Raw genomic sequence first — 57,671 nt, 5'->3', positions numbered from 1 at the left:
ATACTCCCTGAAAATCATTGGCTAAACTTTCTAAAAAAGCAAGAGCTGCAATTATAGTTTTTCCTGAACCTACATCTCCCTGCAGCAGCCTGCTCATCGACTCTCTGCTTTCCATATCACGGCGAATTTCCTGCCAAACCCTTTTTTGAGCTGCAGTTAATTCAAAATCCAGTTCTGATAAAAAGGCAGTTTCAATTTCTGCTGCTGGCTGATGTTTAATTCCTTCTTCAATATTGTGTTTTTGTTTTTGATCTAAAGCATAAAGTTGAAAATAAAAGAATTCCTCAAAGGCCAAACGCTTGCGAGAAATTTTTTGATGTTTATCACTTTTAGGAAAATGCATCCCCAAAATAGAAGTTTTTAAGGCAGGAAAATTATATTTTTTAAGCAAAAAATCAGGTAATTTATCCTCTAAATGGGAAGCATATTTTTTTAAAGCATTTGCCATAACCCTTCTTAAACGGCGCTGGGTTAAACCTTCAGTTAAAGAATAAATAGGCACAATTCTTCCTGTATTTAAAACGGAAGAATTATCGCCTATTTTTTCAAATACTGGATTATCTATTTCTTTACGCTTATATTTTTTCCAGGTTTTTTCATTAATTTTTCCACTCAATAGATAAGTTTTTCCCTCTTCAAAAAGATCACGCAGATAGCCCTGATTATACCAGATGCCATTGAGCACATCAGTATCATCAGAAAAAGTAACCTTGAGTAGATCAAAGTTTTTCCTGATTTTTTTATATTCAAGCTTAACTACCTCTGCTTTAATTGTAACTTCTTCTCCAACCTGAGCATATCGAATCGCAGATATTTGACTGCGATCCTTATATTCACGGGGAAAATAATAAAGCAGATCATGAACAGTTTCTATATTTAATTTGGCAAGCTTTTTGGCCCATTTAGGGCCTACACCTTTTATATATTGAACTTCATCTAACAATTTACCATTCATGCCTCAGGTAATTCTCCTTTATAGATGACTATTCCATAAACTAATGGTCCTGTATGGGAACTTAATACAGCACCAATTCTATTTTCTAAAATATCATAGTTTAAATCACTTTTTTTAGATAACTCAGCTTCCATGAATTCTTTAAACTGCTTGTAATTATCACTATCCTTACCATAAATATAGCCTAAATTAAAATTCTTTGTTTCAGCAATTGTATTCATCGTTAATTCAAGTAATTTTTTATTGGTTTTGGTATAACCTCTAACTTTTTCTTTAGGAGTTATTTCACCTTTTTCTGCAGAAAGTTCTAAAATTGGATTGAAATTCAAAACACTGCCTAAAAAGGCTTGAGCTTTACCTATTCTTCCACCTTTTTCAAGGTAGCTTAATTCATTAACCGTAAAATAAATGGTTAGATTTTTTCTTTCTTCAATAATTTTGTTTTTTATTGCAGCTACATCTCTGCCATTTTCGATCATTTGGGCAGCAAGAACCACCAAAAAGCCAAGTCCTGTACTTGTAGATCGAGAGTCAACAACCTCTGCATCAACCCCTTCAGCCTGAACAGCTGCAAGCCTGGCTGACTCACAGGTTCCACTTAAGGCTCCAGAGATATGGATGGAAATAATCTTATCATATTTTTCTGCAAGTGCCTCATATTTCTCCATAAAAAGTCCTACTGAAGGTTGAGAAGTTGATGGAAGTTTAGATGAACCTTCCATTAGAGTAAAGAATTGCTCAATTTTAAGATCCTCTTTGTCATAATAGGTATCATCACCAAAGTGAACTGTTAAAGGAACTACTTCTATATTGTATTTCTCCATTGTTTCCTTTGGTAAATCACAGGTGCTATCTGTTACAAGAGCTATCATAATTAACACATCCTATTCTTATTCTAATGAGATAATATAGGGGTAAAGCGGCTGTCCACCCTCATATGCTTCTATTTCATCAAAATCATATTTTTCTTGCATTTTCTCTTTTAATTTTTCTGCTTCTTCTTTTGTTATTTGCTCACCATAGTAAATAGTAACCAGTTCTTCTGCTTCATTTGTCTTATCCAATAGTGAAATCACAGTTTCTTCAATTTCTTCTGCTGTCACTATAATATCACCATCACAAAGGCCTATATAATCTCCTTCTTTTATCTCCATTCCATTTACCTTAGAATCTTTAACTGCTTGAGTGATTTCTAAAGTTTTAACATATTCAATTTCTGCTTCCATTTCTTTTTTTAACTCTTCTGGACTTAATTGATCATCATAAACCATCAGAGCAGAAACAGCCTGAGGAATGCTTTTAGTTTCAATTATAGCAATATTTTTATTGCTAACTTCAGAAACCTGTTTTGCTGCAGAAATAATATTTTTATTATTGGGTAAGATAATGATATTATCGATATTCATTTTTTCAACAGCCTGAACGAAATCATTAGTGGAAGGATTCATTGATTGACCACCTTCGATTACAAAGTCAACCCCTAGCTCTTTTAAGATATTAATGATACCTTCCCCATTAGCAACCGATATTATAGCTGTATTTTTTGAAACCTCTATAACTTCATCTCCATTATCCTTTGCTTCTAACTCTTTTTCATCACTTTCAACTATTTCAGCTTCACTTTCTTCAGCCTCTGTTTTAGTCTGATCCTCAAAGTGGAATTCTGAATGATCAAAATCTGAGTCTTTTTCTCTTTCTACTTTTTCTATATTTTGCTTTTTCATATTATCTATCTTGATATCAAAAACTTTACCTTTTTTGAGCCCATATTCTAAAAGTACACCCGGATGATTGGTATGGACATGAATTTTAATAATATCATCATCACCAACAACCATAATAGAGTCACCATAACTCTGCATATCATGCTTGATTTTAGAAATCATCCTATCAATTTTTTTATTACGTGTATCAACTTCAATCAAAAGCTGGGTGCAATAGGTGAATTTAATATCTTCAGCCACTGTTGATTTTTGGGTTCTTAATTCTTTTTTAGCAGCCTCATAATCGATTTCTTCACCTTTAAGCCCCCTTAACATCCCCTTTAAAATCGATACATAACCCTGACCACCAGCATCAACCACTTCTGCCTCTTTTAGAACATCTAATAATTCCGGGGTTCTTGCCAGTGATTCTTCTGCTTCTTCAATTGTTGCTTCCATCAGGGCAAAAATATCCTTTGTGTCTTCAACCGTTTTTAAAGCCTGCTCAGCAGCTTCTCTTGCTACAGTTAGGATTGTCCCTTCCACAGGCTTTAAGACCCCATGATAGGCAACCTCTGAAGCTTTATTTAAAGCCTGGGCCAGATCTTTGGCCCTAATCTTTTTTTTCCCTTTTAAAGATTGAGAAAAACCCCTAATTAACTGAGATAAAATAACACCTGAATTACCCCTTGCTCCCATTAAGGCACCTTTAGAAAGTGATTGAGCCAAATCTGAACAACTATTTGAATCATTGTTTTCCAGAGCTGCTGCAGCCTCCTTAAAGGTTAAGAACATATTTGTTCCGGTATCACCATCAGGAACAGGGAAGACATTTAATGAATCAATAAAAGATTTTTGCTGCTGCAGCCAATTTAAGGCTGCAATAATCATATCCCTAAAATTTTCTGAGTCTATAGTTTTTAATTCCTGTTGTTTATCATTATTTGTCATCCCCAACTCTCACTCCCCTAACATTAACATCTATTGTAATATCATCTAATCCTAGTTTATTTTCTACTGTATATCTTACTCTTTCCATTACATTATGAGCCACTTCATGAATGTTTGTTCCATATTCTACAATAATATTAAGGTCAAGGTGGACTTTTTCTTTTTCTATTTCAACCCCAACACCTTTACTAATATTATCCAATCCCAAGAGGTCTGCAAGTCCATCCTGCATACCACGTGAAGACATACCAACCAAACCATAACATTCCATTACAGCTATCCCGGCAGTTTTTGCTATTACTTCTTCGTCAATTAAAATTTTACCAAAATCATTTTTTAATTCTTTTTCCATCCTTTACACCTCTTTTCATACATAATTATTTTATCTTATAAAGAGCACCTATGCAAGCACAAATAATTTAGCCTCATTTATTTATTATTTCAAGATAAAAATAAACTTTCCTGCCTTTTTAATAATTAGTACTAAAAATTGTTATTAATTATTTAAATTAAAACCAGAAGTTCTTGCTTTTACTTGCTAATAAGCGTTTGTTTATGTTAAAATATAATCTGACACAAATTTTGTCTTGTTTTTCGATATGCTAGTGCTAAGTTATCTATTAGTTAAAAAAGAGAGCTTAGTGAGAGGAGGTGTTTGTTCTATGTCTAGAGTCTGCGATATATGTGGAAAAGGTGGTAATAAAGCTACCAGCATCCAAAGACGTGGTAAAGCTAAGAAAAAAGGTGGAGTAGGACGTAATATAACAAGTCGTTCCAAAAGAACACAGCGTCCTAACTTACAAAAGGTTAAAGCAATTGTTGATGGTTCACCAAAAAGAATCAAGGTTTGTACTCAATGTCTTAAATCAGGTAAAGTTGAGCGAGCCTATTAAAATTATATAGTATTTAAAAAAGGGAGTTAACAGCTTTAATTTTGCTGAACTCCCTTTAATATTATTTTAATTTCTCTAATATATATAGTAATGAGCCTTTTTGCAGAGAAACTTCTGCTTCTTTTTCGGTAATCAAATTACTTATACCCCGTGTTTTATGTCTGAATAAATTTTTGTTTTCTAAATTATATTTACAGCCCTGAATAGATACATTTTCTACAGTTTTAGTCTGAGGGATTAAAGAAAGCCGATAATTTTCTTTCTCTTTAAATTTTTTGCTATCTGTTATCAAAGCAATCTCAATATTTTTAGCAATTATTTTAGCTTTAAGCTGATTAGAGCTTATATATTCTAACAAATTTAAATTTGCCAGCTCCTGATCTATTCTTCCCCCCAAAGCAGCAATTAAAAATACCTCATTGAGAGCTTTATCAAGACAATAATCAACTGCTAACTCACTATCAGTCTGATCTTTTTCTACAGGATATTTTTTTATTTCCACACCCTGCTTGGCAAAAAATTCTTTAGTTTTAACTGAAATTGAATCCAGATCCCCTATTATCAGATTAGGATTTATAGCTGAATCTTTGAGTTTATCTGCTCCACCATCAACTGCAATTATATAATTTATCTGATTGCTTTTGATCAGCTCTTTTATCTCTTCTTTATTTAAATCTAGCTCCCCATTTAAAACTAATAGTGCTTTTTGATCAGCCATTTTCTGCAATTCTCCTCATTTCTGCTAAAGCGGCAGCTGGATCTTTTTGACCAAAAATTGCAGAGCCAGCTACAATAATATCTGCTCCAGCATCCACTATTTTTTTCAAATTATGAGTTTTAATTCCACCATCCACCTCTATTTTACAGTCATAATTATTTTCTTTTATAATTTTTGCTAAACTTTTAATTTTTTCTGTTATTTGAGGTATATATTTCTGACCACCAAAACCCGGATTTACAGACATAATTAATACCTGATCCAAATCTGGAAGTAAATATTTCAAGCCTTCAAGTGGAGTTGCAGGATTAAGAGAACAACCAGCTTTGATGCCCAGATCTTTGATCATCTGAATAGCCCGATGGACATGTTCGGTAGCTTCTAGATGAACTGTTAAAATATCTGAACCTGCTTCAGCAAATTCTTCTATATAGCGCTCAGGTTTTGTAATCATTAAATGGGTATCAAATGGCAAATCAGAATGAGGTCTTAAGGCTTTAATCAGAGCTGGCCCAAAAGTAATATTAGGCACATAAACCCCATCCATCACATCAAAATGTAGATAATCTGAATCTTTGACAGATTTCAATTCTTCTTTTAGCTGACTAAAATCAGCTGAAAGTAAAGAGGGTGCAAATTCTGTTTTCATTAGTATCTAATCTCCTTCTCTTTTAATTCTGAATAGATCTCTTTATAATTATCATATCTTTTTTTAGATATCTCACCAGATTCTATTTTTTCTTTAACCTTACAGCCTGGCTCATGAATATGACTACAGCCATTAAAACGACAGCTGTTATTAAATTGAGCAATCTCAGGGAAGTACCAGGATAAATTCTCAGCTTCAATCTCTAGATCAATTTTAGACATCGAAGAAAAACCTGGAGTATCAGCAATCCAGCCTTTATTTTCTAGTGATAAAAGCTCAACCATTCTAGTTGTATGTACACCTTTTTTTAGTTTTTTGCTGACTGAGGCTGTTTTTAAATCAGCATCTTTAATTATTTTGTTTAAAAAAGAGGATTTTCCAACCCCAGATGGCCCTGTTAAGACATTAACTTTTTTATCTAATTTTTTTAATAAAGGTTCAAAATTAAGTTCTTCTTTGACACTTATAAAATGAAGTTGATAGCCTGCTTTTTTATAATCCTCAAATTGACTTTTATAATCATCATCAGCAAGTTCAATTTTATTAATAACTATTAATGGTTCAAAACCAGAACTCTCGACTAATAATAAAAATCTATCAAGTAATGAAGCTTTAAATTCTGGCTTTTTTAGAGAATGCATTATTATAACCTGATCTACATTGGCTATTTTGGGTCTTTTTAACAAATTTTTGCGGGGATAAAAATCCTCTATAGTAAGCTCTTCTTTATTTATTTCTACATAATCTCCAGGATAAATTGTTTCCTGAATTCTACCCCTAATACTGCACTTATAAATATTTTTTTCACTATCTGCAACAAAGAAAAACCCACCAATTAATTTAGTTAAAATTCCCTGCATCTAATTATTTAACCCCCAATTTTTTCTCTTTTGATTAATTGATCATCAAAATAAATTCTTATTTCTGTTTCCCCTTGACTCCTGATATCTCTGACCACATTTTCTCCTGGCTGATGAATAGCTTTATAGACTTCATCTTCTCCATTATCATCGATCACAACAATTTTCACCTCTTTATTTTCACTTCCTGTCACATTGACATTAATTCTGTTGAGATGATAATCTTCCTGATCGATGCTGGTCACAGAACCACGACTAATCACAAAATCAACGGCGATTCCCCTGGGCAAAAATTCACCTGCCCTAACACTTTGAGATATTACCTGGCCATCAACAAAACGATTTGATTCTTCAACCCTTACATTACCAATATTTAAACCACTTTCTCTGAGAAGTTCAAAAGCTTCTGGCTGTTTTAAACCGGTTAAATCAGGCATCCTTACAGACATATCTCTTTCACCTCTGCTGACAAAAAGGGTTATTTCACTTCCACTTTCTACTTCTGCTCCAGCAGCAGGTATTTGATTGATTACTGTCCCCGGTTCAACTGAAAGTCTAAAAATATATTGGATATTCCCACTTTTGAGAGATAAATTTTCTAATTCGATTAAGCTTTCCCGCAGTGTTTTATCAACAAAATTAGGCAGTTCTATTAACCTTGAACCTTGACTAACAGTGATATTTATAGGGCGGCTCTGTTTGACTCTTGAACCTCCTGCAGGCTGTTGACTTACAATATGATCTTCGGCAATCTCATCACTATATACCCTTTCTTCAGCTTCTCTTAAACTTAAACCCTGTTCTGAAGCTAATGATCTTGCTTCACTTATAGATTTTCCTTCCACATCAGGCACCTCAACTACAGGAACATCAGTATAACTTCTAAAAAAGTACAGTCCTCCCCCGACAAATAATGCCCCTAAAACCACAATCAGGGCAATGATACTGCCTATGCTTTTTAATAATGATTCACTTTCTTGATCATCATTTTTATTTTTCTGCTTTTGCTTTTCCTGATTTGACTTTGCTTTTTCTGACTTAGCTTTTTTATTATTTTTAGTCTTATTTTCTTCTTTGGAATTCTTAGCTATTTCTTCAAAATTGAAATCAGATTTTTTCATGATTTTTGTTTCATCAGCACTGGATTCATTTTCATTAATATCACTGGCAAAGGAATGATGTTTTAAATTTTTTAAAATATGAGTAATTCTATGCCGCATTTCCCTGGCATTATTAAATCTATCTGCTGGATCTTTGGCCATCGCTTTCATGATGAGATCATTGACAGCTTTGGGTATCTCATTATCTATTTCTGATGGTTTAATGGGTTCTTCTTGAATATGTTTTAAAGCAACAGAAATTGGGCTTTGCCCTTTAAAAGGGAGTTCCCCGGTGATCATTTCATATAAGACTATCCCGAGCGAATAAATATCAGAATAAGCCTTTATTTCTCCTCCTTTTGCCTGTTCAGGTGAGAAATAATGAGCACTACCCACTACTGTATCAGTTACTCTAACAGTAGAGGAATTAACAGCCCTTGAAATCCCAAAATCGGTTATTTTTACCTCCATATCTTCAGTTAAAATAATATTGTGAGGTTTGATATCACAGTGGACAATCTGATTACCATGGGCTATAGAAAGAGCAGCCGCAATTTGACCGGCAAATTCTAAAGCTTCAACTATTGAGAGCTTTCCTCTCTCTTTGATCAGATCTTTTAAGGTTTTTCCTTCAACTATTTCCATAACTAAATATATTTTCTCATCATCAACTACAATATCATAAATACTTACAACATTAGGATGGGATAATTTAGCTACAGCTCTTGCTTCCTGATGGAACTTTTCTTTAAAATCACTATCAGAACTATATTCTGGCCGCAGCATTTTTAAGGCAACAGTTCTCTGCAGCAAAGTATCTCTAGCTGAATATACTATTGCCATTCCACCTCGACCAATTTCTTCTATTATTTTGTATCTATTATTTAAAATCTTACCCTGCATAAGTTCACCTCAATTATCCTTGAAAGGTAATTAATTATTATCACGGCTGAGAATAATAAAAGTAATATTGTCTCTTCCACCATAGTTTAATGCTTTATCTAAAAGTTTATCAGCTAATTTTTCAAAATTATTCTTATGAGCTGTGATTATCTTTTCTAATTCGCCATTCCTCAGCATATCTGTTAATCCATCTGTAGCCAATAAGACTATATCTTCATCATTGAGAGTTTCCTTACCACTGTCAATATCCAGCTCTTTTTGCAGGCCTAAGGCCTGAGTAACAATATTTTTTTGAGGATGGTTAAATGCTTCTTCTTTAGTTATTTTACCATCCCGCAGCATTTGAGCAACAAGGGAGTGATCTTTAGAAATCTTATTTAATCTGCCTTCTGAACTGCGGAAAATATAGACTCTACTGTCACCTAAATTCACATAAAAAAGAGTGTTTTCTTCAATAAAAACAGCTGAAAAAGTAGTTCCCATCCCAGCATGTTTTTGCTCTGCTTGACTTGTTTTAATAATATTTTCGTTAATCTTTTTTGTTAAATTTTCAAGAGATTTGATGGGATTGTTTGTATCTAATTCATATGCAGAACAAACTTCCACAGCAATTTTACTTGCTACTTCTCCTGCTGCATGACCACCCATACCATCAGCAACCATAAAAAAGGGTATTGATTGATCATGATAATAGTTATCTTCATTTGCAGCTCTTATTTTCCCTATATCACTTACAGCTTTAAAGCGCATGTATTTCCTCCTTAGCTCTTTTGTCTTTTTAATTGTCCACAGGCTGCATCGATTTGAGTCCCCATTTCTTTTCTTAAGCTGACCTGAATACCATTGTTATCTAAAGTATTATAAAAGCTATCTATAACCTTTTGAACAGGTTTTTTGATATTAAGTTCAGGTACAGGATTAGCCGGGATCAAATTAACATGACAGTTAATACCCCTTAATAAATTTACCAACTGTACAGCCAGCTCAGGACTATCATTAACACTATCCATTAATACATACTCAAAGGTAACCCTTCTTCCAGTTTTTTCAATATAATCTATAACTGCAGTTAATAATTGATTTAAATTATATTTTCTATTAATAGGCATAATTTTATTTCTTAATCTATCATTGGGTGCATGAAGGGAAACAGCTAAACCGATCTGGTCATTTCTCTCGGCCAATTTCTTGATCTCTGGAACCAAGCCAGCAGTAGAAATGGTCATCTTTCTCATCCCAATATTCAAACCATTATCTGCATTGATTATTTCAACTGCTTTCATTAAATTTTCAAAATTAGCTAATGGTTCACCCATCCCCATAAATACAACATTACTTAAACGAGGTTTTGCAAATTGATCTCCACTGATATCAGCCTGAATTTTTAATACCTGGTCAATTATTTCAGCAGTTGTTAAATTTCTTTCTAAGCCATTGATTCCTGTAGCACAAAAAGAACAGCCTAAACCACAGCCTACCTGAGTTGATATACAGGCACTGTGTCGGGCAGACTCGGGAAAAGGCAAATATACTCCTTCGATATTTTCACCATCTTTAAGTTCCCAGAGATATTTAATTGTCCCATCTACAGCTTGACTTTTAGCCTTTGTTTTAAGATCGGTAATCTCATAATTCTTATTTAAGTATTCTTTAAGTTCTTGGGGGATATTTTTCATTTGCTCGGTTTGAGAAACACCATTTTTATATAACCAGTTAAAAAGCTGTTCCCCACGATAAGCTGGAAAGCCAGCTTCTTTTAGTTCTCTTATTAATTCATTTCTTTTTAATTCCTTTAAATCCTTCATAAATATTAATTCACGCTCCGTTTTTTTAGCAGTGCATAGAAAAATCCTTCTGAATCAACTAAACCAGGTAATATTTCTAGATAAGCATTGCTTTTTATTTCTAATCCTGTTATTTTCTTCACTTTTTCACTTAAATCTAACAATTCTAAAGAACTATTTTCAGCCAGTATTTTATCGATTAAAAGTTGATTTTCTTCTCTTGTCAGTGTACAGGTTGAATAAAGCAGCAGTCCTTCATTCTTAAGTTTATCGATATTATTAGTTAAGATTCTATACTGTAACTCAGCCATTTTTTTAATGTCTTCTTCTTTTTTCTGCCACTTTATTTCAGGTTTTGCAGAAATTAATCCCAAACCTGAACAGGGCAGATCTGCTAAGATCCTATCATATTTTTTCTCACTTTGATATTCTGCAGCATCTGCTGCTTCTAAACTCACATTGCTTACTCCCAGTCTCTGCAAATTTTCTCTAATTAGCTTTAATCGAGTGGGATTAATATCTAAAGCCTTGATCTGACCTGTATTTTCCATCAGCATAGCTAAATGGGTTGTTTTACCCCCTGGTGCTGCTGCCAGGTCAAGTACATCCATATTCTTTTTAGGCTCAAGTAATAAAGAAGCTAAGCCGGCTGAAGTCCCCTGTATATAGGCTCCACCCTTTTTGAAAACTTCTGTATCAACAGGATTGCTTGCATTTAAAAGATTATAAAAGCCCGGGACAAAACTTTCTTTGAACTTAAAGCCTTCTTTCTCAAGGCTTGCTAAAAATTCCTCTTTGGACATTTTTAAAGAGTTATGGCGGTAAATCACCTCTGCTCTTTTGTTACCGGCCTTGATAATTTTTTCTGCTGTTTCAATTCCATATTGTTCAATAAATCTTTTAACCATCCATTCTGGATAAGAATAATGAATTGAAAAATGTCTAAGTGGTGATTTCTCCCTATCAATTACGAGAAGTTCTGCTTTTTTTCTATTTACATTCCTTAAAATTCCATTGACAAAGGCTACTGCTCCTTTCTTATTGAGCAGTAATTTTACGGCTTCTACACTCTCATAAATAGCAGCCCTGGCTGGAATTTTATCAAGAAAAAGGAGCTGATAAATCCCAACTCTCAGCCCCAGCAGTACTTCTTTATCCATTTTTTCTAAACTTCTATTAGAAAAATGTTTAATTATATAATCTAAATACAACTTGTGCCTGATTACTCCATAGAATATTTCGGTAAATAAGTTTTTATCCCGCTGATCACTTATTTCTTTTAAATAAGAACCCAGTAAAAGAGTAGAATAACTTCCTTTTTCGATTCTGGCAAGAGCTTTAATAATTTGGCTTCTTAGATTTTCCATTTTAATCTCTACCCAGACCGAAAAGCACTAAAATTCTTAATAGATTTGCTAAGGCAACAAGAGTTGCAGCCACATAGGTAAAAGCTGCTGCTCTCAGTACTTTTTTAGCACCTTTAATTTCTTCAGCACTCAAATAGCTATTTGTCTGCAACTGAGCAATAGCTCTATTGCTGGCATTAAACTCTACAGGTAATGTCACTAAATGAAATAAAAATGCTGCTGAAAAAAGCACAAAACCTGTTAAAATCAAAAAGTCTGCTCTGATGAAAAAACCAAAAATAGCCATTGGGAGGCCCAAGCTTGAACCTAAATTAGCTGCTGGCACTAAAGAAGCCCTAAGTGACAGTGGTTTATATGCTTCGGCATCCTGGAGAGCATGACCAGCTTCATGAGCAGCAACTCCAATAGCTGCTATTGAGCTGCTTGAATAAACATTTTGCGATAAATTCAAAACTTTATTTTCAGGATCATAATGATCAGTTAAATTACCACTTGTTTTTTTAATATTTACTCCCTTAATATTTTTATTTTGCATTATTTTTCTAGCTGCTTCTGCACCTGTTAATCCAGATTCACTATAAATTTCACTATATTGATTGAAGGTACTTTTAACTTTATATTGTGCATAAACTGCAATTAATAGTGCAGGTATTATGATTATCATTGTTGGATCAAAGAAAAATGGATACATCTATAAATCCCTCCCTAATATCTTTTACCATTGTATCAGATATTATAATTAAATTGAAATATATTAAGTCTTTTTTAAATAAATTTACCCAAACTTTTGACCGGGTTCTAAATCATATCCATTTAAATAATCAGAGGCTGATAGTTTTTTAGCACCAGCTGGCTGCAGCTTTTTAACTGCAATAACTCCCTCACCAGATTGAACTAAAATTTCATTATTATCAGCTTTAATAATTACACCTGCTTCTTCATCACTTTCTTGTTCAGAAATCTCTAACTGCCAGATCTTAATTCTATCTCCGTTAAGATAGGTGTATGCACCCGGCCAGGGATTTACTCCTCTAACCAGATTATAGATAGTTTCTGCACTTTGATTCCAGTCAATTTCACCTAGTGATTTATCAATTTTATAGGCAAAAGTTGCTTTATCATCATCCTGAGCTGTTCTGGGAGCAGTCCCCGCTTTAATATCTTTTAATGTTTTTATTAAAAGTTCAGCTCCTTTATCTGCCATTCGATTATGGAGATCACCAACAGTATCATCACGTTTTATCTTAATTTCCTGCTGATAAATCATATCTCCATCATCCCAGCCAGGACCCATATACATGGTTGTATTACCGGTGACTTTTTTGCCATCGATAATAGCTCTATGAATAGGACTGGAACCTCTGTATTCAGGAAGTAAAGAGGCATGTAAGTTGATACAGGCTTCTTTTGGCAGCTCAAGCAGCTCTTCACTTAATTTTTGACCAAAAGCTACTACGACAATAAAATCTGCCTCAAAGGCCCTCAACTTCTCCAAAAATTCTGTTCTGTTAACATTATCACTCTGCAGAACAGGTAGCTCTAAGTCTAAGGCTGTCTTTTTCACAGCTGAAAATTGAACTTTCTGTCCTCTGCCTCTTTCTCTATCTGGTTGAGTAACAACGGCAGCAATTTCTATTTCAGAATCTGCTGCTATTCTTTTTAGTGACGGAACTGCAAAATCGGGTGTACCCATAAAAATAATTTTCATAAAATCACTCCACTAATTCTACCATTTTATCAATAAATAAAACTCCATCTAGATGATCCATCTCATGCTGAATCGCCCTTGCTTCAAAGCCTTCAGCCTTGAATTCTATTTCTTCACCATCTCTATTTAAAGAACGAACCTTAATTTCTTTTGAGCGAATAACCTCACCAGTTCTACCGGGGATACTTAAACAGCCCTCTTCCATGATCATCTTACCATCTTCTTCAATTATCTCTGGATTAATTAAAACTATTTGATTTCCTTCCCCGATATCTACTACAGCTATTCTTTTTAAAATGCCTACTTGTGGTGCAGCCAATCCTACGCCCTCTTCAGCATACATTGTTTCAAACATATTATCTATTAATAGATTAGTTTTTTCTGTTATTTTATCAACTTTTTTTGCTTTACTTCTTAAAACAGGATCACCGATTTCTCTAAGCCTTAAGACAGCCATAAATATCTACCTCCTAAATTATATTATAACATTTTATATGGATCTACATCAATACGAATCTCTATCTTGAATTCAGCCTTCGCTTTAAATTTTTTCTCTAAAAGCTGAATAATATATTCTCTATTACGAAAAGACTTGAATTTTAAGATTATCTGCCAGCGGTATTTATTTCTAATCTTTTTTATTGCTGCTGGTACTGCTCCCAGTTTTTCTGCATAATATTCTCCCCAATCATCAAGAAAAGAACTTATCTTTAATGCTTTATCAGCAACCTTTTTTTCTTCTACACCCTGAATAATAATATTTACTAATCTACAAAAAGGTGGATAATTTCTTTCTTTTCTCAATGCTAATTCCTGTTTAAAAAAATTATCATAATTACTATCTGCTGCACTTTTGATACTGAAATGATCTGGTTTGAAACTCTGAATAAAAAATTCACTTTCCTTTTTATTTGCAAGCAGTGATTTTAATTCACTTAAAAGCTGAAAAGTGCTTTCTGAAGCTCTAAAATCAGAACTATTTAAAGCTGTATCAGCAGAAATAACCCCTAAAAAATTAAGTTCAGGATAAAAATCATGTTTAATTATCATCTGAGTACCAACTAAGATGTCGATTTCACCGTTTTTAAAATCATTAAATATTTTTTCAGCTTTATGTTTAATATCACTATCAACTCTTTTTATCTGAGCAGTTGGGTAAATCTCTTCTAACTGTTTAACAATATTTTCTGTTCCTATTCCTGCCGGTGAAATAAAGGAACTACCGCATTCCGGACATTTTTCGGCTATATTTTTTTGACTCCCACAATAATGACAGGATAATTTCTGCTCATTTTTGTGATAATGAAGAGAAATATCACAGTTATCACACTTAATAACATAACCGCATTTTTTACATATTACATAATTTCCGTAGCCACGTCTGTTTAAAAATAACAATGTTTTTTGTTTTTTTGCTAAATTAAGCTGAATTTTATCTTTAAGCTTTTGACTTAAATCACTCAAATTGCCAGCTTCTACCTCTTTTTTTAGATCAATCAGCTCAGTTTTAGGCTGCTTATTATCTTTTTGGCCTAATTTTAACAGTTGATATTTATTTTCTTGGGCAAAATACCTGCTCTCAATTGAAGGAGAGTCAGCCTCTAAAACTAAAACTGCTTTACTTTCTTTTTGTCTCCTTACAGCAACCTGTCTGGCATGATAAAGAGGATGTTCCTGCTGTTTATAGCTGTGATTGTTTTCTTCTAAGATTATGATCAATTTCAAATTATTAAAAGGGGCAAAAATTGCAGACCTTGCTCCTAAAGCAATTGAAACTTCTGATCTTTGAATTCTCCTCCAGGCATCAAAACGTTCTCCTTGGCTGAGTTGACTGTGGAGAAGGGCTATTTTATCCTGATAATAAGCTTTAAGTTTTTTTATTAAAACTAAATCCTTATCTATTTCAGGAACTAAAATTATTAGCTCTTTAGCTTCTGAAATGCTTTTATCAATTAATTCTTTTAAAAAAGAAAATCTCTGCTTATGGTGAGAGCTTTCTAATAAAAATTTATCCGGCTTTGAAGCAAGAACAGAAGCAAATATCTTATCTATTACTTGATGATCTTCTTCACTCAGGCTTGCTGTTTCAGCTGCTGACTCAGATTCTAGCTTTTCTAGCTCAGGTATTCTATCTATATAATCAGCATATACTTCCAGCAGATCTTTTTCTATTAAACGATATACAGTTTGCCGAGAAGTTTCTGCATATTCTGCTGCTTTTTTTAAAGTAATACTTTTATTTTTATTTGCTAAAAGATAAGAATAAATTAAATACTGTTTAGGTGCTCTTTTATTAAGTTTAGCTAAAATTTCTTGATGCTCATCAGCTTCAGCTTTTAATTTAATATATTTAAGTTTTTTTCTGCTTACTTTGTTTTCTGTAATTCCAGGAGGTAAAGCAGCTTTTATAACCTGAATCAAATAAGAATGATAATAGGCTGCTATCCATCTGAATAAATTCAATAAATTTTGGTCAAAAAAAGGCCGATCATAAATTAACCCACTTACTTTTTTTATTTTTTCAGGAGCTATTTCAGCCTCTGCATCAACCTCTGTCACAAAAGCAGAAACTTTACGATTAGAAAAAGGGACCTTTATTAAATGTCCTATCTCAAGCTTATTTTCTAATTCTGCTGGAATTAAATAATCAAATTCTTTATTCAATTCTCTTAGCGGCAAATCTACTATTGCTTTTAGAACTTTTCCCATAATTAATCCCTTTCCAAATTAGAAACAAAATATTAAACCGAAGGCAGTAAAAAACCTCCGGTATAGTCTATTTGTTTTATCTAGTTATTCTAAACCAGCTTTTTTTCTTAAACTTTCAACCCGATCAGTTTTCTCCCAACTTAAATCAAGGTCATGTCTGCCAAAATGGCCATAAGCAGCTATTTGATTATAGATGGGCCGGCGTAATTTTAAGCTCTTGATTATTTGAGCAGGTCTTAAATCAAATTCTTGATCTACAATTTCGGTTAATTTTTCATCCTCGATTATCCCGGTTCCAAAGGTGTCAACCATCAGTGAAAGTGGTTCAGCAACTCCGATTGCATAAGAGATCTGCACTTCACATTTTTTAGCTAATTTAGCAGCTACAATGTTTTTAGCAATATAACGGGCTGCATAAGATGCTGAGCGGTCAACTTTTGTTGGATCTTTACCAGAGAAAGCACCACCACCATGGCGGGCTGTACCTCCATAGGTATCTACAATAATTTTTCTACCTGTTAAACCAGAATCACCGTTTGGTCCACCTATAACAAATCTTCCGGTTGGATTTATTAAAAATCTGCTTTCTTCTTTTAATAGTTCTTCTGGTATTATTGCTTTAATTACATGCTTAATAATATCCTTTTTAATTTCTTCCTGGCTGATATCCGGATGGTGCTGAGAAGAAACAACCACCTTATCAACATAGAGAGGAGTATTATCCTCATATGCAACTGTGACCTGGGTCTTACCATCTGGTCTTAAATAATCTATAATACCATCTTTTCTTACTTCAGCCAGTCTTCTGGCTAATTTATGAGCAAGCATAATTGGTAAAGGCATCAATTCTTCTGTTTCATCTGAAGCATAACCAAACATTAAACCCTGATCTCCTGCTCCTAGTTCTGGCTGGGATTTACCTTCTTTTTCTTCTAAGGCATGATCTACCCCTAAAGCAATATCACCTGATTGTTCATCAATAGCGGTCAAAACAGCACATGTTTCACCATCAAAACCATATTTGGCCCTGGTATATCCGATATCATTGACTGTTTCTCGGGCAATCTTGGTTAAATCAACGTAACATGAGGTAGTAATTTCTCCCGAAATCAAAACCAAACCAGTTGTGACAAAAGTTTCACAGGCAACCCTTGCCTCAGGGTCCTTTTCTAAAATGGCATCTAAAACAGCATCTGAAATTTGATCAGCCACCTTATCTGGATGTCCTTCAGTTACTGATTCAGAAGTAAACAAATATTTTTTTGTCATATTATCACCTTTCATATAGCTTAACAAAAAGTTTATTAATAAACTAAGTTTAGCATATTAGATTTTGAGTTTCAATTTCAAATAAAGTATTATTTAATTGTTTTTATTTTTGTTTATCAATAATAAAGAGATGGCAATAAGAGCTGAAATTAAACTTACTATTTTTGCGACTTCCAGGCCTGCAAAAAGCAAGCTATCAACTCTTAAATCCTCAATAATAAATCTAAAAATTGAATAAAACAATAAATAAAAAGCAAAGGTATTACCAGTAGTTTTTTGCTTTTTAGTTAAATAAAAATATAGAAATATAAAGATAAAAAAATTAGCAGCTGACTCATATAAAAAGGTGGGCTCTCTAAACTCTCCCCTGATATACATCTGTTCTTGAATAAAATCAGGCAAAAATCTAAAATATTCAGCTCTGACAATTCTACCATAAGCTTCCTGATTAAAAAAGTTACCCCAGCGGCCAATACTCTGAGCTAATACAAGGGGAGGACTAATATAATCAAGTGTTTTCAGCAGAGGAATATCTCTTTTTTTAGTCATTAAAAATAAAACTAAAAAAGCAAAGATTAAAGCTCCATGAATTGCCAGTCCACCTTCTCTAAATGCAATAATCCTAATTGGATCAGCCAAATAATAATCAAGATTAAAGATTACATAATATAATCTGCCCCCAATTACAGCCAAAGGAAAAGCAAATAAAAGAAAGTCGATAAAAAATTCGAAATCTAAATCACTTTCGCTTTTAAGTAAGTTATTTAAAATAATCAGGGCAATTAATATTGCAGAAATTATTATAACTCCATACCACCTGATAGGAAAAGAAAAGATCTCAATCATTACTGGGTCTATAATTTTTATCACCTTTATCCTTATCTAGCTTTAGTGCTTTAAATCAAATAATCAAAAATTTTATGGGCTAAATCTTCTTTGTTTTCTAAAGGCATTGCCTGGCTGCTGTTTTGAGATAAAATGGTAATTTTGTTTTTATCACTGGCAAAGGCAATATTTTTATCACTGATATCATTGGCAATTATATAATCTGCTTTTTTGCTAGCAAGTTTTTTTCTGGCATTTTTAATCAGATCTTCGCTTTCAGCTGCAAAACCAACTAAAAGTTGATCTTTTCTTTTCTTTGCTCCTAATTCTTTTAAGATATCGGTAGTTCTCTTTAATTCCAGCTTGAGCTCAGCATCTCTTTTTTTAAGCTTTTCTTTATTATAATTTTTAGGAGTATAGTCAGCTACAGCAGCTGCCATGATTGTAATATCAGCCTCTTTAAATTCTTTTAATATTGCTGTTTCCATTTCTGAAGCTGTTTCTACCTCGATCTTATTTACCCCCAGTGGTGTTTGCAGCTGGGTAGGTCCAGAAACAAGGCTAACATCTGCCCCTCTATAGGAAGCAGCTTTAGCCAGGGCATAACCCATTTTGCCGCTGGAATAATTACTTAAAAATCTGACCGGATCAATTGCTTCTCTGGTTGGTCCAGCTGATATCAAAATCTTTTTATCTTGCAAATCCTTTTTAGTTAATTCTTTTTCAACATGTTCAACTAAAATATCTGGTTCTGGAAGCCTTCCTTTACCTGTATAACCACAGGCTAAATATCCTTCACCAGGAGTGATTATTTTAAAGCCTAGCTCCTCTAAATTATTTAAATTTCTCTGTACAACCTCATTTTCAAACATATGCACATTCATTGAGGGAGCAATCAAAATCGGTGCCTGTCTCGCTAAAATGACAGTTGTTAAAAGATCATCTGCAATTCCTGCAGCAGCTTTAGCAATAAAATTAGCTGTTGCGGGAGCAAGCAAAAAAAGCTCACTTTTATCAGCAAGCTCAATGTGCTTTACTTCATTACTGCTCCAACTGCTGAACAACTCTGTTTCTACATCCAGATGGGTTATTGAATGAAAGGCTAATGGACTTACAAACTTAGTTGCAGCCTCAGTCATTACAGTATAAACATTATAATTTAATTTTGTTAATTTACTTGCAACCGATAACATTTTATAGGCGGCAATACCACCAGTTACCCCAAGTGTAATATTTGCAGACATAAGAAATCTCCTTTATTTATCTTTTTTTTGATAAGAAATCTTATCTTTTTCTATTTCTTCAAGACTTTTTGAAACTACTTTATTGCTGCGATATTCATCGAGCAGCTCATAGCCACCATCTTTTAAATGTCTGGCTCTTTTGGCAGCTAAAATTATTACAGTATATAAACTGTCAGCTTTATCAACTAATTGTTCTGCAGATGGTTCATTAATCATCTTGATCTCTCCTTTTTTGTTCAGCGATAATTATTTTTTTAATTTCTCTTACTGCTTTAGATAAGCTGTCATTAATGACTTCATAATCGTAATTATGAACTTCTTTTAATTCTTTTCTGGCATTTTTCAGCCTGATACTTTTACTTTTATTATTTTCAGAACCTCTTTTATCCAGGCGATTTTCAAGTTCTTCTAATGAGGGTGGAAGCAGAAAGATATAAACAGCATCAGGATATTTTTCTCTAACCTGTTTTGCCCCCTGGGTATCAATTTCTAAAATGATATCTTCACCCTCAGCTAATTTTTTATCAACAAATTTTTTGGGAGTTCCATAATAATGGCCGTGGACTACTGCACTTTCTATAAAGCCATTATCTGCCTCTATTTCTTTGAATTTTTCCTCAGTTATAAAAAAATAGTCTTCTCCCTCGATTTCACCATTTCTAGCTTCTCTAGTTGTAGCTGAGACAGAATAAGAAACACCAGCAAAATCTTTAAAAAGTTCATCTAAAACTGTGTTTTTACCCACACCTGATGGCCCAGATAATACAAATAAAATCCCTTTCTTCATCTATATACCTCCAATAATTATTTACTATCTTCCAGTCGGTGGGCTACAGTTTCAGGCTGAATGGCAGATAATACAACATGATCACTATCTGTTATAATTACCGCTCTTGTACGGCGTCCATATGTAGCATCAATTAACATTCCTCTTTCTCTTGCCTCCTGAATAATCCTCTTTATTGGAGCAGATTCAGGGCTTACAACTGCAATAACTCTATTAGCAGCTATAATATTTCCAAACCCAATATTGATTAAATTTACATCCATTGTTATTATCCTCCTACTATATTAGTTTATAATCGATTAGCTACGCTATCCTTATCTTTATTAATGATATCACAGCTGTTATAATTTGACAAGGGGTTAAAGCTGAAGAAGTATTTCTAACTATAAATTGACTAGAGCTTTTCTTTCTTTTATACTTAAAGGAAAGAATTAAAGGCTTAACAGCCATTTAAAAATATAAATAAGGAGTGATTAAAATGGCTTTTGATGGAATTATGCTTTCTGCATTAAAAGATAATTTAAAAGAAAATATTCTGGGAGCCAGAATAGAAAAAACTTATCAAATAGAAAAAAAGTTGATTATTATCAATTTAAGACATAATAATCAAAATTTAAAACTGCTGATTTCTACTGATCCTCAGGGAGCAAGGATCAATCTTAGTCAATTAGATTTTGATTATCCTTCTTATCCACCTGATTTTTGCATGCTTTTAAGAAAGTATTTAAAAAATTCATATATCCAAAATATTACCCAAAAAGACTTTGAAAGGGTCATCCAAATCGAAATAGAAAAAAGGGGCAAAAAATATACCCTGATTGCAGAATTGATGGGGAAATACAGTAATCTAATCTTATTAGATGATAATGATATAATCTTAGATGCGATGAAAAGAATAACCGAGGAACAAAATAAAGAAAGACAGCTTTATCCAGGCCAAAAATATCAGGCTCCTCCCGGCCAGGATAAATATAATCCTTTAACAATTAAAACCCCTGAAGAATTTTTAACTCTTATCGATGAAGAATTTGAACAGGCGGCATATAGAGCAGTAATGTATAATTTTAGGGGTATTGGCCCCTATTCAGCCAGAGAGATAGTTTACAGAGCTGAGATAGATCCCTCTCAAAATTATGATAAACTGAATGCTTCTCAACAAAGGGACCTAGCTGAATCATTTATTAAAATATTTGAACTGGTAAAAAACAATAATTATAAAGCTGTAATTGCCTTAAAAGATGAAGAAGTTGATTATATTTCTGCTTTTCCTTTAGAACACAGAGATCCTGATAAAATAATGGATTTTGAAAATATTAGTAAAATGATGGATTACTACTACCTTAATTTTCTAAAAGATAAAGAATTAAAAAAATCAATTAATAATTTAAAGAAAATAGTTCAAAATTACTTAAATAAAAATTTAAAGAAACAAAAAAAGCTTAAAAAACAGCTCAAAGAAAGTAAAAATGCCGATAAATATAAGAAAAAAGGTGAATTGATTAAATCAAATATTTATCAGCTTGAAAAAGGACAAAAAGAAGCAGTTTTAACCGATTATTATAGTGAAGCTCAAAATGAGATCAAAATCAAACTTGATCCAGCCTTAACTCCAGCTGAAAATGCCCAAAAATATTTTAAAAAATATAATAAACTACAAAAAAGCGTAAAACATCTTAAAAGAGAAATTGCCAAGCTAAGACACGAAGAAAAATATTTAAATCAAGTTATGCTAAATATTGAACAGGCAGAATCACTTGAAGATTTAGCAGAAATAAGGGAAGAATTAAAAGAAGAGAATTATATAAAAAAGCAAAAACAAAAAAGCAAAAACAAAGGCGGCAAAAAACTGCCGCCGCGTAAATTTATTTCAAGTAATGGTTATCAGATTTTAATCGGAAGAAATAATAAACAAAATGATAAATTAACTAAAAAAATAGCAAACAATGGTGATATCTGGCTTCATACCAAAACAATTGCCGGCTCACATGTGATAATTAAACGAGATACATCTAAAGAAGTACCTGATACTACTTTAAATGAAGCAGCTTCTTTAGCAGCCTATTTTAGCAAAGCTAGAGATTCCAAAAATGTTCCAATAGATTATACTGAAGTTGAAAATGTTAATAAACCTAAAGGAGCCAGACCAGGGCTTGTTTACTACGAAAACTATCAAACTATTTACATTGACCCTGATCCAGAACTTGTCAAAAAACTGGCTAAAGATTAATATTTATTTTTGATCACCACTATTGTTTTAAGCAGAAAAATAAGAGCAGTGATTATAAGCATAATTTCTGCTATTCTATCTGGGTTTCTCTGGTAATAACTGCTGCTGCTCTGCAGCAGCACTTCTGTTTCAATAACTCCCTTAGTAGAATTAGTTTTTATTTCTGCTTTAGCTCTTGGTGTTATATAACCATTATATCCCGCTCTACTTGTCTTGAGCACAGAAACACTATTCTCTGCTGCCCTTAAAACAGCTGCTCCCCAGCTGTAGTTTTTGAAAACTTTAAAATCTATCCTTCTCTCATCACTGGAATGAACAATTAAATTAAAATCATGGTTTTGTCCCTTAAAAATTAAGGGGTTATATATCTCGCTTGAAATTAGATTTAAATAATTGAGATCATTTAATTCAATTACTTCCTTAGCTTCTAAACTAAAGGGTTGAGGGTCAAGATTGATAAATCTATTTAAAATTGCTCCCAGCTCATCTCGCAAAAAGAAATTATTCAAAAATAAGTTCTTAGTGCTTTTATCATAACGGTTAATGATTTCTAAATTGCTGTCAATTAAAAAGAGAGAATCTTTTAACTCGGCCTCAAAATTATTCTCTTCAGCCGCCTTAGAACCGATTTGCAAAAACTTAGCTTCCAATTCTCCTTCTATTTGAGCATAAAACTTATCCCGATAATAATTGTTGCGAAGCAGGTCAAAGCCTAAGCTATTTTGAGGGGCAAACAAATATTGATTATTACTTTCTGCTATCAATTCTCCTAAAAGCTCTGTATTTTCTTCCACTTCATCAAAAATTATCTCATTATTTATTTGGCTTAAATTAATGATATCAATTTTTTCTCTACTTTGATCTGCTCCCGAATTAAATCTATTTGGTATTATAAAAATTATCAAAACTAAAATAATAATTAAGGGTACAGTTCTTTTAATTGAGGGTTTATAATAGATCTTGACTAAATAACCAGCAATCAAAACTGCTAAAAATGAGACTAAGAAAATCCCACCTAAAGAAGCATAATTAAGTAGACTGCTAAAAGAACTTTGGCTGTAAGCTAGATAATTAAAAGGATTAATATTAAAGTAATTAAAGCGCAAGTATTCTAAGCTGGCCCAGCTAAAAGCTGCAATAAAAGGACTAAAGGAATTTTTGGGCTGTAAAAATTTATTTAAAATAACCCAAATAGCTAAAGCTGAAGAAGAAATAAGTATATATAAAAAGAGAATTAAAAACACAAAAACAAAGGGCATTTCAAGCAGCTCTGAAAGCGGGTAATAAAGCCAAAAGAAGCTTAAAAAACCTACAATAACAGCAATTAACCAGGCAATTATAAAAGAATGCCTGTAATCTTTTTCGCGAGTTAAATAAATTAAAGGAATAAAAGCTAAATAACTCAGGAAAAAGAGCTGTGGTATGTAAACAGGTGCTGTAAATAATAAGGCTGTAACTAAGATCAAAAGTAATTCCATATTAATTCCTCCAAAATTAATTATATATCATAAACACATAAAAGGCCAGCGCTGCTGGCCTTTTATACTTAAGTTATATTTGCCTTTATTAATTTTTAAGCACTCTCTATATTTCTTTCTTCAATTACTTTTTCACTGATGTCACCTGGAACTTTATCATAGTGAGAAAACTCCATATCAAAAGATCCATAACCACCTGTAATCGATTTTAAATCTACCGCATAATTAAACATTTCTGACTGAGGAACCTTTGCTTTAATAATTTGTTTGCCATCTGTGGGGTCCATACCCTGAATTCTTCCCCGGCGTGAATTAAAGTCTCCCATTATATCGCCCATGAAATCCTGGGGAACTGTTACTTTAACATTCATAATAGGTTCTAATAATACAGATTTAGCCTGAGCTAAGCCTTTTCTAAATGCTTTAGAAGCAGCTATTTTAAAGGCCATTTCTGAAGAATCAACATCATGATAAGAACCATCATAGAGAACAACTTTAAAATCAACAACCGGATAGCCAGCTAAAGTACCTTCCTGTTTAGCCTCTATAATTCCTTTTTCTACAGCCGGAATATATTGACCTGGAATTGCTCCCCCAAAAATTTCTTCTTCAAATTCAAAGCCTTTGCCTCGAGGGAGGGGTTTCATTTTCATTAAAACATGACCATATTGGCCTCTTCCACCAGACTGCTTTTTATATTTTTCTTCAACATCAACTGTTTTTTGAATTGTTTCTCTATAGGCAACCTTAGGTTCGGTGGTGGTAAAATCAACATCATATTTGCGTTTACATTCATCTTTGATCATAATAAAATGAATTGTTCCCATCCCTGTTAAGAGCAGCTCTTTTGTTGTCTTATTATATTCAACATTAAAGCTTGGATCTGAATCACTGTATCTCTGCAGCACAGAAGCCATTTTCTCTTCATCTACACCATCAGCAGGATAAGCTGCTCTGGTATACATTGGTTTTGGAAACTCTAATTCATTATAATAAACATCCATTTCTGGATCTCTCATGGTATAAGAAGTTTCTAAAAGATCAATTTTTGCTACTGCTCCAATTTCTCCTGCAGTTAAATCATCAACATTTCTTTGATCTGCACCATTTAATTTATAAAGTTTGCTCACTTTAATTTCCTCATCAATATTAGGGATATAAACTCTATCATCTCGTTCTAATTTACCTGAAAATACCCTGAAAATTGAAAGTTTACCTATATAAGGATCAACCATTGTTTTACAGATCTGAGCACTGAATTTGCTTTCAGCTGTAGTTTCTGGAGCTGAACCTGATTTTACAAGATGGTTAATATGTGATTCAGCAGCTGAAGGAAGAATTTTACTTAAGTCATCTAAAAATTTAGCAACCCCACAATTATTAACAGCAGAACCTGCAAAAACCGGTACCAGCTCTTCTCCTGCTATTTCTTCTTCAAAGGCTTTAGTTAACTCTTTGTTGGTGATCTTTTCATCATCCAGGTATTTTATCATTAATTCTTCATTAAGCTCAACAATTGATTCAATTAATTCAAGCTCAAATTCTGCTACCCTATCTTCTTCAGATGCTGGAATATCATAAGGATGTTCAAGTCCTTCTTCCATTTTAAACATTTTTTCATCTAAAAGATCTATAATTCCAACTAATTTGCCATCTTCATAATAAGGAATTGTGACTACTGCAAAATTATCGTCATATGTACTTCTTAATTCTGCAACTACCTTATCAAAATCGGCTTCTTCTTTATCAATTTTATTTATAAATACTGCTTTGGCTAAATCATTTTTATCGGCCAATTCCCAAACATAACCGGTATTAACCTCTATCCCAGAAGCAGCATCAACAAGCAGAACTGCACTTTCTACCATTTTAAGTGCACTAACTACCTCACTTCTAAAATCTGCATAACCAGGGGTATCAATAAAATGAAAGAGTTTATTATGCCATTCAAAATTAAAATAACTATTGTGTACAGAATGTTTGTGGTCTTTTTCAACAGCACTAAAATCAGATTTAGAACTTCCTTTATCAACACTTCCCGGCTGCTCAATTGCACCTGCATTATAAAGCAGCATCTCAGTTAGTGTTGATTTACCCGCACCTCCATGTGATATAAAGCAGAAATTTCTAATGTCTTTACTTTGAATTTTACTCAATTTTTCCACCAACCTTCCCTAATTAGTTTTAATATTTTGTTAATTTTTTAATTAATCTTGAATAATTAAAATTAAATAAAGCTTTTTAAAGCCTTATTTTAAATTAAAAGCCATATTAGTACTTCTACGATAGTTGTTTAAATTCCTTTAATTTTTTGAATATTTATTATAAAAAATAAAAGAAAATAAAAAAGAGATAATTAGACTACAGCTAGTTTAAATAGCAAAATATTAACTTTCTGCAGCCTAGATTAACTATATCTTAATTATTATTTACTTTTACTGCTTCAGCAACATTTTTTCCTAATTCATAACACTGCTCTAAAACATCATGGTTTGGTGAAAACTTAGTTTCAATAATCGGTTCGGTTATATTACAGGTAACAAAATCCTTAAATTCAATTAACCTATCTAAGGCACCACCACTCCAACTATATGAACCAAATATACCTAAAACCCTCTTTTTAAGATTTCTGGTTTCCAGACTTTTTAAGAGATATTCCATAGGTGGAAATATTCCATTATTATATGTGCAGCTTCCTAAGACAATCCCATTGTATTTCCAAATATCATTAATAATAAAAGAAATATCTTTTCTGGAAACATCATAAAGTTCAATATTTTCAATCCCATGTTCAGATAAAGATCTAGCAACAACCTCAGCCATCACTTTGGTATTTCCATACATTGTACCATAAACTACAACTACTCCTTCATCAGTCTGCTGCTGGCTCCACTTATCATATTCTTCTATAATATAGCCGGGATTTTCTCTCCAGACTAAACCATGGGTAGAAGCGATCATTTGGATATCCAGTTCTGATTTTAATCTTTCAATTGTTTTGTGGACAACCGGACCAAATTTACCGATAATATTTGAGAAATAGCGTCTTATTTCATCTTCAAAAAAATCAAGATTTACTTCATCATCAAATAAATAACCATTTAAAGAACCAAAACCACCAAAGGCATCTCCGGCAAATAAAATTTCTTCTTTTTCATCAAAGGTCATCATAGTTTCAGGCCAGTGTACCATTGGAGTTATATAAAATGTTAATTTGCGTGAACCAAGATCAAGTTGATCACCATCAGCTATAACTTGAGTGTTTTTAGTGATTCCATAAAACCCTTCTAAAAATTCCAGAGTCTTTTTGTTACCAACAATCTTCATATCTGGATAGGCTTCTAATAATGATTTAATAGATCCAGAATGATCTGGTTCCATATGATTAATAATTAAATAATCTACATCTTTATCACCAATAATCCCTTTAATTTTACTCAACAAGGTATCATTATAGTTGATTTTAACCGTATCTATTAGAGCAACTTTTTCATCTTCAATTATGTAAGAATTATAAGATATACCTTCAGGTAAAGGCCATAAAGATTCAAATAAATCAGTTTCCTTATCATTTACTCCAACCCAATGAACATTATCTGTTAATTTAATAGAATGATACAAATAAATCTCCTCCTTATATTGATTTTCTAGTAAAAAGAATAATTTCCTGCTTCAAAAAAAATTAATTTTCTTGTCTCAACTCAGTTAATATTTCTTTAAAATCACTTTTAAGTTCAGCTTCAAACTCTACCCTTTCTCCTGTCCCTGGGTGTTTAAAAGCTAATTTTTTAGCGTGTAAGAGCTGTCTTTTTGCTCCGAGATTATTTTTGGAACCATATTTTTGGTCCCCGACAACTGGATAACCAAGATAGGCAAAATGAACTCTGATCTGATGGGTTCTCCCTGTCTCTATCTTCACCTCGACCAGGGTATGATTCTTAAAACTTTCTAAAATTTTAAAACGGCTAACAGCTTTTTTGCTTTTTCTTTTTCTAACTGCCATCTTTTTTCTTTGCTTTGGATGCCGTCCAATTGGTGCATCTATTTTACCTTTTTTATATGGTAGTACACCTTTTAATAAAGCTGTATAATATTTATCTACTTCTCTTTTTTTAAACTGTCTGGACAGTTCTTTATGACTTTTATCATTTTTAGCCACTAAAAGTAAACCAGAAGTATCTTTATCAAGCCTGTGAACTATTCCAGGTCTTTTTACTCCATTAATAGCAGACAAATCATCAGTATAAGCCAGCAGAGCATTAACAATGGTATCATCATAATGACCTGGAGCAGGATGAACAACCATATCTGCATCCTTATTAATTATAATAATATCTTGATCTTCATAAACTATCTCAAGCTCAATCTCAACCGGTTTGATAGATGACTTTTCAGGCTGATCAATAATAACTTTAATCTCATCAGCTTCTTTAATTAAATAACTATTTTGAACCGAATCATGATTGACCTTTATTTTAGCAGTTTCTATTAATTTTTGGATGTAGTTCCTGGATAAATCTTCAAACTGAGCAGCTAAGTATTTATCTATTCTTTGTCCAGCTTCAGAACTAGCGATTTTTAAATTATATTCTTTCATTAAATATCCCTCAATTTTCTCTAAACAAAAGATTAAATAATAATAATATTATACCGAAAAATATAAAAATATCTGCGACATTAAATACCGGAAAATTAGCAACTGCAATAAAATCTATTACATAATGATAGCTGATTCGATCAATTAAATTACCGATACTTCCCCCTATTAAAAAAATTAGAGCTAATTTGCTGCTGAGGTTATCAGATAATTCTTTTTTATATAAATAATAAAGTAAAGCAAAAAAGAAGAAGGTTACAATAATAAAAAGATGGCGCTGACCTTCTAAAATACCAAAAGCTGCCCCTTCATTTTTTATAAAGCGCAGAGATAATAAATTAGCTATAATATTTATTTGCTGAGATTCTAATAAATTATTTCTGACTAAAAATTTTGTGATCTGATCAATTAATATAATTAAACTGGAAAAAACAACTATCCACATGTAATCAGCTCCAGTTTTAATTTTAACATAATAAGAAAATTAAAACAATCAAGCCAAAAGAAAAATTTTTAAAAGGCGACCTTAATAATTAAGGCCGCCTTATTTAAGAACAAAGTTATTCAGATTCTATGACTGAAGCACAGCGGTTACAGATATCTTTATGTTCTTCTCCTTTACCAACTGACTCATCATATTTCCAACAACGATCACATTTATCACCTTTAGCTTCATTGACTTTGACAAGGACTGAACTTTCTTCACCGAGATAGGCTTCACCTTCACTCAGTTGATCATTCAATTCCACCTGAGATACAATAAATAGATCTGCTAACTGTTCCAGTTCATTTTCAAGCAGTTCTAATTGAGCTTCTGAAGCTCCTTTTAATTCTACACCTGCCTCTAAAGAATTACCGATCTTTTTATCAGCTCTTGCTAATTCTAAGGCTTTAGAAACATCTTTTCTTATATTCAATAAATCAGCCCATTTAGCAGTTAGCTCCTGATCATAATAGGCTTTCTTAAGCTCTGGCCAATCACTTAAGAAGACACTTTCTTTTGCTGCAACTTTATCTCCTAAGAACTGCCATACCTCTTCAGATGTGTGAGGTAATAATGGAGCAAGCATTACCACCAGGGCCATCATAATATCATAAAGTGTACTCTGAGCAGAGCGTCTGCTTAAAGAGTCTGTGCCATCGGTATATAAGCGGTCCTTTGTGATATCCATATAAAGAGAACTCATCTCAACAGTACAGAAATTGTGGACATCATGATATACCCGATGATATTCATATTTTTCATAGGCACTTGTAACTTTTTTAATTAAATCCTGAAGTCTAATCATTATCCAGCGATCCAATTCTTTACGATCTTCATATTTTACATAATTTTTTTCTTTATCAAAATCACTGACATTACCAAGTACAAATCTATAGGTATTTCTAATTCTTCTGTAAACCTCTGAGTTTTGTTTAAGGATATTATCAGAAACCTTAACATCATTTTTAAAATCAGATGAAGCCACCCACAACCTTAAAATATCTGCTCCATACTGATCTATAACCTTATGGGGAGAAACTACATTACCCTGAGATTTAGACATTTTGTTTCCTTTATCATCAACAGTAAAGCCATTTGTAATTACTTCATTATAGGGTGCTCTTCCTTCAGTTGCTACTGCAGTCAGCAAAGAAGAGTTAAACCAACCACGATATTGATCAGTTCCTTCTAAATAGATCTGGGCCGGCCAGCTTAAGTTTTCCCTAGTTTCTAAAACTGCTTTATGACTTGAGCCTGAATCAAACCAGACATCCATTATGTCTTCTTCCTTAGTAAAGCTGCTGCCATCACAATGAGGACAACTATAGTCTTTAGGCAGTAATTTTTCTGCAGGATATTTATACCAGGCAGAAGAACCTTCAACTGCAAAAATCTTTTTCACAGAATCTAAGGTATCATCATTAATCACTGCTTCTTCACAATCATCACAGTAGAAAATAGGAATTGGAACTCCCCATTTTTTCTGGCGAGAAATACACCAATCTGATCTTTCTGAGATCATATTTTTCATTCTTTCTTCTCCCCAGCTGGGATGCCATTCAACTTCAGAGATTGCCTTTAAAGTCTTCTCCTTAATAGCATCTATTGAGGCAAACCACTGATCTGTAGCCCTAAATAATAAATTACCTTTACAGCGCCAGCAGTGAGGATATTGATGATCAATAAAGCTTAAATCCATTAAAAGATTTTTTTCTTTTAATTTATCAGTTACCATAATATTAACTTCATCAGTGCTTTTACCCGCGAAGTCACCTGCTTTTTCTGTAAAATAACCTCTATTATCCATCGGAGCATAAACATCTAAACCATATTCTTGATGACCAACTACAAAGTCATCATGTCCATGTCCAGGAGCAGTATGAACACAACCTGTACCCTGTTCTAGGGTTACATGCTCTCCTAAAATCAGTAATGAATCTCTATCTTCAAATGGATGACGACATTTTTTATTCTCCAGTTCTTTAGCACTAAACTCATCACTGATTATTTCGTATTCTTCAATTCCACTTATCTCCATTACATTACTAACTAATTCCTTGGCCATTATCAAATTCTCACCCTCAGCTTCTACTACAACATATGGGTATTCAGGATGAAATGCAATCGCCATATTTGCAGGAAGTGTCCAGGGAGTTGTGGTCCAGATAACAACATAACTATTATCTTTATTTAAACTAACTCCTCCTACTTCAAACTTTTCTTTAAGCGGAAACTTCACATAAATAGAAGGTGCTCTATCTTCACCATATTCAACCTCAGCTTCAGCTAGAGCTGTTTCACAGTGAGGACACCAGTGAACAGGTTTTTTGCCGCGATAAAATAGATCCTTTTTAGCCATTTCGCCAAAAACTTCGATCTGTTTTACCTCATATTCAGGGCTTAAGGTTAAATAAGGAGCATCCCACTCTCCCCAGACCCCAAGTCTTTTAAACTGTTCACGCTGACGATCAATATATTTTAAAGCATAATTAGTACATTTTTCTCTTAGTTCTTCAACTGATAAATCTTTTCGCTCTTGATCACTCATTTCACTTTTTACCTGGTGTTCAATTGGTAAACCATGAGTATCCCAACCAGGCACATAAGGTGAATAATAACCTTTAAGTGTTGCAAAGCGGGTTACAAAATCTTTTAAAATTTTATTTAAGGCATGTCCAATATGAATATCTCCATTAGCATAGGGAGGTCCATCGTGCAAAATAAAAGATTCTTTTCCTTCCCTATTTTTAACTGCTTTTTCATAAATATTGTTTTCTTCCCAAATTTTTTGGAAATCAAGCTCTCTTTCACTTAAATTAGCCCGCATCGGGAATTCTGTGTTTGGTAAGTTAATAGTATCTTTATAGCTCATCTAAATTAATAACCTCCTGTAAAATTTATAATAAAAATAAAAAAAGCCTCTATCCACTAAAGGGACGAGAGACCGCGGTACCACCCTAATTAATATCGATTGATATTATCTTAAGTATTCTTTAACGCAGAAATACGAGTAGACTAATGATTTCACCTACTAACTCCAGGCTGATCTTCTCAAACTTCTGTTTATCGGCTTCCACCAGACCCGACTCGCTCTAAACTATTAAAGCTTGATACTCTGCCCTTCAATGTCAATTTCTTCAATATTATACTTTTTCAATTATAAACCATATTTTTTTCTAAGTCAAGCTATAATGAAAAAGCTCTTGGGAAATTATTCTTCATCTGCTTGCTCATATTCATTTTCTAGCTCAGTTATTTCTCTTCTCAGACCCTCTTCTTTATCATCCTGCAGCATTTCTAAATGACTCTGCAGTAAGGTCTGAAAACGGATTTTAAAAAAGTTCTTCTGTTCTCTTAATTCTTCTACTTTTCTTTTTTCTGCAGCTACCTCTGCTTTAGCTTTTTCTTTGATCTTATCAGCTTCAACTTTAGCTTCTTTAATTATTACCTGGGCTTCATTTTCAGCCTGTTCAACTCTGTCAGCTATAGTATCCTGCATAGTATCAAGAGTATTATTTAATCTATCTTCCATTTTTTGATAATGCTCTATTTTTTCTTTGAGCTTTTTGTTTTCTTCCTGTAAATTATTGATATCTTTCAACAAGCGCTCATATGCTACCCCAATATCTTCAATAAAATCATCAACCTGACTTTTATTATAGCCAAAGGTAGATTTGTTGAACTCCTTGTTATATATTTCAAGTGGATTTAATTTCAAAATAACACTTCCTCTCTGCTTAGGTTAATCTTTTTAGAGTCAATTTAATTCTATCTTTATTAGAAAGTCCTCTATCTTCTTCAACTTTGACCCTGCCTCTTCCTCTGACCGAAATCAAATCACCGATCTCCACTTCAGCCGCAGGATCGGATTCTACCTTCCAGTTTAACTTAACTTCTTCATTTTTTATCGCCCGCGACATCTTACTGCGTGAATCTCCAAAACCAGAACTAGCTACAGCATCAAGTCTCATAGAAGGAACAGTAGTCAAAATTTCTTTTTCATGTTGGGTAGGTTTTATTATTTCATCAGCAGAAATTGCCTCTATTTCGACAGGCACCTGATGTACTTTATCTAACTTTAACTCTATAATATCCTTAACCTCAACTGCAGTAATAAGCTGGGCAAATTCAGAATGGAGTAAAATATCACCGATTACCTTACGCTGCAAACCGAGTCCCATCACAGCACCTAAAAAATCACGATGAGTTAAATTTTGAAAAGAAAAATTACCCTTTATTTTAAATATAGCAATTTGAGTCTCAACTAAATCTGGAAAAAGATATTCTGGAAAAAGAACTAGCCTTTTTCTTTCAGCAGCTTTATAGCCACCTTCAAATTTATAATTGAGATCAGAAATCTGCTTAACTATATCTTCTGCAATTTGTTGTTGATAGGGATTTAAGAAATCACTGGCCTCTGTTTTGTGATATTTTATGACCCGTTCTGATTTATCCAGTACATGAGATCCAATCAACCTATCTTCTTCTCTATGCAGATGATTTAATAGTGTTTTCTGCTCAAACATAAAACAACTCCTTTATGAAAATTGATTAATAAATTAATAATCTGATCACAAAACGTCTGACAACAGATAAGGCAAATAATGCTATTAGGGGAGAAAAATCGACTCCTAAACTTCCTGTAGGAAGTAATTGTCTGATCGGACCTAAAATTGGTTCTGTAATATCATATACTAACCTGATTAATTTTCTCCACCTTTGATCACTAGGATTAGGTCTTACCCAAGAAATAATAACTCTAGCAATTATAAAGTAATTTAAGATTGTAAATAGGGTGTTTATTATCCTTGCAAGCATATACATGTAACTTCCTCCAACTTTTAATATTCTCTTTCTCCAAAAAGTGCTCTCCCAATTCTAACTATGGTTGCACCTTCTTCTATTGCAATTTGATAATCATTAGTCATTCCCATCGATAATTCGCTTAGTTTTTTAACATTTTGACTCAAATGATCAAATAATTTCTTCAGCTCTTTAAAATATGACCTTAAGCTTTCTTCCTCATCAAGATAAGGTAAAATTGTCATTAAACCTTTTACCTCAAGATTTTCAAATTTTATTATCTTTTGCAAAAAATCTTCAGCATTTTCAGCTTTGATACCAAATTTATTATCATCTTCAGCAATATTAATTTGAATTAAAACAGGAATTATCCTCTCATTTTTTTTGGCTCTTTTGTTAACCTCTTTGGCCAATCTAAAACTATCTATTGATTCAATCATTTTACAGTTTTGCATTCTCATTAAGTATTTTACCTTATTTCGCTGCAGATGTCCAACAAAGTGCCAGTCTATAACTATATCATCCGATTTTAACTCAGCATCTTTTTCTTCCAATTCCTGAACTCTGTTTTCACCAAAAAAGGGAACTCCAAGCTCTTTTAAAGCTTTAATTTCTGCAGCTGATTGGGTTTTGCTGACAGCTAATAATTTAACATCTTCTCTTTTTCTGCCAGAACGTTCTGCTGCTTTTCTTATCTTTTCATCAATTTCTTGGTAGTTTTCTACTATATTTGCTTCACTCATTAAATTAGCCCTCCCTGCCGTAATCAAAATCTTCGGGATTTGTAATTATTTTATCACCGATTTCTACTCCCTCAACAACTGCCGCTTCTTGATTAGAATCAATTACAGTTATTTCCTGGAATTGATACTCATTATAGCCGCTGACCTTTAATACACCCTGTCCACTCGGCTGATTAAAGATCGCCTTCCGAGGTATTACTATCCCTCGATAAATATTTTTTATAAAATTGATATTTACCCGCCTGACATTAATCCAACGGGGTACAAAAAAATCCATTTTTACAAACAAATAATAATTATCCTGATTATCAGCTTTAATATCAATTATTCTGGCTCTCAACATATCCTGAGATTTTTTTTCCTGAACAAAGACTATTTCATTAATTCTAAAGCGATCTGCTTGTGCTCTAGAAGCAGGAACAATTAAATGAAAGTTAAAATTATTGATAATCCTATATAATGCCTCACCTTCATTGATATTTCTGCCTGTAAGTCTGTGTTTATAATTAGCCTTATAATCATCAATTTTATTTAGATCTAAGCTGTCAATTGTGCTGCTGTTAATTGTGTTCTCCAAACCATCAACAGCAAAACTAAGTATACCTGCCTTATGATTATAAATAATTTTTTCTTCATTATTTGCTTTAACTGCAGCTACCTTTTCACCTACGGCAATTCTATCACCTTCAGCTTCAAGAAGATCTGCTCTACCGCTTTTAGGTGTGCTAAAAACTTTTTCGTCTCTAACAACAACTGCATTAGTCCAAAAACCATCAATTATTTCACCTTGAGATGCGGTTATGGTCTCAAATCTGGCTGCACCTAAAATTTGATAGCCAATAATAAAAATAATAATAAAAATAAATAAGAGGAAAAATATTTTGAATTTGGGATAACTTTTATTTTTTGGCATATTATCACCCGGCCATTTATTAAAAACTACAATTCAAATCCTGATGTCGCGCGACATCAGGACCTGGATTAGCTTTTCTTGTTTCTTAAAAACGCTGGTATATCAAGGTCATCTCCAGAAAAACTCTCCATTTCAAATTCTTCTTCTGTTACAGTTTGTTCATCCTTATCTGCACTTCTTTTAGGTGTTCCTGCATCAAAGCCGGTTGCAATTACCGTTACCTTTACCTCCTGATCTAATTCTTCATCAATCACTGCTCCTAAAATTATATTAGCATCTGGATCAGCAACTTCCTGGATCACCCTTGCTGCTTCATTAGCTTCATGGATTCCTAAATCTAAGCCACCGGTTATGTTAAGTAAAACTCCTCGAGCACCATCTATAGAGGCTTCTAAAAGTGGAGAAGCAATAGCCCGTTTAGCTGCATCAGTTGCCCTATTTTCTCCATTGGAAGTACCTATACCCATTAATGCAGAACCTGCATCTGTCATTATTGTTTTAACATCTGCAAAGTCAAGGTTAATGATTCCAGTAATGGTGATCAAGTCAGATATACCCTGTACACCCTGCCTTAAAACATTATCTGCAATTTTAAAAGCATCCATCAAACTTGTCTGCTCTTCAGCAACTTCAAGTAATCTATCATTTGGGATAACAATTAAAGTATCTACTTTCTTTTTTAATTCCTCAATACCTGTAATAGCATTATTCATTCTTGTTTTTCCTTCAACAGTCAATGGTTTAGTTACTACCCCTACGGTTAAAGCACCTTGTTTCTTTGCAGCTTCAGCAACTACCGGAGCTGCACCTGTACCGGTTCCTCCACCCATTCCTGCAGTTATAAAAACCATATCTGCTCCATCAATTGCCTGAGCTATTTCTTCTTCATTTTCTTGAGCAGCTTCCAAACCAATTTCTGGATCTGAACCGGCTCCAAGTCCTCTGGTTATTTTTTGTCCAATTCTAATTGTAACACCTGCATTTGATGACATTAGAGCCTGAGCATCAGTATTAATTGCTACAAATTCTACTCCATCAAGTCCTTCTTCAATCATTCTGTTAACAGCATTATTACCTCCACCACCAACTCCAACAACCTTTATATTTGCAAATTGTTCAATTTCTGTTCCGATATCAAACACTATTTATACCTCCCTGTATAAGGATTATATGTAAATTTAAAAGCTCTTTAAAATCATGTTTAGAAAAATTCACTAAACCAGCTTTTTAATTTACTGAAGAAATTACTTACCACTTCTTTACTGTTTTTACTGCGGGCTGAATTATTCTTAGCATCACTATTATCTATTCCGTACTCTACTAAGCCAACCGCTGTAGAAAATATAGCTCTTGGCACTGTGTCTCCTTTTTTGATATAAACTGGGTTGTCTATTACATTTGAGAGACCACTAACATAATCTGGCTCTCCGATTCTGACTGGAAGCTCTGTAATATTAGAAGCTAATTCTTCAGAATCCTCAAGTAAAGATGCTCCTCCGGTTAATACCATACCTGCAGGAGTTAAATCTCTTGATCCTACTTGATCAAGCTCTTTTTTAACCAGAGAAAAAATCTCACCCATTCTAGGTTCGATTACTTGGGAAAGCATCTTGCGCGAAAGCATTTTTCTTTCCTTACCACTGGCTGATAAAACTTCAATTTTATCATTTTCATCTACCCTTTCTGAAATAACTGAACCATGCATAATCTTTATTTTTTCAGCTTCAGAAACAGGTGTCCTTAAACCAACCGCTATATCATTGCTCACATGATTTCCACCAACAGGTAATACAGATGTGTGGGCAATACTTCCCTCATGAAAGACTATCAAATCAGTTGTTCCTCCCCCAATATCAACCAGAACAACACCTAATTCTTTTTCGTCTTCAGAAAGCACAGCCTGACTTGAAGCAAGCGGCTCAAGCACAACTTCTTCAACACTTAAACCCGCTCTTAAAACACTTTTTACTAAGTTTTGAATAGATGTTGAAACCCCCTTAATAATATGGGTTTCCACCTCTAATCTTATTCCTGACATACCAAGAGGATCCTGAATTCCCGGACTACCATCAACTATAAATTCTCGCGGTAGAACATGCAAAATATCTTCCTCAGAAGATACAGGAATAATTTTCGCCGCATCAAGCACTCTATTTATATCGCTCTCTTTGATTTCTTTTTCCTCTCCAGTGACTGCAACAACACCATGACTGTTGATAGACTTAATATGTGAGCCAGCTATACCTACATAAGCAGAATCCACTTTTTGTCCGGCCATTCTTTCCGCTTTTTGGATAGCACTTTTAATCGCATGAGTTGTTTTATCTATATCTACAACAATACCTTTGCGAAGTCCATTTGAGGGAGCTAAACCAATCCCCACAATTTCGATATTATCTTCTCCACTTACTTCTGCAATTAAAGCACAAATCTTTGTTGTGCCAATATCAAGTCCTGTTACAATTCTTCTCTTCACAACAGTCTACCTCCTTTCTTTGCTAAATAAAATATTTTAAAACAAAATATATTGTGAAAGTAAAATTTTTATTAAATTCTATTGTAAAATATTCAATATAAAAAGCATTTATCCTTTATTATAAAAGTTAAAAGTCAATTAATTTTCTCTATACTGAATAACAGGATGATTTATAACCCTGAGATCAATATAATCAGCCTCTGCTTCCTCTTCTTCAAGTTTATTCAAAATAGATCTTAACAAAGAAAACTTCTCCTCTAATCGTTCAGGAAGTCCAAAATTTACAGTTGTTTCAGCTTCTAAATATAATGTTAAACGCTGATCGCTTGAATTTATTCTTTTAATCCTCTTTAAATACTGATCATCTAATCTAGTTAAAACATTTAACAAATCTTTTTTTGGCTGAGGAAAAAGTAGTTTTTGTTCTGAAAAAAGATAAGCAAAACCTTCTATCTGTGGCAAAAAAACTTCTCTTTCTAAATCCGTTTCTTCTAATATTATTCCATCAGCTGAAAAAATTACTTTTTTTCCATTGTTTTTCAGCCAGGCAGTTGGTCTTCTTTCCTGAATTATAATGTGTATTTTTGACGGGTAGGTTTTTTCGATCTCAAAAGAAGAAATAAACCTATGTTCAAGCAAGCTTTCTGCTAGATCTTCTTTATCGATAAATATTATGTTCTCTCCATAAAATTCGTTTAAATAAGGTCTTAAAGAAGTCCTATCAATTTCTATTCTGGAATGGATAGCAAATTCTCTAATATTAAAAAATGGTGAAAAGACAAAGGATAAAGAGGCTAAGATTATAAACAAAAATGCCAAAATTATAATTTGATATTTTTTATCCATCACTGCCTCCTAATCAATAACTTTATCACAGATTTCATTAACATCTCCAGCTCCGATTGTTATAATTATTTCTCCAGCCTGCAGATTTTCTTTAATCTGAGCTGCGATTTCATCAAAATCAGTCAGATATTTAACCTCAGTCTTGGAATTTTTTTCGATTTGCTCTCTGAATTTCTGCAGTGAAATATTTTCTTTTTTCTGTTCAGAGGCAGAAAAAATATCGGTTAAATAAACAAAATCAGCATCTTTAAAAGAAAAACTAAATTCATTTAAAAATTTCTTTGTTCTGCTAAAGCGATGAGGCTGAAAGACTGCCGTGACTCTAGAATAACCCATCTGCTTTACAGACTTTAAAAGAGCCTTGATTTCAGTTGGATGATGAGCATAATCATCTACAACATCAACCGTTCCAGCATTAATTTTGCCTTTTAATTCAAATCTTCTTCCCACACCTTTAAAGTTTGCTAATGCTTTTTTGATAAATTTTTCTTCAACACCTAATTCTAAAGCAGCTGCTGCAGCTGCTGCTGCATTATATATATTATATTCTCCAGCCAGAGTTAAATTTATTTTCAGCAAAAAATCATCTTCCTTATAAAAATCAAAACTGCTCTTATTTTTATGATATTGAATGTTTTTTACCTGATAATCACCATTTAGCAGAGAAAAAGTTCTGGCTTTTTTTCTGTTTTTAAATAAATTGGCTAAATTTTCATCATCACCATTATATAATATTAAAGCTTTTTTGTCATTCTTATCGGCAAAGCGTTTAAAAATTGCTTTAAATTCAGCTAAATCTTTATAATAATCAGGATGATCTAGTTCTAAATTACTTAAAAGCAGTAAATAAGGGTCGAAATATAAAAATGAGCCATCACTTTCATCAGCTTCAGTAATAAAATATTCTCCTTCTCCATCAGAGATATTCCCTTTTATATCTTCTAAATATCCACCTACCATAATCGCCGGATCTTTTCCGGCAGCAGTCATAATTGCTGCTAAGATTGCAGTAGTAGTTGTTTTGCCATGTGTACCAGCAACAGCAATTGTTTTTTTATTTCTCATCAAATAAGCAAGCATTTCTGCTCTTTCAATTATTTTAATATCCTTTTGCTTGGCAGCAGTAATTTCTGGATTATCTTCAGGAATAGCACTGGTCTTTACTATTAAATCTGCTCCCTTTATATTTTCTTTTTTATGATTTAAATAAATATCGATATCCCTCTCACTTAATAAATCTAAATATTTGCTATTATTTAAATCAGAACCAGAAACCTTATAACCCCGCTGATATAATATTTCTGCAATACCACTCATTGAAACTCCACCAATACCAATTAAATGAATATGACTGTTTTCTTTTAACAAATTAACCACCTAATCTTTAGTTACTATATTATCAATTAAAGTAATAATTTTTTCTAATGAATTCTCATTTGCTAAACTTTTGGCTGCCTGAGACATCTTTTCTAACTTGCTCTGATCATTAAACAGGCTTAGTATTTTTTCTAATAATATTTGCTCTGATAATTCTTCTTCCCTGATTATTATGGCTGCACCTTTGTTTGCTAAGGTTTTTGCATTATAAAGTTGATGCCCTTCTGCTGCTGAAGCCAGCGGGATCAAGATTGAAGGTATAGCACAAAGGGTTATTTCTGAAAGAGCAGTTGCCCCTGCTCGAGAAATAACAAGGTCTGCGGCTGTAAGAGCATATTCCATTTCATTTAAATAAGCAATCACTTTTATTAATCTATTATCTGGATCTATATTATGTTCTTTTAAAGATCTAATAACTTGATCATAATTTTTTTTGCCGGTTAAATGAACTATTTGAAATTCATTATTTTCAGCTGCATGTTGATATATTTTGATTAAATTTTTATTTATAGTTTCAGCTCCCTGACTTCCACCAGTTATTAAAAGCGTCTTTAAACTTTTATCTAAATTTAAAAATTTATAAGCCTTTTCTGGCTCAGCAGCTAATATTTCTTTGCGAACCGGATTACCGGTTAGCTTAATCTTAGCTTTTTTTGCTTTCAAATGTTTTTCAGCTGCGGAAAAATTAAGAAAAATATAATCTACAAATAATGCTAATAGCTTATTTGTTATTCCAGGGTAAGCATTTTGCTCATGGATAATCGTTTTCCTGCCAAGTAATACAGCTGCCATTACAACTGGGCCTGCTGCAAAACCACCTGTACCAATAACCAAATCAGCTTTAAAATTATAGTTTATTTTTAATGCATTTATAAAAGCTTTAAGATTATAAAAAAAGGCTGAAAATATCTGCCAGGAAATCCTGCGTGGTAACTGTCTAGAAGTTAAACCCTGAAATTGATAACCTTTTTGGGGTACTATCTCTGCTTCCATTCTGTGTTTAGAGCCAAGATAAAGTATCTCCCAACCCTTCTTTTTTAATTCATCTGCTATTGCTAAAGCAGGATAAATATGTCCCCCAGTACCACCACCTGTAATAATTGCCTTCATAATTTACCTCATTCCTCTACATAACGAGAAAGATTTAATAATAGTGCTAATGATATTAGATTAACCATCAATGATGTGCCTCCATAACTAATCAGAGGAAGTGTAATACCTGTAACAGGTAAAAGTGAAGTCACAACACCGATATTAATAATAGCCTGGATGACAACCATTGTAGTAACACCAATAGCCAGCATTGAAGCAAAAATATCATCAATTCGAATCGCTATTCTAAAACCTCTCCAGACAATTATAAAGTATAAGGATAAAATAAAAAGAGTACCAATTAAACCAAATTCCTCTCCTAAAACCGCAAAGATAAAATCTGTACCTGGTTCCGGAAGATATAAAAACTTTTGATAGCTGTTACCAGCTCCCACACCTAAAAAGCCACCTGAACCTAAGGCCAATAAAGATTGGATAATATGATAACCACTATCCAGTGGATCTTGCCAGGGATTCAAAAAAGAAAATAATCTTTTGCGGCGATAAGGTTCAATATAAATAAATAGCATAAACAAAGCAGAAGCTGCTAAAGATAGGGTTAAAAACCAGCCTAATTTAATCCCACCAATAAAGATCATCGAACCTGCCAGAGCAGCTATAGTAATTGCAGTCCCTAAATCAGGCTCTAAGATAATTAAAGCAAAAATTATAGAGATTACAATAACAGGTGGAATTATTCCGCTTTTAAATTTCTTCATTTTTTCTTTGTTTTTACTTATATATGCTGCTAAGTAAATAACAGTAGCCAGTTTGGCAAATTCTGATGGTTGAAAACTAAAAGGTCCTATGCTCAACCACCTTCTGGAACCACCAACAACCCTACCGATTCCGGGAATAAGAACCAAAATAAGAGTCAGTAAAGAAAATAACAAAATAGAAGGTGCCAGTTCTTTTATTTTCTTGTAATTTATTTTGTAAGCAATAACCGCTAGAATTGAAGATAGAGCAAGATAAAACAGGTGCCTTTTAAAAAAATAATAACTATCTCCAAACAAAGTATTGGCCCTCACTGAGCTGGCTGATAAAATCATTACCACACCACTAAAAACAAGAGTCAATATTGTAAAAAGTAAGATAAAATCTGGCAGCTTTTTTTTCATTACAGAAATGCTCCTCAATTAAGATTCTTTAAAATATATTTTTTAAATAGCTCTCCTCTTATTTTATAGCTTGCAAACATATCCCAGCTGGGACAGGCAGGAGATAAAAGCAGAGAATTATTTTCATTTAATTTCTCAGCTGCAATTTCAGCTGCTCTTTCTATACCTTCTACTTTATGTATATCTAAGTTTTCTTCTCCTACTAAAGCAGCAAGTTTAGCTGCAGTTTCTCCAATCAGAATTAAAGTGCTAACTTTTTTCTGGATTTCTGCAGCTAATCGACTAAAATCAGCTCCTCTATCCTGACCACCCGCGATCAAAATTATTTCTCTATCTAAGCTTTTTAAGGCATTGAGAGCAGCACTGGGATTGGTGGCTTTTGAATCATCAATAATCAAATAACCTTTTTTATTAGCTATTTTTTCCATCCGATGTGATTTTAATTCATATTGCTCAGCAGCATTTTTTATTTTATCAATACTTTGTCCACTTAAAAAAGCCGCAAGGGCAGCAAAAGCTGTATTTTTTTTATTATGGAGAGCAGATAGTTTTATATCATTAAAATCAATTAATTCAATAATTTTATTTTCGCTTTTTTTCTGTAAAAGAGCTTTATTATTTTCTATTATTAGATCTGCCTTTTTATTTAAGGCTGAAACCGTAAAAACCTCTGCCTTTATTTCGTCTTTTAACTTAGATAAATATTTATCATCAAGATCAATTAAGGCAAAGTCATTTTTGTTTTGCTGACTAAAAATCTTCTTTTTAGCATTTTTATAGTTTTCTTCGCTTTTGTGTCTATCAAGATGATCTGGGCTGTAATTTAAATATAGAGCTATTTTGGGATGAAATTTTTTAACAGCCTCTAACTGAAAAGAACTCACTTCTAAAACTACTAGATCTTCTTTTTTTAATTGATCAACAATTGAGATAAAAGGAATACCAATATTACCGGCAACCTCAACCTTCCTTCCCGGCAAATTATTTAACATTTTTGCCAAAAGATCAGTGGTAGTTGTTTTACCATTAGTTCCTGTAACAGCAATAATATCTGCTTCGGCCATCCTATAGGCAAATTCTATTTCACTGATAGTTTCTATTCCTTTTTTTCTGGCCTCTTTTAGTATTTGCAGATCATAAGGAACTCCCGGACTCAAAATAATTAATTCTGCTGCTAAGATAGCTTTTGTATGACCACCTAGATCAAATTTGATGTCTTTAATTGCTCTTAGTTGCTTAATTAAATCTTTGAGCTCATCACTATTTTTACTATCAGATACAATAATTTTAGCTCCATATTTATTTAAATATTCTACAACTGCCATACCTGTTCTTCTGCTCAAACCAAGCACAGCGATCTTTTTATTCTTTAACTGCAAAAGAATCTAACTCCTTTTTTACTTAAAATTTAATGATTATAAAAATGAACTGAAAGAAAACAAAGCCATGATTATAGTAATTATTACAAAGCGAACCACTATTTTATTTTCAGCAGTACCACCTAACTCAAAATGATGATGAATTGGTGTCATCTTAAAAACTCTTTTCCCACCTGTTATTTTAAAATAAGGAACCTGAATCATTACTGAAAGGGTTTCGATAACATAGATAATCCCAATTATAAGTAAATAAATTTCTGTTCCACTTAATACAGCAGTGGCTCCAAGAAAACCACCAATGGCCAGTGAACCAACATCTCCCATAAAAATTTCTGCTGGATAACTATTAAACCATAAAAAAGCTGTACAGCAGCCTGCCATGATTAACATCATAATCATCAACTGCTCTAAGGCCAGCAAATAAAATATTGCAGCAAAACTCAAGCAAACTATAACAGTCACTGAAGCAGCTAAACCATCTAAACCATCAGTAAGGTTAACAGCATTAGCGCTACCAATCACCACAAATAAGCTCAAAACAAATCTCAGCATATTGTTCAACTCTATACTTCCCCAAAAGGGTAATAAAAGAGCTGGAGTCTGAGTAAAATTGATTAAAACTACTGCAGCAATTAAAGCTGCTAAAAATTGCAAAAATAATTTCTGCCAGGCTTTTAAACCTAAAGAACGGGAAAATTTAATTTTTAAAAAATCATCTAAAAAACCCGCCAGTCCCATTAGAAAAGTTATTACTAAAACTGCAGCTGTATTTAGATTTAAATCTACTAAAAATAAGGCTATAAGCAGAAAAGTAAAAATAATCATCAAGCCACCCATGGTAGGAATACCCGCCTTTTTAAGATGACTTTGAGGACCATAGTCTCTAATCTGCTGGCCAAAATTAATATTTTTTATAAATTTTATAAATAGATTACCAGCTGCAATAATAATTACAATCGGTAATAGAAAAGCTTTTATATAAATCATTTAATTATTAAGCTCCTTAAATTATAATCCTGCAACTATTTTTTCCATTTGATTTGATCTTGAACCCTTAACAAGCAGAAGATCATCCTTTTTCAAATTATTTTTTAAATATTTTAAAGCACTATCTTTATCAGCAAAAGAATATATTTTATCAGCTGCCATCGCTGATTTTCTTGCTCCTTCAGCAATTAACTCAGCAATCTCACCAACAGTAATTAAAAGATCTAAATCTTGTTCAGCTATATATTCTCCTATTTCAAGATGAGCTTGCTTTTCCATTGCTCCTAATTCAAGCATCGAAGCTAAAACAGCAATTTTCCTCTTAGCTTTCATTTCTAGCAAAACATCAACTGCTGCCCTAACAGAAATAGGGTTAGCATTATAGCTGTCATTAATCACAACAGCTCCATTTGCTAGCTGTTTAATATCCATTCTCAAATCGGAAAACTCTATTTTATTTAAACCTGCCTGAATGCTTTCAACACTCATTCCATTTAAAAAAGCAACTGCAATAGCTGCTAGAGCATTATAAATATTGTGCTTGCCGGCTTTATTTAAATAAAATTTAATTTTTTCTCCCTGCCACTTAAGCTTAAACTCTAATTGATTTAAATTATTGTTAAATTTATTTTCAATCACCTGCAGATCTGCTCCAGCCGAAAAACCGAAGCTGATAACTCTGGCCCTGCAATTTTCTGCCATCTTTTTGGTATATTTATTATCATAATTTAAAATTGCCACTGCAGATTGATCTAAAGCATCAAGCAGCTCTCTTTTAGCTAAAGCCACGTTTTCAATCGATCCCAGCTGCTCAATATGAGCAGGTCCAACATTTGTTATAATAGCTATTTGTGGTTGGGCCAGCTCTGCTAATAATTTTATTTCTCCAAAGCCGCTCATTCCCATTTCTAAAACTGCAAACTCATCTTCAGAACAAAGCCTCAGTAGGGTTAAAGGTAAGCCAATCTGATTATTATAATTACCTAAAGTTTTTAAAGTTTTATATTTTTGAGCTAGAACTGCTGCAGTCATATCTTTTGTACTTGTTTTGCCAGCACTTCCAGTAACAGCAGCTACCTTTAAATCTTTAAACTGCATTCTGTAATAATGAGCAATATCCTGTAATGCTTTAGTTGTATCAGCAACTTTTATAACTGCGAGTTCTTCATGATCAATAATCGGTCGATCTACAATAACTGCTTTTGCTCCATTTTGCAGAGCTGATTCTATAAATTGGTGACCATCATTATTTTCCCCGATAATTGCTATAAAAAGATCACCTTCTTTTACCTCTCTGCTGTCTATAGCTATCTCTTTTATTTTAGTTTCTGCTTTGCCTTTAATTATTTCCCCGGAAGCTGCCTCTGCAATTTGGGCTAAAGTTAAACATTCCATAATTAGCTGCTTCGCTCCTTTAAGGCTTGATATGCTACCTTTCTATCATCAAGCTCAATTTTTTTATCCTTTATTACCTGATATTTTTCATGTCCTCTCCCTAAAATTAATACTATATCATCTTTTTCAGCAAAATTTACTGCTTCAGCTATAGCTTTTTTGCGGTCAGCTATTACCTTATAATTGGAAAAAGATTGACTAAAACCAGCTTTTATCTCCTTTAAGATCAATTCTTCCCCTTCAGAACGTGGATTATCATTAGTTAAAAAAACATAATCAGCCATATCTTCTGCTAATTTTGCCATTACCGGTCTTTTAGAACGATCCCTATCTCCTCCACAACCAAATAAGACAATTAATCTATTTTTAGTTATTGCTTTAGCTGCAGTTAAAACATTTTCCATTCCATCAGGAGTATGGGCATAATCTACTATCAACTGGAAGTCCTGACCTGCATCAATCAGCTCAAATCGGCCTGGAACTCCTTCAATTACCTCTAAACTGCTGACAATATCATCTATTTCAAGGCCCAGTAAAAAAGTGCTTAAAACTGCAGCCAGTGAATTGTAGATATTAAAAAGACCACCAAGTTTCAGCTGAAAGTCTCTTTTAATTAAACCTCCACTTTGATACTGCAGAGAATTTTGGCTTAGCTTATAATTTTGGCAGTATAAATCAGCACTTCGATCTTTTAAACTATATATATAATTCTCTGCCTTTGATTTTTCCAGCATAAAGTTGGAATTTTTATCATCAAGATTAATTACAGCAGATGCATCTTTGCTCAATTGAGAAAAAAGCTTTGATTTCGCCAGCCTGTAATTTTTTAAATCTTTATGATAATCAAGATGTTCTGGACTTAAATTAGTAAAAACTGCTAGAGAAAAATCCATCTGATAAACCCGATAAAGATCAAGGGCATGAGAAGATACTTCCATAACAATATATTTAACACCTGCATTTTTTGCTTGAGAAAAATAGCGGTATAAATCCAAAGATTCGGGGGTGGTTCTATCTGCCTCAATTTCTTGACCAGCAATAATATTTTTAACAGTTCCAAACATTGCTGTTTTAAAAGAGTTTTTACTTAAAATATTGTAAATTAAATATGCTGTTGTTGTTTTACCATTAGTCCCTGTGATCCCTATTAAATCAAGATCTGCCAGTGGATCAGAAAAAAAGTTTTTAGCAAGTACAGCCATTTCTTTGCGCGTGTTTTCTACTTTAATATATGTTATACCCGGATAATAATTTGCTAATTCTCTATCAACAATAACAGCAGCTGCACCTTTTTTAACAGCTTCTTCAATATAATCATGTCCATCAACATTAAAACCTCTGATGGCTATGAAAAGATCATTAGCTTCTATTTTACGTGAATCATATTGCAAATTAGAAATATTAAGCTGAGGCTGACCCATTATAATTTTATGTTCTATTCCTTTTAAAATTTGCTTTAATCTCATTAAACTTCCTCCCAAGAATAAGAATAGCTTACTGCAATTTCAAGCTGATAACCTGGTCTGTTTTAATTCTTCTCCCTGGGTAGACCGATTGTCCGATTACCTTACCACTACCACTAGAGGAAATTTTTAGACCTCTTAAAGCAGCTAATTCTTTTACTGCTTCTAATTCCATTCCTCTGAAGTCGGGAACCGGGATTAAAACATTATAATTTTCAACTTTATCATCAAAAAGCCAGACAGTAGAATTTTTATTTACTAATGCACCTGCTTTTGGAAGTTGATCAATAATTTTATCTCCATCTCCCTGTATTTTAACATTAAATCCCTTTTCTCTCAAGCTTTGTTCTGCTTCAAATTTACTTAAATTTCTTATTTCAGGTACAGTTAATTTTTCATCACTAAGTTCATATCCTGGCTGTTGAGTAAAATCAGGTTTAACATCTAAATAACTTAAAATATTTTCACCAAGATTTCTGAATACTGGAGCAGCAGTCTGACTTCCATAATAAGTGTCTCCTGTTATATCATATAAAATAACTAAGACAGTAAGATCAGTATTTTCTGTCGGCACTATCCCCACAAAAGAAGCATCATAAAGATCTTCATTATAGTGTTGAGCAGTACCTGTTTTACCTGCTATTTCATAACCTTCGATTGCAGCTTGAGTACCTGTACCATTCAATACTGTTTGTTTTAAGAGTTCTCTAGTTTTATTGGCGGTCTGCTCAGAAATAACCTGACGAACAACTGATGGCTCATTGATAAGATTGCTTTGTTCTGCTCCTCTATCAACCTCTTTGACCAATCTGGGCTGCATTAATTTGCCTCCATTGGCAACTGCAGATACTGCAGATGCTAATTGGATGGGAGTCACGGAAAGACCATGCCCAAATGAGAAGGTCGCCAATTCTACTTCACCAATTCTATTGTATTCCGGTAAAAGCCCATCTGCTTCTGCGGGAAGTCTAATAGAACTTCTCTTGCCAAAGCCAAAGGCATCGATATAGGAATAAAAAGTATCTTTCTCCATTTTTAAAGCGACTTCTACAAAACCCGGGTTACAGGAAGTTTTTACAACATTTGCAAAGGTATGAGCACCATGACCTCTATCACTCCAACAGCTTATCTCATGTCTTCCAACATAAATATGACCGGGATCAGTTAAAATATCATTCTCACTAATTACCCCTTCTTCTAAAGCTGCTGCGGTAGTAATTATTTTAAAGGTTGAGCCAGGTTCAAAAACATCATTGATGGCCCGATTGCGCCAGTTTTTCTCCGGATAATTATTAAAATTGTTGGGATCATAGGTGGGGGTATTAGCTAAAGCCAGAACATCTCCATTCTGAGAGTCCATTACAATTATTGATCCCCCAGAAATATCAAAGTTCTCTTCTGCTAGCTTGAGTTCTCTTTCCGCGAAATATTGAATTACCTGATCAATTGTTAAATGGAGGTTATGACCATTTTGGACAGGAACTGATTCTCTGATACCCGCTGGGATTGGTTTACCAGCTGCATCTCTTTCTACAGCCATTCTGCCCTCTTTACCAACCAAGTAATTATTATAGGAAAGTTCTAAACCACTTAAACCATTATTATCAATACCAGTAAAACCAATTATATGTGATGCTAATTCTCCTTCAGGATAATGTCTTTTGCTTTCATCAATAAAAATTATTCCTGGTATATCTCTGGCTAATAATTCTTCATGTAATTGATCATTTATTTTCCTCTGCAAAAAAATAGCTGCAGCATCTGAGGTGATTCTTCTATAGATAGTATCATAATTTACATCCAATAATCCTGCTAATTCCTGGGCGGTTTTTTGGGGGTCTATAATACTATCCGGCAGTGCAACTACAGTTTTAGCCGCTAAACTAACTGCAAGTTTTCTGCCGGTATTATCATAAATTATTCCTCTTTCAGAATTAACTACAAATTCTCTCATTCTTTGATTTAAAGCCCGATCCTTATATTCTGCACTATTAATAACTTGAATCCATAATAAGCGGAAAGCAATAATGACAAATAGTAAAAAAATAACTGCAAAATAAAACATTGCCCTATTTTTGATACTTTCTTTAAAATCTTGCAATTGTCTTCCTCCTAATCAATTGACTCAGCCTGGACTGTCATGATTCTAGCTACTATTCTATCATAAATACGAGCCAATAAAAACTGTTCTTGAGGAATATCTGCAACAAAATTTTCTTCAACTTCGATTTGATCATTATATACCAGATATTCTCTATTTTTTGCTTCTACCATATTCAATTCATTTTTAGCTATTCTCTCTATTTGTGATAATGAGGTTTTTTGAGCAAGATTAAGTGTTAATTTTTGATTTTCGGCTTGAATGCTCTCTAACCTTCTTTCTAATTCTAAAAGCTCATAATTAGCTTGATTAATTTTTAAAGTTTGAGAAATAAATAATATAATAGAAATGCTGACTAATAACAAAAATATTATGTAGATAATGCTAAAAGCCTGTTTTTTTAAATCAAAAATTCCATAAGAAGAGCTGTCTAAATATTTATGCTGATAATTCAAATTATCATAACTTTTCTGATACATAATCTTACCTCCTTGAAACTAAATTTTCTCTGCAGCTCTCAACTTTGCACTCCTTGCCCTTGGGTTTTCTTCTACTTCCTTCTTTTTAGCTTCAATTGGACTTCTGGTAATTACTTTGACTTGAGCAACTTTATCACAAACACAGATTGGAAAATCAGGTGGACAGCTACAATCTTTGGCTAATTCCCTAAAACTATGTTTAACGATTCTATCTTCTAAAGAGTGAAAACTGATAATAACAATTCTACCACCTTTGTTTAAATAAGAGACACTTTTGTTAATCAAATTCTGCAGCTGCTTTAATTCATCATTAGTAGCGATCCTTAAAGCCTGAAAAGTTCTTCTTGCAGGATGGCCTCCACCCCGTCTAGCTCCTTTTGGAATTGCAGCTTTGATTATTTCAACCAAATCAGAGGTCCTTTCGATTTCTTCATCTTCTCTAGCTTCAACTATAAATTCAGCAATTCGAACTGCCCAATTTTCTTCTCCATAATCACTAATAATTTTTATCAATTCTTCTCTACTATAATTATTTACAATATCTGCTGCAGTTAGTCTCTGCTTTTGATTCATTCTCATATCAAGTGGGCCATCTTTTTGATAACTAAATCCTCTTTCTGCATTATCAAGCTGTGGAGAAGAAACACCCAGATCAAATAACATGCCATCTAGCTTAGAAATTGAATGTTTAGCTAATAGTTTATCAAAATCCTGAAAATTAGCATGTTCTAATATTAGGGAAGAATTTTCTGCTTGTTTTTCTCGCACAGCTTGTATTGCCTCTAGATCCCGATCGATAGCAATTAATTTACCCTGCTGAGATAAATGTTTTAAAATTTCGAAACTGTGGCCACCCCGCCCCAGGGTGCCATCTAAATAAACTCCGTCTTCCTTTATATTTAAATACTTTATTGCCTCATTTAATAAAACTGCTTTATGTTCAAAACTCATATTTAGTCCCTTCTAGATCCCTAGTTCTTCCATTGCATCTGCAATATCTTCATAAGAATCTTCTACATCTTCCATATATATATCCCATTTTTCTTTAGCCCAGAGTTCGATTCTATTTGCCAGGCCAATGATAACAATCTCATGTTCAAAATCTGCGTAGTCTCTTAAATTTATAGGTAGGGAAACTCTTCCCTGTTTATCTAGATTACATTCATTTGCACCGGAAAAGAAAAAACGAACAAAATTTCTGGCATTTTTGCTTGTCATAGGTAGGGAAGTTAATTTTTCTTCTAATTTTTTCCATTCACCCATCGGATAGAGAAACAGACAATTATCCAGGCCGCGAGTTATTACAAAGTCCTCACTCAGCTCTTCTCTAAGCTTAGAAGGAATTATTAAACGACCTTTATTATCCATATTATGTGTAAATTCTCCCATAAACATAATATCACTTCCCACTTTCTACCCTTTTACTCCACTTAACACCACTTAATAACTACATTCTTCATAAATTAAAAAAATCCTTTAAAAATCCAAAAATTTTTTAAAAAAAATTGGATTTAAAAGGATATTTATAAAAAATAAGACTTATTTTATAAATTTTTTTCTTTTTTTCAGAAAATAAATCTTTTTTTGCTATTTTTCAGCAAAAACTCACCTTTTAAAGATGAGTTTAAGCAAAGATATTATTCATCATTTTTCAAATATAACTTTCTGGCTCGTGATATTTTATCAAAACCAAATTTTCTTTTTATATCATCGATTGTATTGTCCAGATTATCATTTTCTGCCTCAAATAAATTTAACTGCTTTTGTTGAGAATCATGTAAATTACTAACTCCAATTCCAAGCAGGCGAACCGGCTCAGCAAAGAGATTATCTTTTTTTATCAGTTCTTGAGCAATTTGATAAATGTTTTTTGTACTGTCAAGAGAAAATTTAAATGATTTTTGTCTGCTGATAGTTTTAAAATCAGCATATCTTAGCTTGATAAAAACGGTGTTACCACTTAATGAATTGCTGTGGAGGCGAAAAGATATTTTTTCGCTCATTTTAAATAAATAGGCCAGTAATTGCTCAGCATCTTCGATATTTTCAGCAAAAGTTTCTTCATGGCTGATAGATTTGATTTCATTTTTACTTTCAACTACCCTGTCATCTATACCTCTAGAAAGATAATATATTTTGACACCAGCTCTACCAAATCGCTTTTGTAATTCTTCTAAAGAATAAGGCCAGATATCTTTAACCTTCTCAATTCCCAGTTCATTCAATTTTTTAGCAAAACTATCACCAATACCCCAGATCTTTTTTATGTCTAGATCTGCCATGGTTTTTTTAATATCTGCTGTTTTAATTACCGTTAAACCATCAGGTTTTTCAAAATCTGAAGCAAGTTTAGCTAAAAATTTATTAACCGATAGCCCAATAGAAATTGTTAAATCTGTGTTTTTTTTAACATCCTTTTTAATCTTCTCGGCAATTTCTAGGGGACTGCCATAAAGGCGTTGGCAGCCTTTAATATCCAAAAAAGCTTCATCAATAGATATTTTTTCGACCAAAGGGGTATATTTCTTTAAAAGAAAAAACAGTTCTTTAGAAACTTCTTTATATAATTCGTGGCGGGCCGGCAGATAGATCCCATCTGGACATAACTGCTTGGCTTGAGCAACCGGCATTGCTGAATGAACACCAAACTCCCTTGCTTTATAAGAAGCAGTTGAAACCACACCTCTATTACTTAAACTCTTCCCACCAATAATTACGGCTTTGCCTTTGAGATCAGGATTTTCCCTCATTTCTACTGCAGCAAAAAAGGCATCCATATCTGCATGAATTACACTTAGTTCATCCATTTTATATATCTCTATTCATAGCTTGTTCTATCATCTTATCTAAAAGCTTTTGATAAGGAAAACCACTTTCTTTAAAAAGCAGAGGATACATGCTAAAGTTTGTAAAACCGGGCATAGTATTGATTTCATTAACCAAAACTTCTTCATCTTCAGTCAAGAAAAAATCAATTCTGGCCATTGAATCTCCCCCAACTGCATTAAATGCTCTCAGTGCAAGTGAATTTATTTCTTCTCTAAACTTAGCTTCTATCTCAGCTGGAATAATCAGCCTGGTTTTTTCATCTTGATATTTAGCTTTATAATCGTAAAAATCATGTTGAGCAATAATTTCTCCGGGCACAGATACTCTTATCTCACCATTTAATGAAATTAGGGATGCCTCTATTTCCCTAGCTTTAACAAAGTTTTCTATTATAATTTTATTATCATAACTAAAAGCAGAATTTACTGCTTCAGCGAAAATATCTTTGCCATTGACTTTGGTGATACCTATACTGGAGCCCATATTTGCCGGTTTCACAAAAAAAGGCAGACCCAGTTTTTCTTTCAATTTTTGATATAGTTTTTTATTTTTTTCTTGCTGATATTGCTGCTTTTTTAAGACCTCAAACTTTGTTTGAGGGATATCATGGTAAGCAAATAATTTTTTCATCAGCTCTTTATCCATAGAAACAGCTGAAGTTCTTAAATTACAACCAACATAGGGTATATTTAAGATATCAAAAAAACCCTGAATCTTACCATCTTCTCCAAAAGGTCCATGTAAAACAGGAAAGGCTAAGTCAATTTTTTTCTGCAGAAAATCAATAACTTCTAAGGGGAACAACTCCCTATCTTTTTGATCAGGAATAGTCTCTATTTTACTATCTAGATACTGCTGAGATTTTTCGGTTTTAAACCATCTTCCTGTTTTAGATATTGCAAAAGGAAAAATATTATATTTGCTTTTATCCAGATTATTATATATTGAACGGGTGGAAAGAATAGAAACTTCATGCTCAGCTGATCTTCCCCCATAAACTAAGGCAATATTTATTTTAGAAGTAGACAATATAATTCTCCTTTCTTAAAAGTCACTTTCAAATCTGCTGCTACTTATTAAAATAATCGATTTTCATTACTTCTCTAACCTTTTCTAAGGTAAGAGCAGCTTCTTTTCTGGCTCTTTTAGTACCCTTTTGAATTATCTCCTCGATTAATTGCGGGTTTTCTAAATATTTTTTTCTTCTTTCCCTCATCGGATCTAAAAATAGATTTAATTTTTTGGCCATTCTTTTCTTACAGGCAACACAACCTATGGTACCGGCTCTACATTTGCTGGCAATTTCCTCTGATTCTTCTTTATTAAAGGCTTCATGATAATGAAAAACTGTACAAACTTCTGGATGACCAGGATCATCTTTATGTATTCTAGCAGGATCAGTTTTTGCTTTCATTATTTTTTTATTTACTTCTTCTACAGAATCAGATAAATAAATAGCATTATTTAAACTCTTACTCATTTTGCTTTTGCCGTCTATACCCATTAAACGAGGAAAATCACTGATTAATGCCTTTGGTTCTGGAAATACCTCTCCATATAGATTGTTGAATTTGCGAACAATTTTTCTTGTTTGTTCTATATGAGGTATTTGATCTTCTCCTACCGGAACTAAATTAGCTCTACAAAAGGAAATATCTGCTGCCTGACTAACAGGATAACCCAAAAATCCATAAGTCATGTCCTTATATCCATATTGATCTGCTTCAGACTTGATGGTTGGGTTATGGCGGAGCTGATTAACAGTAACCAACATTGAGAAAAATATCGTTAATTCAGCAATTTCAGGTACCATTGACTGAACAAAAATGGTTGTTTTTTCTGGATCTATCCCTGCTGCTAAATAATCTCTGGCAACCTGTCTAACATCTTCTCCTAATTTTTCAGGCTTTTCAAAGTTGGTGGTTAAAGCCTGCACATCAGCAATAATTAAAAAGGTATCATATTCTTCCTGCAGTTCCACCCTATTCTGCAGACTACCAACATAATGTCCTAAATGAAGTCTGCCGGTTGGTCTATCTCCGGTTAAAATTCTTTGTTTTTCTTTATTTGACAATTTAATCACCCTTTATTTAGTTAAATTTACTTGAATTTAAAAATAAATTCTGTTAATATATAATAAATAGTATTAATAATTATTATTTGTTTCAAAAGGAGGTTATTATGGCTAAACAAACGAGGATGACAAAACAGCGCAAAGCCATTTTGAAAGTTCTTAAACACACGGACTCTCATCCAACTGCCGACTGGATTTATGAAAAAGTCAGGGAAGAAATTCCTAATATCAGTCTTGGAACAGTTTACAGGAATCTAAATGTCCTTGCAGAACTGGGAAAAATCAATGTGCTAGATTATGGCAGTAATCAAAGCCGCTATGATGGTAAATCAGATCATCACTATCATTTCCACTGTGAAAAATGTGGCAATGTTTATGATTTAGAAATCGATTTAGGTACTAACTTAAATAATAAGATAAATGAAGAAACCCAATTTATTGCGGAAAATCACCGCCTTGAATTTAGTGGTATCTGCCACGAATGTCAGCAAAAAAACTAATCTTTTTTAATTTCATTTTTAGCTAATGAATCAACTCTTTCGTTATATTCATCTCCACTATGACTTTTAACTTTTTGAAATTCAAGCTGATAATCGGAAATCAATTTATCAAGATGTTGCCATAGATCTCTATTGGCAACATTTTTTTTTGCAGAAGTTTTCCAACCATTACTTCTCCAGGTATTAAGCCATTTGCTCAAACCTTTTAAAACATAGGTAGAATCACTAAAAATTTCTACACTACTGCCTTTGGGAATTCTCTTCAAGCCTTCAATAACAGCTTTTAATTCCATTCTGTTATTAGTGGTATCCTCTGCTGAGCCGCTAATTTGATCTAATTCTTCTTCACCATTCTCTAAAATTATGGCTGCATAACCACCTGGCCCCGGATTACCAGAACAGGCACCATCTGTATAGAGCTGATATTTTTTTGCTTCTCTAATTTTATTCTTTGAGCTCGTCTTTTCTTTAGCTGCTTCATTCTCAAACTCATAGCTTTCAAGTATTTCTGCAGCTCTTCTGAGATGAGGAATTACTATCGAACCTCCAACAAGCAAAGCAACATTAAATGCTTCATAAATTTCTTTTTTGCTCCAGCCTGCTTCAGCTGCATTTACTAAATGATATCTAATACAGTCATCACATCTTAAAACTAAAGATGCGGTTAAACCCAATAGTTCTTTTGTTTTTGCAGAAAGTTCACCCTCTGCATAAACTTTATTATCCAGATTAAAAAATCGCTTGGTATTTAAATCTCCTTCTTCTAGAATAACTTTATTCATCTTTTCTCTAAATTGATCAAATTCTTCTTGTTCTGTCATTATCTCACCTCAAATTGATGTAATATAATCTAAAATAAGCAGAGCAATCAACAAAATAGTTGAGTAATAATATAATTTACGCGAAAAAGATACTAGCTTATATTTTTTCTTAGCAGATAAAAGATCAGCTTGCTTTTTTACTTTGTTCATCACATATGGTAATGATATATATAATAATAGAAAAAGTATATTATTAAAATATGAAAATATTAAAGCAAATGAGGCATAAATCAAGAGCAGTAGAAGCTTAAATCCTTTCAGTGAATACTTGTTGTTATGCTGACTAACCCATCTTAAGTTTATTATAAATAAAGCAACAGGAAGTGAAAGTAAAATAACAGCAAGATTAAATTCAGCACTATGAATAATATATGAAATAGAAATTAACATTGGTCCACTCAGTAAACCGATAATAAATTCATCAAAATAACTATCGATAATTTTTATCTGAAGGAATATATAAAGTATAAATAATAGCAAAGATATAATAATTACAATAAATAATAGATTAGAAATATTTAAGCTTAAAAAAACCAATGTTAAAGTCAACAAAGAAAAAATAACAGCAATTAAAAATAGTTCTTTTTTCTCAATCTCTAAATGCTCTGCAGCAACTTGTTTTTTATTTTTTAAAAAGTGAAGCTGATAAATAAATTTATAGAGATTAGCTTTATCAAAAAAATATTGAATCCAGCTGTTAGCTGCTATAATAAAAACTAAGAGGGCAAATATAGTAATAAATAAATAAAAAATATTAAATTGTGAGCTTAAATTAAAAGATAAAGCAGCACCAAGAAAAATAGGCAATAAAATATCCAACCAGAGGTCTTTTAAACTTAAATAATATAATTTATAACTTAAGGTATTTTCTTTAATAGACATTTACTCAATTATCTCCTATTATTTTATATTATGATTAGAATCCGGACAGCTTATGCTATCCGGATTCTATTTTAAAATATTTTTTTGTTCTTAAAATCAAAGAACTATTTTTGAATACTCTTTAAATAATCTTTAACCTCAGCAACAGATTTAAGTTCTAATACTTTTTCAGCCTTTTG

54 protein-coding genes, 1 pseudogene and 1 other annotated feature (1 of these 56 running past the window's edge) are annotated in these 57,671 nt (G+C 32.9%); of the genes and pseudogenes, 3 read left to right on the top strand and 52 right to left on the bottom strand.

Annotated elements, in window-relative coordinates; all coding sequences use genetic code 11:
• The 4 genes in view from recG to LJ207_RS05495 are tightly spaced (at most 18 nt apart) and all read right to left on the bottom strand, a layout consistent with a single transcriptional unit that may run on beyond the window.
• Positions 1 to 955: the beginning of an ATP-dependent DNA helicase RecG gene (gene recG / locus LJ207_RS05510; RefSeq protein ID WP_229344894.1), read on the bottom strand. 1,103 nt of this gene lie to the left of the window's left edge; only the first 955 of its 2,058 coding nucleotides appear in the window; its start codon is at positions 953 to 955; the stop codon falls past the left edge of the window.
• Positions 952 to 1,827: a DegV family protein gene (locus tag LJ207_RS05505; RefSeq protein WP_229344892.1), complete on the bottom strand. Its 876-nt coding sequence runs from the start codon at positions 1,825 to 1,827 to the stop codon at positions 952 to 954. The genes recG and LJ207_RS05505 overlap by 4 nt, the downstream gene beginning before the upstream one ends.
• 18 nt (positions 1,828 to 1,845) lie before the next feature.
• Positions 1,846 to 3,609 (bottom strand): DAK2 domain-containing protein, encoded by a 1,764-nt coding sequence (locus tag LJ207_RS05500; RefSeq protein WP_229344891.1) that lies wholly within the window; start codon positions 3,607 to 3,609, stop codon positions 1,846 to 1,848.
• Entirely contained in the window at positions 3,599 to 3,961 is a 363-nt protein-coding gene (locus tag LJ207_RS05495) for an Asp23/Gls24 family envelope stress response protein (protein ID WP_229344889.1), read from the bottom strand. Before LJ207_RS05495 ends, LJ207_RS05500 begins: the two co-directional genes overlap by 11 nt.
• A 310-nt stretch (positions 3,962 to 4,271) precedes the next feature.
• Between LJ207_RS05495 and rpmB the strand changes: the two genes are divergently transcribed.
• Positions 4,272 to 4,502 carry a 50S ribosomal protein L28 gene (rpmB, locus tag LJ207_RS05490; RefSeq protein WP_013406072.1) on the top strand — a complete coding sequence of 77 codons (231 nt, stop codon included), beginning with the start codon at positions 4,272 to 4,274 and terminating at the stop codon, positions 4,500 to 4,502.
• A 61-nt stretch (positions 4,503 to 4,563) separates the two neighbouring features.
• Here the strand turns inward: rpmB and LJ207_RS05485 are convergent, their stop codons facing one another.
• From LJ207_RS05485 to remA, 17 genes are all read right to left on the bottom strand, one after another.
• The gene (locus LJ207_RS05485) at positions 4,564 to 5,220 is read right to left on the bottom strand and encodes a thiamine diphosphokinase (protein ID WP_229344887.1); all 657 of its coding nucleotides are present in this window, start codon (positions 5,218 to 5,220) and stop codon (positions 4,564 to 4,566) included.
• Entirely contained in the window at positions 5,213 to 5,869 is a 657-nt protein-coding gene (gene rpe, locus LJ207_RS05480) for a ribulose-phosphate 3-epimerase (RefSeq protein ID WP_229344885.1), read from the bottom strand. Before rpe ends, LJ207_RS05485 begins: the two co-directional genes overlap by 8 nt.
• Entirely contained in the window at positions 5,869 to 6,729 is an 861-nt protein-coding gene (rsgA, locus tag LJ207_RS05475) for a ribosome small subunit-dependent GTPase A (protein WP_229344884.1), read from the bottom strand. The genes rpe and rsgA overlap by 1 nt, the downstream gene beginning before the upstream one ends.
• An 8-nt stretch (positions 6,730 to 6,737) precedes the next feature.
• Positions 6,738 to 8,732, bottom strand: a complete 1,995-nt coding sequence (gene pknB, locus LJ207_RS05470; protein ID WP_229344882.1) for a Stk1 family PASTA domain-containing Ser/Thr kinase — start codon at positions 8,730 to 8,732, stop codon at positions 6,738 to 6,740.
• Positions 8,733 to 8,762: 30 nt separating this feature from the next.
• The gene (locus tag LJ207_RS05465) at positions 8,763 to 9,482 is read right to left on the bottom strand and encodes a Stp1/IreP family PP2C-type Ser/Thr phosphatase (RefSeq protein WP_229344881.1); all 720 of its coding nucleotides are present in this window, start codon (positions 9,480 to 9,482) and stop codon (positions 8,763 to 8,765) included.
• Between the two features lie 11 nt (positions 9,483 to 9,493).
• Complete coding sequence (gene rlmN, locus LJ207_RS05460) at positions 9,494 to 10,537, bottom strand: dual-specificity RNA methyltransferase RlmN (protein ID WP_229344879.1); 1,044 nt, start codon at positions 10,535 to 10,537, stop codon at positions 9,494 to 9,496.
• Positions 10,538 to 10,542: 5 nt separating this feature from the next.
• Positions 10,543 to 11,883: a 16S rRNA (cytosine(967)-C(5))-methyltransferase RsmB gene (gene rsmB, locus LJ207_RS05455; protein ID WP_229344877.1), complete on the bottom strand. Its 1,341-nt coding sequence runs from the start codon at positions 11,881 to 11,883 to the stop codon at positions 10,543 to 10,545.
• Between the two features lies 1 nt (position 11,884).
• The gene (locus LJ207_RS05450) at positions 11,885 to 12,574 is read right to left on the bottom strand and encodes a zinc metallopeptidase (protein ID WP_229344876.1); all 690 of its coding nucleotides are present in this window, start codon (positions 12,572 to 12,574) and stop codon (positions 11,885 to 11,887) included.
• Between the two features lie 84 nt (positions 12,575 to 12,658).
• A complete protein-coding gene (gene fmt, locus LJ207_RS05445; RefSeq protein WP_229344874.1) occupies positions 12,659 to 13,591 on the bottom strand; it encodes a methionyl-tRNA formyltransferase in 933 nt (310 codons plus the stop codon).
• A 4-nt stretch (positions 13,592 to 13,595) separates the two neighbouring features.
• The gene (def, locus tag LJ207_RS05440) at positions 13,596 to 14,048 is read right to left on the bottom strand and encodes a peptide deformylase (RefSeq protein WP_229344873.1); all 453 of its coding nucleotides are present in this window, start codon (positions 14,046 to 14,048) and stop codon (positions 13,596 to 13,598) included.
• Positions 14,049 to 14,071: 23 nt separating this feature from the next.
• The gene (gene priA / locus LJ207_RS05435; protein ID WP_229344871.1) at positions 14,072 to 16,300 is read right to left on the bottom strand and encodes a replication restart helicase PriA; all 2,229 of its coding nucleotides are present in this window, start codon (positions 16,298 to 16,300) and stop codon (positions 14,072 to 14,074) included.
• Between the two features lie 84 nt (positions 16,301 to 16,384).
• A complete protein-coding gene (gene metK, locus LJ207_RS05430; protein WP_229344869.1) occupies positions 16,385 to 17,569 on the bottom strand; it encodes a methionine adenosyltransferase in 1,185 nt (394 codons plus the stop codon).
• Positions 17,570 to 17,662: 93 nt separating this feature from the next.
• Positions 17,663 to 18,439: a prolipoprotein diacylglyceryl transferase gene (gene lgt, locus LJ207_RS05425; protein WP_229344868.1), complete on the bottom strand. Its 777-nt coding sequence runs from the start codon at positions 18,437 to 18,439 to the stop codon at positions 17,663 to 17,665.
• Positions 18,440 to 18,465: 26 nt separating this feature from the next.
• A complete protein-coding gene (gene coaBC, locus LJ207_RS05420; RefSeq protein WP_229344860.1) occupies positions 18,466 to 19,638 on the bottom strand; it encodes a bifunctional phosphopantothenoylcysteine decarboxylase/phosphopantothenate--cysteine ligase CoaBC in 1,173 nt (390 codons plus the stop codon).
• Positions 19,639 to 19,650: 12 nt separating this feature from the next.
• Positions 19,651 to 19,854, bottom strand: coding sequence for a DNA-directed RNA polymerase subunit omega (gene rpoZ, locus LJ207_RS05415; RefSeq protein WP_229344854.1), 204 nt, complete (start codon positions 19,852 to 19,854; stop codon positions 19,651 to 19,653).
• Positions 19,847 to 20,425, bottom strand: coding sequence for a guanylate kinase (gene gmk / locus LJ207_RS05410; RefSeq protein WP_229344852.1), 579 nt, complete (start codon positions 20,423 to 20,425; stop codon positions 19,847 to 19,849). Before gmk ends, rpoZ begins: the two co-directional genes overlap by 8 nt.
• Positions 20,426 to 20,442: 17 nt before the next feature.
• Positions 20,443 to 20,688 carry an extracellular matrix/biofilm regulator RemA gene (gene remA, locus LJ207_RS05405; protein WP_229344850.1) on the bottom strand — a complete coding sequence of 82 codons (246 nt, stop codon included), beginning with the start codon at positions 20,686 to 20,688 and terminating at the stop codon, positions 20,443 to 20,445.
• Between the two features lie 215 nt (positions 20,689 to 20,903).
• On the opposite strand from remA, the gene LJ207_RS05400 reads away from it, so the two are divergent.
• Positions 20,904 to 22,652, top strand: a complete 1,749-nt coding sequence (locus LJ207_RS05400; protein WP_229344849.1) for an Rqc2 family fibronectin-binding protein — start codon at positions 20,904 to 20,906, stop codon at positions 22,650 to 22,652.
• On the opposite strand, the gene LJ207_RS05395 is transcribed toward LJ207_RS05400, so the two are convergent.
• The 28 genes from LJ207_RS05395 to trpS form a co-directional block, all read right to left on the bottom strand.
• A complete protein-coding gene (locus LJ207_RS05395) occupies positions 22,649 to 24,130 on the bottom strand; it encodes a copper homeostasis protein CutE (RefSeq protein ID WP_229344843.1) in 1,482 nt (493 codons plus the stop codon). The two genes, LJ207_RS05400 and LJ207_RS05395, sit on opposite strands and share 4 nt — an antisense overlap.
• A 95-nt stretch (positions 24,131 to 24,225) precedes the next feature.
• Positions 24,226 to 26,295 carry an elongation factor G gene (gene fusA / locus LJ207_RS05390; protein WP_229344841.1) on the bottom strand — a complete coding sequence of 690 codons (2,070 nt, stop codon included), beginning with the start codon at positions 26,293 to 26,295 and terminating at the stop codon, positions 24,226 to 24,228.
• A gap of 253 nt (positions 26,296 to 26,548) precedes the next feature.
• The gene (locus LJ207_RS05385) at positions 26,549 to 27,751 is read right to left on the bottom strand and encodes an FprA family A-type flavoprotein (RefSeq protein ID WP_229344840.1); all 1,203 of its coding nucleotides are present in this window, start codon (positions 27,749 to 27,751) and stop codon (positions 26,549 to 26,551) included.
• Between the two features lie 61 nt (positions 27,752 to 27,812).
• On the bottom strand, positions 27,813 to 28,727 hold the full coding sequence (locus LJ207_RS05380) for an RluA family pseudouridine synthase (protein ID WP_229344838.1): 915 nt from the start codon (positions 28,725 to 28,727) through the stop codon (positions 27,813 to 27,815).
• Positions 28,728 to 28,737: 10 nt separating this feature from the next.
• A complete protein-coding gene (lspA, locus tag LJ207_RS05375) occupies positions 28,738 to 29,172 on the bottom strand; it encodes a signal peptidase II (RefSeq protein ID WP_229344836.1) in 435 nt (144 codons plus the stop codon).
• Positions 29,173 to 29,287: 115 nt separating this feature from the next.
• Positions 29,288 to 32,083 carry an isoleucine--tRNA ligase gene (gene ileS / locus LJ207_RS05370; RefSeq protein WP_229344835.1) on the bottom strand — a complete coding sequence of 932 codons (2,796 nt, stop codon included), beginning with the start codon at positions 32,081 to 32,083 and terminating at the stop codon, positions 29,288 to 29,290.
• A 57-nt stretch (positions 32,084 to 32,140) separates the two neighbouring features.
• Positions 32,141 to 32,346: a binding site (T-box leader), on the bottom strand.
• 76 nt (positions 32,347 to 32,422) lie between these two features.
• Positions 32,423 to 32,929, bottom strand: a complete 507-nt coding sequence (locus LJ207_RS05365; protein ID WP_229344833.1) for a DivIVA domain-containing protein — start codon at positions 32,927 to 32,929, stop codon at positions 32,423 to 32,425.
• Positions 32,930 to 32,948: 19 nt separating this feature from the next.
• Entirely contained in the window at positions 32,949 to 33,737 is a 789-nt protein-coding gene (locus tag LJ207_RS05360; protein ID WP_229344832.1) for a YlmH family RNA-binding protein, read from the bottom strand.
• A 25-nt stretch (positions 33,738 to 33,762) separates the two neighbouring features.
• Positions 33,763 to 34,035 (bottom strand): YggT family protein, encoded by a 273-nt coding sequence (locus LJ207_RS05355; protein WP_229344830.1) that lies wholly within the window; start codon positions 34,033 to 34,035, stop codon positions 33,763 to 33,765.
• Positions 34,036 to 34,052: 17 nt separating this feature from the next.
• Positions 34,053 to 34,757 carry a YggS family pyridoxal phosphate-dependent enzyme gene (locus tag LJ207_RS05350; RefSeq protein WP_229344829.1) on the bottom strand — a complete coding sequence of 235 codons (705 nt, stop codon included), beginning with the start codon at positions 34,755 to 34,757 and terminating at the stop codon, positions 34,053 to 34,055.
• A gap of 4 nt (positions 34,758 to 34,761) precedes the next feature.
• Positions 34,762 to 35,670 (bottom strand): biotin/lipoyl attachment domain-containing protein, encoded by a 909-nt coding sequence (locus tag LJ207_RS05345; RefSeq protein ID WP_229344827.1) that lies wholly within the window; start codon positions 35,668 to 35,670, stop codon positions 34,762 to 34,764.
• Between the two features lie 68 nt (positions 35,671 to 35,738).
• Complete coding sequence (gene ftsZ / locus LJ207_RS05340; RefSeq protein WP_229344826.1) at positions 35,739 to 36,812, bottom strand: cell division protein FtsZ; 1,074 nt, start codon at positions 36,810 to 36,812, stop codon at positions 35,739 to 35,741.
• A gap of 59 nt (positions 36,813 to 36,871) precedes the next feature.
• Positions 36,872 to 38,146 (bottom strand): cell division protein FtsA, encoded by a 1,275-nt coding sequence (gene ftsA, locus LJ207_RS05335; protein WP_229344824.1) that lies wholly within the window; start codon positions 38,144 to 38,146, stop codon positions 36,872 to 36,874.
• A gap of 138 nt (positions 38,147 to 38,284) precedes the next feature.
• On the bottom strand, positions 38,285 to 38,992 hold the full coding sequence (locus LJ207_RS05330; protein ID WP_229344822.1) for a cell division protein FtsQ/DivIB: 708 nt from the start codon (positions 38,990 to 38,992) through the stop codon (positions 38,285 to 38,287).
• A gap of 9 nt (positions 38,993 to 39,001) precedes the next feature.
• A complete protein-coding gene (gene murC, locus LJ207_RS05325) occupies positions 39,002 to 40,360 on the bottom strand; it encodes a UDP-N-acetylmuramate--L-alanine ligase (protein ID WP_255666768.1) in 1,359 nt (452 codons plus the stop codon).
• A gap of 9 nt (positions 40,361 to 40,369) precedes the next feature.
• Complete coding sequence (murG, locus tag LJ207_RS05320; protein WP_229344818.1) at positions 40,370 to 41,479, bottom strand: undecaprenyldiphospho-muramoylpentapeptide beta-N-acetylglucosaminyltransferase; 1,110 nt, start codon at positions 41,477 to 41,479, stop codon at positions 40,370 to 40,372.
• A gap of 8 nt (positions 41,480 to 41,487) precedes the next feature.
• Positions 41,488 to 42,582, bottom strand: a complete 1,095-nt coding sequence (gene ftsW / locus LJ207_RS05315) for a putative lipid II flippase FtsW (protein WP_229344817.1) — start codon at positions 42,580 to 42,582, stop codon at positions 41,488 to 41,490.
• Positions 42,583 to 42,596: 14 nt separating this feature from the next.
• Entirely contained in the window at positions 42,597 to 43,961 is a 1,365-nt protein-coding gene (gene murD / locus LJ207_RS05310; protein ID WP_229344815.1) for a UDP-N-acetylmuramoyl-L-alanine--D-glutamate ligase, read from the bottom strand.
• Between the two features lie 36 nt (positions 43,962 to 43,997).
• Positions 43,998 to 44,948, bottom strand: a complete 951-nt coding sequence (gene mraY, locus LJ207_RS05305; RefSeq protein ID WP_229344814.1) for a phospho-N-acetylmuramoyl-pentapeptide-transferase — start codon at positions 44,946 to 44,948, stop codon at positions 43,998 to 44,000.
• 21 nt (positions 44,949 to 44,969) lie between these two features.
• Positions 44,970 to 46,343, bottom strand: a complete 1,374-nt coding sequence (locus LJ207_RS05300; RefSeq protein WP_229344812.1) for a UDP-N-acetylmuramoyl-tripeptide--D-alanyl-D-alanine ligase — start codon at positions 46,341 to 46,343, stop codon at positions 44,970 to 44,972.
• Positions 46,344 to 46,345: 2 nt separating this feature from the next.
• Positions 46,346 to 47,809, bottom strand: a complete 1,464-nt coding sequence (locus tag LJ207_RS05295) for a UDP-N-acetylmuramoyl-L-alanyl-D-glutamate--2,6-diaminopimelate ligase (protein WP_229344811.1) — start codon at positions 47,807 to 47,809, stop codon at positions 46,346 to 46,348.
• A 28-nt stretch (positions 47,810 to 47,837) separates the two neighbouring features.
• Positions 47,838 to 49,907: a PASTA domain-containing penicillin-binding protein gene (locus LJ207_RS05290; RefSeq protein ID WP_229344809.1), complete on the bottom strand. Its 2,070-nt coding sequence runs from the start codon at positions 49,905 to 49,907 to the stop codon at positions 47,838 to 47,840.
• 11 nt (positions 49,908 to 49,918) lie between these two features.
• Entirely contained in the window at positions 49,919 to 50,386 is a 468-nt protein-coding gene (locus tag LJ207_RS05285) for a cell division protein FtsL (RefSeq protein WP_229344808.1), read from the bottom strand.
• A gap of 18 nt (positions 50,387 to 50,404) precedes the next feature.
• A complete protein-coding gene (gene rsmH, locus LJ207_RS05280; protein WP_229344806.1) occupies positions 50,405 to 51,337 on the bottom strand; it encodes a 16S rRNA (cytosine(1402)-N(4))-methyltransferase RsmH in 933 nt (310 codons plus the stop codon).
• A 12-nt stretch (positions 51,338 to 51,349) separates the two neighbouring features.
• A complete protein-coding gene (gene mraZ / locus LJ207_RS05275; RefSeq protein ID WP_229344804.1) occupies positions 51,350 to 51,781 on the bottom strand; it encodes a division/cell wall cluster transcriptional repressor MraZ in 432 nt (143 codons plus the stop codon).
• Positions 51,782 to 52,023: 242 nt separating this feature from the next.
• Entirely contained in the window at positions 52,024 to 53,193 is a 1,170-nt protein-coding gene (locus LJ207_RS05270) for a DNA polymerase IV (RefSeq protein ID WP_229344795.1), read from the bottom strand.
• A 1-nt stretch (position 53,194) separates the two neighbouring features.
• Positions 53,195 to 54,244, bottom strand: a complete 1,050-nt coding sequence (locus LJ207_RS05265) for a D-alanine--D-alanine ligase family protein (RefSeq protein ID WP_229344793.1) — start codon at positions 54,242 to 54,244, stop codon at positions 53,195 to 53,197.
• A 40-nt stretch (positions 54,245 to 54,284) separates the two neighbouring features.
• Entirely contained in the window at positions 54,285 to 55,289 is a 1,005-nt protein-coding gene (gene trpS / locus LJ207_RS05260) for a tryptophan--tRNA ligase (RefSeq protein WP_229344791.1), read from the bottom strand.
• 107 nt (positions 55,290 to 55,396) lie between these two features.
• Here trpS and LJ207_RS05255 point away from each other — a divergent pair, with 107 nt between their 5' ends.
• On the top strand, positions 55,397 to 55,789 hold the full coding sequence (locus LJ207_RS05255; protein WP_229344790.1) for a Fur family transcriptional regulator: 393 nt from the start codon (positions 55,397 to 55,399) through the stop codon (positions 55,787 to 55,789).
• Here LJ207_RS05255 and rnhA read toward each other — a convergent pair.
• From rnhA to LJ207_RS05245, 3 genes and pseudogenes are all read right to left on the bottom strand, one after another.
• Positions 55,786 to 56,232, bottom strand: a complete 447-nt coding sequence (gene rnhA, locus LJ207_RS12500) for a ribonuclease HI (protein WP_369414163.1) — start codon at positions 56,230 to 56,232, stop codon at positions 55,786 to 55,788. The two genes, LJ207_RS05255 and rnhA, sit on opposite strands and share 4 nt — an antisense overlap.
• A gap of 123 nt (positions 56,233 to 56,355) precedes the next feature.
• Positions 56,356 to 56,571 (bottom strand): annotated as a pseudogene (locus LJ207_RS12495) (carboxymuconolactone decarboxylase family protein); the annotation flags it as partial.
• Between the two features lie 48 nt (positions 56,572 to 56,619).
• Positions 56,620 to 57,492 (bottom strand): UbiA prenyltransferase family protein, encoded by an 873-nt coding sequence (locus LJ207_RS05245; RefSeq protein WP_229344786.1) that lies wholly within the window; start codon positions 57,490 to 57,492, stop codon positions 56,620 to 56,622.
• Between the last annotated feature and the right edge of the window lie 179 nt (positions 57,493 to 57,671).

The sequence above is a fragment of the Halanaerobium polyolivorans genome, assembly GCF_020711195.1.
Classification (GTDB): domain Bacteria; phylum Bacillota; class Halanaerobiia; order Halanaerobiales; family Halanaerobiaceae; genus Halanaerobium; species Halanaerobium polyolivorans.
This window is presented reverse-complemented; position numbering and strand designations above follow the sequence as displayed.

Excerpts from the sequence above, each read along its gene's own strand:
- LJ207_RS05505 (WP_229344892.1), bottom strand. The coding sequence starts at position 1,827 with ATGATAGCTCTTGTAACAGATAGCACCTGTGATTTACCAAAGGAAACA.
- LJ207_RS05500 (WP_229344891.1), bottom strand. The coding sequence starts at position 3,609 with ATGACAAATAATGATAAACAACAGGAATTAAAAACTATAGACTCAGAA.
- LJ207_RS05495 (WP_229344889.1), bottom strand. The coding sequence starts at position 3,961 with ATGGAAAAAGAATTAAAAAATGATTTTGGTAAAATTTTAATTGACGAA.
- rpmB (WP_013406072.1), top strand. The coding sequence starts at position 4,272 with ATGTCTAGAGTCTGCGATATATGTGGAAAAGGTGGTAATAAAGCTACC.
- LJ207_RS05485 (WP_229344887.1), bottom strand. The coding sequence starts at position 5,220 with ATGGCTGATCAAAAAGCACTATTAGTTTTAAATGGGGAGCTAGATTTA.
- rpe (WP_229344885.1), bottom strand. The coding sequence starts at position 5,869 with ATGAAAACAGAATTTGCACCCTCTTTACTTTCAGCTGATTTTAGTCAG.
- rsgA (WP_229344884.1), bottom strand. The coding sequence starts at position 6,729 with ATGCAGGGAATTTTAACTAAATTAATTGGTGGGTTTTTCTTTGTTGCA.
- pknB (WP_229344882.1), bottom strand. The coding sequence starts at position 8,732 with ATGCAGGGTAAGATTTTAAATAATAGATACAAAATAATAGAAGAAATT.
- LJ207_RS05465 (WP_229344881.1), bottom strand. The coding sequence starts at position 9,482 with ATGCGCTTTAAAGCTGTAAGTGATATAGGGAAAATAAGAGCTGCAAAT.
- rlmN (WP_229344879.1), bottom strand. The coding sequence starts at position 10,537 with ATGAAGGATTTAAAGGAATTAAAAAGAAATGAATTAATAAGAGAACTA.
- rsmB (WP_229344877.1), bottom strand. The coding sequence starts at position 11,883 with ATGGAAAATCTAAGAAGCCAAATTATTAAAGCTCTTGCCAGAATCGAA.
- LJ207_RS05450 (WP_229344876.1), bottom strand. The coding sequence starts at position 12,574 with ATGTATCCATTTTTCTTTGATCCAACAATGATAATCATAATACCTGCA.
- fmt (WP_229344874.1), bottom strand. The coding sequence starts at position 13,591 with ATGAAAATTATTTTTATGGGTACACCCGATTTTGCAGTTCCGTCACTA.
- def (WP_229344873.1), bottom strand. The coding sequence starts at position 14,048 with ATGGCTGTCTTAAGGCTTAGAGAAATCGGTGATCCTGTTTTAAGAAGT.
- priA (WP_229344871.1), bottom strand. The coding sequence starts at position 16,300 with ATGGGAAAAGTTCTAAAAGCAATAGTAGATTTGCCGCTAAGAGAATTG.
- metK (WP_229344869.1), bottom strand. The coding sequence starts at position 17,569 with ATGACAAAAAAATATTTGTTTACTTCTGAATCAGTAACTGAAGGACAT.
- coaBC (WP_229344860.1), bottom strand. The coding sequence starts at position 19,638 with ATGTCTGCAAATATTACACTTGGGGTAACTGGTGGTATTGCCGCCTAT.
- rpoZ (WP_229344854.1), bottom strand. The coding sequence starts at position 19,854 with ATGATTAATGAACCATCTGCAGAACAATTAGTTGATAAAGCTGACAGT.
- gmk (WP_229344852.1), bottom strand. The coding sequence starts at position 20,425 with ATGAAGAAAGGGATTTTATTTGTATTATCTGGGCCATCAGGTGTGGGT.
- remA (WP_229344850.1), bottom strand. The coding sequence starts at position 20,688 with ATGGATGTAAATTTAATCAATATTGGGTTTGGAAATATTATAGCTGCT.
- LJ207_RS05400 (WP_229344849.1), top strand. The coding sequence starts at position 20,904 with ATGGCTTTTGATGGAATTATGCTTTCTGCATTAAAAGATAATTTAAAA.
- LJ207_RS05395 (WP_229344843.1), bottom strand. The coding sequence starts at position 24,130 with ATGGAATTACTTTTGATCTTAGTTACAGCCTTATTATTTACAGCACCT.
- LJ207_RS05380 (WP_229344838.1), bottom strand. The coding sequence starts at position 28,727 with ATGAAAGAATATAATTTAAAAATCGCTAGTTCTGAAGCTGGACAAAGA.
- lspA (WP_229344836.1), bottom strand. The coding sequence starts at position 29,172 with ATGTGGATAGTTGTTTTTTCCAGTTTAATTATATTAATTGATCAGATC.
- ileS (WP_229344835.1), bottom strand. The coding sequence starts at position 32,083 with ATGAGCTATAAAGATACTATTAACTTACCAAACACAGAATTCCCGATG.
- LJ207_RS05360 (WP_229344832.1), bottom strand. The coding sequence starts at position 33,737 with ATGTTTGAGCAGAAAACACTATTAAATCATCTGCATAGAGAAGAAGAT.
- LJ207_RS05355 (WP_229344830.1), bottom strand. The coding sequence starts at position 34,035 with ATGTATATGCTTGCAAGGATAATAAACACCCTATTTACAATCTTAAAT.
- LJ207_RS05350 (WP_229344829.1), bottom strand. The coding sequence starts at position 34,757 with ATGAGTGAAGCAAATATAGTAGAAAACTACCAAGAAATTGATGAAAAG.
- LJ207_RS05345 (WP_229344827.1), bottom strand. The coding sequence starts at position 35,670 with ATGCCAAAAAATAAAAGTTATCCCAAATTCAAAATATTTTTCCTCTTA.
- LJ207_RS05330 (WP_229344822.1), bottom strand. The coding sequence starts at position 38,992 with ATGGATAAAAAATATCAAATTATAATTTTGGCATTTTTGTTTATAATC.
- murG (WP_229344818.1), bottom strand. The coding sequence starts at position 41,479 with ATGAAGGCAATTATTACAGGTGGTGGTACTGGGGGACATATTTATCCT.
- ftsW (WP_229344817.1), bottom strand. The coding sequence starts at position 42,582 with ATGAAAAAAAAGCTGCCAGATTTTATCTTACTTTTTACAATATTGACT.
- mraY (WP_229344814.1), bottom strand. The coding sequence starts at position 44,948 with ATGATTTATATAAAAGCTTTTCTATTACCGATTGTAATTATTATTGCA.
- LJ207_RS05300 (WP_229344812.1), bottom strand. The coding sequence starts at position 46,343 with ATGGAATGTTTAACTTTAGCCCAAATTGCAGAGGCAGCTTCCGGGGAA.
- LJ207_RS05295 (WP_229344811.1), bottom strand. The coding sequence starts at position 47,809 with ATGAGATTAAAGCAAATTTTAAAAGGAATAGAACATAAAATTATAATG.
- LJ207_RS05285 (WP_229344808.1), bottom strand. The coding sequence starts at position 50,386 with ATGTATCAGAAAAGTTATGATAATTTGAATTATCAGCATAAATATTTA.
- rsmH (WP_229344806.1), bottom strand. The coding sequence starts at position 51,337 with ATGAGTTTTGAACATAAAGCAGTTTTATTAAATGAGGCAATAAAGTAT.
- mraZ (WP_229344804.1), bottom strand. The coding sequence starts at position 51,781 with ATGTTTATGGGAGAATTTACACATAATATGGATAATAAAGGTCGTTTA.
- LJ207_RS05270 (WP_229344795.1), bottom strand. The coding sequence starts at position 53,193 with ATGGATGAACTAAGTGTAATTCATGCAGATATGGATGCCTTTTTTGCT.
- LJ207_RS05255 (WP_229344790.1), top strand. The coding sequence starts at position 55,397 with ATGGCTAAACAAACGAGGATGACAAAACAGCGCAAAGCCATTTTGAAA.
- LJ207_RS05245 (WP_229344786.1), bottom strand. The coding sequence starts at position 57,492 with ATGTCTATTAAAGAAAATACCTTAAGTTATAAATTATATTATTTAAGT.